The organism is Microbacterium sp. UCD-TDU (assembly GCF_000340625.1).
Lineage (GTDB): Bacteria > Actinomycetota > Actinomycetes > Actinomycetales > Microbacteriaceae > Microbacterium > Microbacterium maritypicum.
Genome location: NZ_KB454446.1, coordinates 1482949 through 1538837 on the forward strand (window position 1 = coordinate 1482949; position 55889 = coordinate 1538837).

Below are 55889 nucleotides of genomic sequence, written 5' to 3' on the forward strand. Positions count from 1 at the left end.
CCGACCTGATCCGCAGGGTTGTCGGCGTGCAGGGCGCGATGCGCTTCGAGCAGCGGCTGAGCATCCGCTTCGACTACGCCAGGGTGATGCCGTGGGTGCGTCAGGTCGGATCGCCCGGCGAGCCGTGTCTGGTCGCGATGGGCGGGCCCGATGCCGTCGCGTTGCGCGGTGCACCCCTGAAGCCGATCGACCATCAGCACCGGGGTGAGCTGACGGTGGCCGCCGGAGAGGTGCGCGACCTGCAGCTGACCTGGTTCCCCTCGCACCTCGAGGTCCCGCCGGCTCTCGAGGTGGAGAAGGAGCTCGGCGACACCAAGGCCTGGTGGCAGGACTGGGCGGATCGGATCTCGCACGACGGTCCACACCGCGACGAGGTGGTCAGGTCGCTGCTGATCCTGCGGGCGCTGACCAACCACGAGACCGGCGGTATCGCCGCCGCGGCGACGATGGCGCTGCCCGAGGAGATCGGGGGTGTGCGCAACTGGGACTACCGCTACGTCTGGCTGCGCGATGCCGCCCTCACGCTCGAGGCGCTGCTCGCCCACGGCTTCCTCGGTGTGGCCGGGCAGTGGCGGGAATGGCTGCTGCGGGCCGTCGCCGGAGACCCCGCCGATCTCCAGATCATGTACGGTCCGGCGGGTGAGCGCGACCTTCCGGAGCGGGCTCTCCCGAATCTCCCCGGATACGAGGGGTCGACGCCGGTGCGGATCGGCAACGGCGCGGCGGGCCAGTATCAGGCGGATGTCGTCGGCGAGGTCCTGGTGACGCTGTCGGCCGCGCGGGCGGCGGGGCTCAACGAGTCGGGCTTCTCCTGGCCGTTGGAGCGCGAGCTGCTGCGGTTCGCCTCCGAGCAGATCGATCGCCCCGATCAGGGACTGTGGGAGATCCGTGGTGAGCCCCGTCTCTTCACCCACTCTCGGGTGATGATGTGGGCGGCGTTCGACCGCGCGGTGCTCGCGGTCGAGGAGTACGGCCTCGAAGGCCCCGTGGAGCGCTGGCGTGGGCTGCGCGATCGGATGCGCGAGGAGATCGATCGCGACGGCGTCGTCGACGGCCACTTCGTGCAGCACTACGCGACGACCGAGGTCGACGCCTCGCTGCTGCTCCTTCCGCAGGTGGGCTACTGCCCACCGGACGACCCGCGGATGCTGGCGACGGTCGAGCGCATCGAGCAGACGCTGATGTCGGGCGGGCTGGTGCGTCGGTATCGCACCGCGACGGGAGTGGATGGACTCTCCGGAACCGAGGGTGCGTTCCTCGCCTGCTCGTTCTGGCTCGTCGAGCAGTATGCCCTGACCGGACGGCGCGGGGAGGCGGCCGCGCTCATGGAGAGGTTGTGCGAGCTGGCGAACGACGTGGGGATGCTCTCCGAGGAGTACGACCCGGTGGCGCAGCGGCAGCTCGGCAACACCCCGCAGGCGTTCTCCCATCTCGCGCTCGTGCGCGCCGCCGATGCCCTGGCCATGACGGAATCCCGGATGCGCTGAACAGCCGCGTCGAGCGGTGCGCGATCAGCGTCTTCTCACCGGTGCGGGCACTTCTTAGGATGTGGACATGGCGGAACCAGTCAAGAGGCGGGATCCTCTGGTCCAGCGTCGGCGGTTCTCCGTCAACGCGGCTCTCGACGATGCCTTCTTCGTCTTCGCCGGTGTCGCCGCGATCTGGCTCGCCTACCTTCTCATCACCGAGGCGTTCTCGTGGGGCTGGTGGGCCATCGCCTTCGCGATCGCATTCTGGCTGCTCCTCGCCTACCTCGTGCTGCCGAGACTGCACTCCATCCTCACGCGCATCTACGTGCCCAGCTACTTCATCGGGCGCGCCCGAACCAGCGACGGCCTGCTCGGTGATCCGGTGAACCTCGCTGTCCTGGGCACGCAGGAGCAGCTCACCCGATGCATGGCCGAGGCCGGATGGACGCGCGCCGACGAGATCACCGCCGCGTCGACCTGGCGCATCGTGCAGTCGACCGTGCTGCGGCGCAGCTACGACGAGGCGCCCGTCAGCCCGCTCTTCCTGTTCGGTCGTCGACAGGATCTCGCGTATCAGCAGGAGGTCGAGGGCAACCCGGCCAAGCGGCACCACGTGAGGTTCTGGCGCTGTCCCGAGGGGTGGATGCTGCCCGGTGGGCACCGCGTGGACTGGGTGGCCGCCGGAACCTTCGACCGTGCTGTCGGGTTCTCGCTGTTCACCCTGCAGGTCACGCACAAGATCGATGCGGACATCGACATCGAACGCGATCACATCGTCCGCACGCTGCGGGATGCCCACGCCGGGGTGCGCATCGTCATCATCCGCGACTTCTCCACGGGCTACCACTCCCGAAACGGCGGTGGTGACAGCATCCACACCGACGGCGATCTGCCGGTCATCGATCTCCGCCACGTCACGAAGGCGCAGCCGGCGGCCGCCGTGACGGATCCCGACGACCAGGCGCCGGTCACCGAGCTGCGGGGGCTGTCGTGAGGCGTCCGCTGGCCACCGGGCTCGGTGCCGTGCTGATGTCGCTCCGCGTGATCTGGGGGTTCATCTCGATCCTCATCTACGTGCTGAACTGGAGCGCGATCAGGGAGGATGTCTTCGCCTCCGCCGATGGTGGCCTGCTGGTGCCCGCAGACGTCGCCGATCTCCTCCTCGTCATCGGTCTGAGCGCACTCGGCGTCTGGTACGTGTTCTATGGCGTGCTCGCCGGCCTCGTCTTCGCGGGGGCCAACTGGGCCCGCATCGTGGCGATGAGCTTCGCCTCGCTCAGCATCATCGTCGTCTTCCTCGACTGGTGGAACGCCGGGATCCCCGTCACGTTCCAGACCTCGCTCGCCAGCGTCGCCCTCGATATCCTCGTCCTGCTCGCCCTGTCGGCGCAGAGCGCCCGGAGCTTCGCCAGACGGAACGATCCTCGGTTCGCCAGCACCGGCGAGCCACTCGAGTGATGCTGCCGATCGCACCCAGATCGTGAGGGGGAACGACGGTGCGCCCGCGTCGCGCCAGATCCGGCCGTGCGAGGCGAGGACCGCCGCGGTCAGCTCGGCGCGATACCGGGCCTCGTCGAACGCATCCTCGTGGGGGAGCAGATGCAGCGGCGGTGGGGTGGTGGCCAGCAGCGTGTTGACGAGCCCGAGCGGCTCGGGGTAGCTGATGCGCACGGTGCCGGCCGGGAAGCCGTTCTCGCTCTGCCAGAGAGCCAGGTCGTTGCAGAAGCGCTCGTGCTCGGGGAGCCGGATCGAGCGGGCCCGGTCTTCCGGCCAGACCTTCCACGCCAGGTTGTACAGTCCGTGGGCGAAGGGCCAGAACAGCTTCTCCAACGGCCCGACGCCCGATTCGGAGACACGCGAGACCGCGTTGACGTAGTTGTTCAGCTGGGTGGAAGCCTCCTCCGGGTCTTCGGTGCGAGGTCTTCACGCCCGTGCCAGAGCACCATGACCACGGAGGCCATGGGTGCCCATGCGCCGCGGTCCAGGAACTCCTCGGGCAGCAGAGGCGGCACGCGATCGAACATCCCCGCAGCCAAGAGGCGTTTGACCGTGGGGTAGGCGTAGTCGGGGGTGGAGCCGGTCCAGTTCCGGCAGCCTTCGGCGGCGGCGAAGTGGAACAGGGCATCGTTCAGGGCCGGCATGTCCTCAGCCAGGAGCGCGTCGTGCGCGGCCAGCTTCCACGGAACCCGCAGCAGCCCGCGCCACGTGTGGACCTGTTGATCTGCCGGCTTGCCGTCGCAGTAGTCGTCGAAGATCTTGCGGCAGGCGTCCAGATACGCGCTCACGTCCTGGTAGTGGCCCCGACCCTTCGCGCTGTCGTCGGCATAGGCCTTCATGTACTGCTGCGTGTACGTGGCGGTGATCACTGGCAACCCCTCGGAATCCCTCTGCGTGAACCCCGTCTCCATCAGGTCCGCTGCCGGAAGCAGCAGGCGGTCACCGCCGTTTCCGCGCGGCGGTGACCAACCCCACGACGGACTCCGCCCTGGCGATCAGAGCCACTTCTTGTACTTGAACACGCCGAACAGACCGACGGCGAAGGCGACCATCGCACCGATGGCCATCGGGTAGCCGAACGCCCAGTGCAGCTCGGGCATCACATCGAAGTTCATGCCGTACACCGTGCCGACCAGCGTCGGCGCGAAGATGATCGCGGCCCAGGAGGAGATCTTCTTGATCTCGTCGTTCTGCGCGAGCCCGGCCTCGGTCTGCCGACGGGCGACGAGCGCGGAGTGCACGGTCAGCGCGTTCTCGAGGATCGCGCGGAAGGAGTCGATCTTCTCGTTCACGCGGATCGTGTGGTCGAGCACGTCACGCAGGGAGCGCTGCAGCTCCTCGTCGATGCGGTACTTCTCGGAACCGCGGCGCAGCCACTCCAGCATCCCGTTCAGGGGGTGCACGGCGCGCTGGAAGTTGATGACCTCGCGGGACAGCTCGTAGATGCGGCGGGAGAGAGCGCTGTCGTCGTCGCCGTCGCCGAAGAGCTGGTCCTCGATCTCGTCGATGTCGTTGAGGAGTCCCGCCACGATCGGCTCGTACCCGTCGACGACCTCGTCGAGGATCGCGTACAGCACGGCCTCGGGGCCCATCGCGAGCAGCGCGGGGTTCGCCTCCATGCGGGCGCGCACGGCGGCGAGGTTGGGCGACTCGGCATGCCGGATCGTCACCACGAAGTCGGGGCCGACGAACAGGTGCAGCTCGCCGAACTCGATCGACTCCTGCTCATCGCGGTAGCGCGCGGGGCGCAGCACGGCGAACAGGGTGTCGCCGTAGCGCTCCACCTTCGAGCGCTGGTGCCCGGAGAGCGCATCCTCGACGGCGAGCGGATGCAGGTCGAACTCGCGAGCGACGGACGCCACTTCCTCGGGGCTGGGTCGGTACAGGCCGATCCAGGCGATGCCGCCGGCCGCATCCAGCAGCCGGTAGGTCTCGTCCAGGTTCTTGGGGGTCTCCACGCGACGTCCGTGGACGTACACGCCGTTGTCGATGAGCGCCATGATGCGGCTCCGTTCTCGCAGGGGCACGGCGGCAGAGAGCACCGTGCGCGGATTCGTCAGGGACGGATGACGCCGCCGACGGCTGCGAGGGAGGACGTGCGAAAGCGGACCGGAAGGTCAACGCGTGAACGCAGGGAGTCTCGACGCAGCGAAGGCGGCGTCGTAACTATCACCGGACATCGCCATCACCGCCTTTCGGGACTCTTCGGGGTCGGACGACCCAACGGGTCAGCATACCCCTGTCTGCTGGGAGTCCGGTGTCCGGTCCGTCGCGCCTTCCCGCGTGGAGCGAGCTCAGAGCGTGACGACCTCGCCGCCCCGGGAGGCAGAGGCCTGGGCGGCCGTGGCGATCTCGACCGTGCGGATGCCCACGCCCGCGTCGGGCTGCGGCTGCCGGCCCTCGCGCACGGCGTGCACGAACTCGTCGAGCAGCAGCGCGTCGAGGTCGGCGCCCACCGGGCTCCAGGTCTCGCCGTGCGCATCGTGCCCGGCGACGCCCTTGGCGAAGGGGCTGACGGTGACGGTGCCGCGCTCGGCGACGACCTGGAGGGTCAGCCCTCCCCAGGTGGCCGAGCTCATCGGCCAGCTCCAGGAGCAGTCGATGGTGGCGATGACGCCGCTCGGGTACCGGATCGAGACGAGTCCGCCGGTCTCGACCTCGAGCTCGCGCTCGGCGTGCAGGATGCTGTTGGACACGGCGCGCACCGACTGGGCCCGCTCGCCCAGGAGCTCGTCGAGCAGGTCGGCGCAGTGCACGACGTGGTCGACCAGTGCGCCGCCTCCGGCCAGTTCCGGATCGGTGAACCAGGCGCGGTCCTGCGGGAGCTTCCCGTTGTTGATGCCGGTGACGCCGAGGACCTTCCCGAGGCGACCGCTGCGCAGCTCGGTGATCGCGTCGCGCACGCTCGGCGCGAAGCGCACTGGGTAGGCGACCATGAGGATCACGCCGGCACGCTCGCAGGCCTCCTGCATCGCGACGGCATCCTCGACCGTGGTGGCCAGCGGCTTCTCGCACAGCACGTGCACCCCGGCAGCGGCCGCGCGCTCGACGAGGGCGCGGTGTCGGGAGTTCTCGGCGGCGATCACCACGGCGTCGGGCTTCCAGGCGAAGGCCTCGTCGTAGGTGTCGACGTAGGCGACGCCGAGCTCGGCGGCCAGGGCCGCGCCCCGGAGCGCGTCGTCGGCAGCCGCGGCGCCGTCGGGATCGGCGGCGACCAGCTCGACGCCCGGCATCGCTTTCAGGGCGTGCACGTAGCTGAGCGAGTGCGTGTGCGCGAACGAGAGCACAGCGATCCGCAGTGGGACGGGAGTGTTCATCGGGCGGCCTCCTCGGTGTCGGCGGCGGAGCGTTCGGGCAGGGTGATCGGGGCTCCGCCGGCGATCGAGGCGTACGCGGCCTCGGCCACGGCCACGGCCTCGATGCCGTCGGCGGGGCTGACCCTCGCGTCACGGCCCTCGCGCACAGCGGCGACGAAGTCGGCGATCTCGGCGTAGTACGGACTCTCCTGCGGAGACATCGGCGGCAGATAGTCGGTGTCACCCTCGGGGAGCACCGCGTCGGTGCGCAGCGCGTTGTCCTCGGCGCTGTCGTAGCGCAGGCGTCCCTCGGAGCCGGCGACCTCGACGCTCGTGCGGAAGGGCATGCCCGGCGCGACCCAACTGCCGTGGATGTGGCTGATCACGCCGTTGCGGTGTGTCAGCACCACATGCGAGGTCACGGGGGCTGGCACGCGGTCATCGACAGTCGGAGGGTTCTGCACCGCATAGACGGTCGCGACGGGACCGGCGAACCAGACCGCCTGGTCGATGTCGTGGATCATCAGGTCGCGGATCACGCCGCCACCGGCGCTCTCCGAGAAGAACCACGGGGTCTGCGGGGCGGAACCTGCGCGGCTGAACCGCTGCACGGCGAGCGTGCCGATGCGACCGGCGTCGATGCCCGCCTTGATCTGGGCGTACTCGCCCATGTACCGCACGACGTGGGCAGGGAAGAGCCGCACGCCGGCCTCTTCTGCGGCGCGGGCGATGGTCGCAGCGGCCTCGGCGGTCGCCGCGAGCGGCTTCTCGCAGATCACGTCGAGCCCGCGCGCGATGGCCCGCTGCGCGAAGTCGGCGTGGGTGCTGCTCGGGGTCACGATGTCGACGATGTCGACGAGACCGATGAGCGTGTCGACATCGGGGACCAGCTCGAATCCGTACTCCTCGGCGATCGCCTCGGCTCCCACGAGAGAGGTGACGTACCCCTGGGCGCCGAGCGCCCGCCAGGCGTCGGCGTGCACGCGGGAGATTCCCCCGGCACCGATGAGTCCGACCTTCAACGTGCTCACTGCTTCTCCTCGGTGTTCTCGACGGTGGTGTCGTCGGTGCCGGCCGCCTCGATCGGCAGCGGGGTGATCGGCGGGGCCGGCATGTCCTCGATGCCGTAGATCTCGGCGGCGTGGCGCTGGAACGCGTGCACGACCGCTCCGTGCGCGGCGGCCTCGGCGCCCAGGCGCGCTTCGGCGATCGGCACCTGGAACGGCAGGCCGAGGTGGCCGGGCAGGGCGGCCCGCAGCGGGTCGAGCAACTGCTCGTGCGCTGCGGACAGTCCGCCGCCGATCACGATCATGGCCGGGTCGACCGTCATGGTCAGGGTGGCGATCCCGTGGGCGAGTTCGTCGATGAAGCCGTCGAGCTCCTGCCGGGCTGCCTCATCGCCCCCGCGTGCCTTCGCGAACACCTCGGCTGCGGTCGGCGCCGTGCGCCACGAGATCTGACCCGTCTCGGTGTTCAGCCCCCGGAAGGCGAGCCGGCCGATGTCGCCGGCGGCGTTGTGGATGCCGCGCCGTGGGCGTCCGCCGAGGATCAGTCCCATCGCGATGCGGTTGCCGACCGAGAGGTAGATCACGTCGTCGACCAGCTGCGCGACACCGAGGTGGTGTTCCGCGACAGCGGCGAGGCGCACGCCGTTGTCGACGGCGACCGGGCAGCCGAAGGCCTGGCGCAGCTGGGAGCCGATGTCGATGCCCGACCATTCGGGGATGACGACGGAGGTGGTCACGCGCCCCGCATCATCGACGATGCCGGGGAGCGAGACGCCGACCGCGCGCACCTTCGATGCGGGGATGGAGACGGCGGAGAGGGTGCGGCGCACATCGTCGATCACGGCGGCGAGCTTGGAGGCGCCGTCGGGCTGCGCGGCCACACCGGAGTAGCTGCGCTGCGCGATCACGAGTCCGGACAGGTCGGCGAGCACCACGCGCACGCTCGCGACCCCGATGTCGACCCCCACCACGGTGCCAGCGGCGCCGTGGAAGGAGTAGCGGCGGGCGGGGCGTCCGGCACCGCCGCCGTTCAGGGCGGGAGCGTCGACGATCAGCCCGGACTCGGCCAGGACGGTCACGGCGTTCTCGACCGAGGTGCGCGAGATCTCGAGCGAACGAGACAGGTCGTTCACGGTCGCGGGCCCGACATCGCGCAGCTGCAGAGCGGATCGCGCAACGATCGAGAGCGGACTGGTCACGGCCATGTGCGGTCCTTCCTTCTTCTCCGTCGTCGGGTGCGATCAAATTAGCACACCCAATTCTCAGATCAAGCTTTGATGTTCTCGAACGGGAAACACGGCTGAAACACGGGTCTGAGAACTTGTACTTGACGAATTATCCCATTGCAGTGTCATAATGAACCGTACTCAGCACGGTATAAGCAAAGGAGCACCATGCGCGTCAGCAAGATCACCGGCGTCGTCGCGGGATTCGCGGCCGCCACCCTGTTGGCCGGATGTTCGGCCGGCGGAGGCAACACCGCAGAGGGTGAGCAGGACATCACGGTCTGGCTCTACCCGGTCATCGCCGACGAGGCGGTGCACAAGGACTTCTGGGACTCGACGATCGCCGACTTCGAGAAGCAGAACGAGAACATCAACGTGAAGTACGAGATCTTCCCGTGGGCGAACCGCGACGAAGCTCTCCAGACCGCGATCGCGGCCGGCAAGGGCCCCGACGTCGTCTACCTCATCCCCGACCAGCTCGCGGCGTATCAGAAGTCGATCGCCCCGCTCAACGATCTGCTGAGCACCGAGCGCCAGGACGACCTGCTGCCGAACGTGAAGAAGTCGGTCACGCTCGACGGCGACATCCTCGGGGCTCCGATCCTCACCAGCGCTCAGCCCCTCATCTGCAACGCCGCCGCGTTCGAGGCCGCGGGCGTCACCGAGTACCCCGAGACCTGGGACGACGTCACCGCGATGGCCCCCGCCTTCACGGAGAAGGGCATGTACGCCCTGAACTACCCGGCATCCGCGGAGAACACCCTCAACCTCACCTACTACCCGCTGCTGTGGCAGGCCGGTGGCGAGGTCTACACGAAGGACGGCGACGTCGGGTTCGACAGCAAGGAGGGCGTGCAGGCGCTCACCTTCCTCACCGACCTGGCCGAGGCGGGCGCTCTCGACCCCGAGGCGCTCACCACCAACGTCCCGCTCGAGCAGACCGCCGTCGCCCAGGGCAAGGTCGCGTGCACGTGGAACAACGCGGTCAACGAGGTCGTGCCCTTCTGGGGCGAGGAGAACGTCAAGGTGATGGCGCCGCTGACCGAGAAGGAGTCCGTGGCCTACGGCACGGTCGGATCGCTCTCGGTGCTCAAGGGCTCCAAGGCGCAGGACGCTGCGGCGAAGTTCGTCGAGTACGCCACCGGCGCCGACGTCGTCGAGCCGTACCTCAAGGCGGCCGGCTACTTCTCGGCGCTCAGCACCACCGCGCCGCTGTACGCGGACGACCCGCTGCTCGGCGAGGTGGAGAAGTACGTCCCCGACACCACGGTGGGCGAGCTCAATGCCTCGTCCCGCGCGCTCATGGGCGTGCTCGCGCCGGAGATCCAGGCGGCCCTCCTCGGGGACAAGACCCCGGAGGCTGCGCTGAAGGATGCCGCGACAGCCGCGGCACCGCTGATCAAGAAGTAACACGATCGGGGGCATGCGGAGCCCGAACTCCGCATGCCTCCGCGCCCCTTCACTCCCCCCACGTGAGGTATCACTGATGACGACGGCAACCACGGCGAAGAGGCCCGCAGGGCGGGTGACCCGGGTGCTCGCACGACGAGAGGCGCGGATCGCGTTCCTGTTCGTGCTCCCCGCCTTCCTCCTGTTCATCGCCTTCCGCTTCGGCCCGAGCATCGCCGGCGTGGCCCTGAGCTTCTTCGACTACGACATCACCGGTGAGATCTCGTGGCGTGGTATAGACCACTTCCAGCGCATGATCGCCGATCCGCTGTTCTGGCGGGCGATGGGCACCACCCTCATCTACACGGTGTGCGCCGTGCCGATCGCGCTGGTGCTGTCCACTGTGATGGCACTGGGTGTGCGCCGGGCCTTCCGGGGCGCGCGCTTCTTCCGCTCGATCTTCTTCCTCCCCGTCATCACCTCTCTCGTGCTGGCCGGGTCGATCTTCGTCTGGATCTTCTCCGCGAACGGTCCGTGGTCGGCGCTGATGGCACCGCTGGGGCTCGGCGGATCCTGGCTCGGCAGCACCGTCCTCGTGATCCCCGCGATCGTCGTCGTCGGAGTCTGGTCGCGATTCGGCTACGGGATGATGATCCTCATCGCCGCGCTGCAGGACGTTCCCCGCGAGCTCGAAGAGGCGGCGCTGATGGACGGCGCCAATGCCTGGCAGCGCTTCCGCTACGTGATCCTCCCGGTGCTGCGGCCGACCTTCTTCTTCCTCGCGGTGATCGAGACGACAGCCGCCTTCCAGGTGTTCGACGTCATCTACGTGATGACCCAGGGCGGGCCGGCGAACGCCAGCTACTCGCTCGTGTACATGCTCTACGACCAGGGCTTCCGCTACTTCGACTACGGCTACGCGGCCGCGATCGGTGTGGCCCTGTTCATCATGACCCTCGTCGTCGCGCTCATCCAGCGCCTGGTGATCGGAAAGCAGAAATGACCGCTCTGTTGCAGCCTCCGACCCAGTCACCGGTGACGCCGCCGAAGATGTCGACGAAGCAGCGTCACGCCTACCGCGCGCTCCAGCCCACCGGGTGGGGGATCGTCGGCCGGTGGATCTGGCTGAGCCTGGCCGGCATCCTCAGCTTCTTCCCGTTCTACGCGATGGTCGTGCTGAGCCTGAAGCCCGGCATGGTCGTCGAGCTCCCGGGTTCCCTCCTGCCCTTCCAGGACATCTCGTTCGACGCCTACGAGCAGGTGCTCGCGGGACAGAACATCCTCGGTTGGCTCGGCAACACCCTCATCTACTCCCTCGTCTCGGTCGTCGCCGTGCTGTTCCTCTCGGCACTTGCCGGCTACGCCTTCGCGAAGAAGCGCTTCCGCGGCAAGGAGGTGATGTTCTGGTCGTTCCTGGCGATGGTCATGGTGCCGTTCCACGTCACCCTCATCCCGACGTTCATCCTCATGGCCAACCTCGGTGGCGTCGACACGTACTGGGGTCTGATCCTGCCGTCGCTCGCGAACGCGCAGGCCGTGTTCCTGATGCGGCAGTTCATCCAGGGACTGCCGGATGAGCTGTTCGAGGCCGCCCGGATCGACGGCGCGGGAGAGTTCCGCATCTTCCTGCGGATCGTGCTCCCGCTGTGCAAGCCGATCCTGGCGACGCTGGGCATCTTCGTCTTCCTGTGGCACTGGAACGACTTCCTGTGGCCGCTCATCATCGCGAAGTCCAACGCGATGTTCACACTCACCGTCGGCATCTCGTCGCTGCAGCAGCAGAACGTCCCGCTGAGCACCATGCTCGCCGGATCCGTCGTGGCGCTGCTGCCCATCTTCCTCGCGTACCTCATCGCTCAGCGGTACGTGCAGGAGGGCGTGGCCGGTACGGGCATCAAGGGCTGAGAAGAAGGGAAAGCACCACATGACTCAGCACCAGTTCACTTCCGAGGCGGAGCTCGAGGAGGCACTCGCCACTCCGAGCGCCGGCCTGATCGACGATCTCGCGCGGGGCGAGGGCGACCTCGTGATCCTCGGCGCCGGGGGCAAGATGGGCCCGACGCTGGCCATGCTCGCGCGCCGCGGGATGGATGCCGCCGGGCGCCAGGGCGACGCGGTCTACGCCGTCTCCCGCTTCGGCGACGCGGCGATCCGCGAGCGTCTGGAGACCGCAGGGGTGAAGGTCGTCCCGTTCGACCTGATCGAGAACGACGACTTCGCATCGCTGCCGGACGCCCCCAACGTGGTGTTCATGGTCGGGGCGAAGTTCGGAGCCGCGACCAACGCCTCGTGGGCGTGGGAGGTCAACGCCGCCCTGCCCGATCGGGTGGCCCGCCGCTACCGCCACAGTGCCATCTCGGTGCTCTCGACGGGCAACGTCTACCCGTTCCTGCCCGCGTCCTCCGGCGGAGCATCCGAAGAGGTGCAGCCCGCACCGATCGGCGAGTACGCGCAGTCGTGCCTCGGGCGTGAGCGGGTCTTCGAGTTCGGCGCCCAGGAGCGCGGTACGAAGGTCGCGATCATCCGCCTGAACTACGCCGTCGACCTGCGCTACGGGGTGCTCGCCGACATCGGCAGCGCCGTGCATGCGGGCCAGCCCGTGTCGGTCGCGACGGCCAACGTCAACGTGATCTGGCAGGGGTATGCGAACGAGGTCGTGTTGCGCAGCCTCGTGCACGCCTCGACCGCCCCGTTCGCGATCAACCTCACCGGCCCCGAGCTGCTGAGCGTGGAATCGATCGCCCGTCGCTTCGGCACCCTGTTCGACCGCGAGGTCACGATCGTCGACGAGCCCCAGCCCACCGCCCTGCTCAGCGATGCCCGGCGGTGCATGGCGCTGTTCGGCTACCCGGCCGTCTCGGCCGAGACGTTGATCGGGCTGCAGGCGGACTGGATCGAGAAGGGCCTTCCGATGATCGCCAAGCCGACGAAGTGGGCCGTGCGGGACGGGAAGTTCTGATGGCGGTTCCCACCCTGCGCCCGGAGGCTGCGGCGACCCTCGCCCGCGGTGCCGTGATCCCGGCGCATCCGCTCGCGCTCACCGCCGATCGGCGCATCGACGAACGCCGCCAGCGCGCCCTCACCCGCTACTACCTCGACGCCGGTGCCGGGGGCATCGCCGTGGGAGTGCACACCACCCAGTTCGAGATCCGCGATCCGGAGCACGCGCTGTTCGAGCCCGTGCTCGCGCTCGCCGCGGAAGAGCTCGACGCGCGGGCGAACGCCGACGTCGTACGCATCGCCGGTGTCGCCGGTGGCACGGCTCAGGCGGTCGCCGAGGCCGAGCTCGCCCGTGACCTGGGCTACGACGCCGTACTGGTGAGCCCTCGCGTGGCCGGCGCCGATGAGCGTGCCCTGCTGGAGCGCGCCCGGGCGGTCGGCGACGTGCTGCCGGTGGTCGGCTTCTACCTGCAGACTGCGATCGGCGGCCCCGTGCTCGACCGCGACTTCTGGCGCGAGTTCGCCTCGATCCCGGCCGTCGTCGCGGTCAAGGCCGCCCCCTTCGACCGCTACCGCACGCTCGAGCTGGTGCGCGGCGTCGCGGCCTCGGGCCGCGCCGACGAGATCGCGCTCTACACCGGTAACGACGATGCGATCGTGGCCGACCTGCTCTCCGAGTTCCACGTGGAGTCGCCCTCGGGTGCGCGCACGCTGCGCTTCGTCGGCGGGCTGCTCGGACAGTGGGCGGTCGGCACACGCGCCGCCGTCGCTCTCCTCGAACGCGCGCAGCGGGCGATGGCCGGCGATGCGCAGGCCTACCGCGAGCTCGGTCTCGTCGCCTCCGACATGGTCGACGTCAACCAGGCCGTGTTCGATCCCGGCAACGACTTCGACGGCGTGATCGCCGGCGTGCACGAGATGCTGCGCCAGCAGGGTCTGCTCGACGGCGTCTGGTGCCTCGACCCCGCGGAGGGCCTCTCGCCGGGACAGGCCGAGGAGATCGCGCGGGTGCGTCACGCCTACCCCGAGCTGAACGACGACGCCTTCATCGCCGAGAACCTCGAGGCCTGGTTGAGATGAGCGCGCAGCGGAGTGTGCCGACCGTGGTCGCGGTCGTCTCGGAAGAGCTCTTCACGGAGTTCTTCTCCGACGAGGATGCGGAGCGCCTGCGTGCGGTCGCGGCTCGTCTCGGGGGCACCTTCCTGCGTGTCGACCGCCTGACGGACGCGGAGCTCGCCGAGGCGCGCATCGTCATCACGAGCTGGGGCATCGGCCCGTTCGACGCCGCGGTGCTGGCATCGCTGCCCGCGCTCGCACTGATCGCGCACACCGGTGCGACGATCAAGCCCTTCGCGACCGACGCGCTGTTCGACCGCGGCATCCTGGTCACCCAGGCCGGTGCGGGGATGGCGCGGCCGGTGGCGGAGGTGTCGCTCACGTTCACGCTCGCGCTGCTGCACCGGGTGCCCGAGATGCACAACGCCCTGCGCTGCGGCGACGGCTGGTACGACGCGGATGCCGTGGGCGTGCAGCGCGAGATCCTCGGCACACCCATCGCCGTGATCGGCGCCTCCCGCACCGGGCGGGCCTACCTCGAACTGATCCGCGCGCTCGGGGCCGAAGCTCTGCTGGTCGACCCGACGATCGATGCCGACGCGGCGGCGGCTCTCGGAGCCGAGCTCGTGCCGCTCGACGAGGCGCTGCGGCGCGCGCAGATCGTCGCGGTGCACGCTCCCACGCTGCCCGAGACCCACCACCTCATCGGTCGCCGCGAGCTCGCCCTGATGCGCGACGGCGCGGGGCTCGTGAACACCGCGCGCTCGTGGCTGGTCGACGAGGCCGCGCTGATCGAGGAGCTGCAGCGCGGCAGGCTCAGCGCCGCGATCGACGTGTTCGACGAGGAGCCGTTCGCGGCGGACAGTCCGTTCAGGACGCTGCCCGGCGCGCTGGTGACCCCGCATCGGGCGGCCGGCACGAGTCAGGGACGCCGGCGTCAGGGGCGGATCGTCGCCGACGAGGTCGAGGCCTTCGCCGCGGGGCGCCCGCTCGCACACACCGTCTCCCGCGACCAGCTGTCGTCGATGGCATGACCGGGACGCCGCTGCGCGTGGCCTTCGCCGGGCTCGCGCACTCTCATCCGCACACCGACGCCGCGAACGTCCGCGCGCTCGGCGCCGAGGTCGTGGGGGTGCACGACGCGGATGTGGCAGCGGCGAGCGCGTTCGCGGCACGCTTCGGCGGGGTCACGGCGGCTTCGGTCGGCGAGCTCGCGGCGCTCCGGCCCGACCTCGTCATCGCAACGCCGCGTCCGCACGAGGTCGGCCCTTTCCTACAGGCGCTCGGCGGCGGCGCCGCTCCGGTCTTCGTGAACAAGGTGATGGCGGCGACGGCTGCGCAGCTCACCGAGGTCGACCGCGCGCTCGTGGGATCCTCCGTCCCCGTCGGCACGAGCTCTGTCCTGCGCTTCGCGCCTGCGCTCAGAGCTCTCGCCGAGGAGGTCCCGGCTCACGACGTGCTCGCGCTCCGTGTGCATGCCCAGCACGACAATGCAGCCTTCCAGCTGCCGGAGCGCGCATGGCAGGACGACCCGCAGCGCGGCGGAGGCACGGCGGTGACGGTGGGGGTGCACGCCTGGGAGATGCTCGACGTGCTGCTGCCGGGTGCTGCTCTCGTCTCGGGATCGGGCTGGATGCGCTCGCGCCGCGGATCGGCCACGGCGTCCGAGGATGCCGCCGGCGTCGAGGGCATGGTGCGAACGCCTGGCACAGAGCGCGAGGTGCCGGTGCAGGTGCTGGTCACCGGTGTGCCCGGTGCGGACGCCTACGCGGTGGAAGCGGTGACGACCGCCGGCATCCGCTCGGTCGCGCTCGATGTCGGTGCGGAGGGAGGTGCCGACGCGAACGACGAGCTCGGGTTCCGCGGCCTGATCCGCGCACTGCTCGATGCGGCGCCCGCGGGGGCGACCGTGGCGCCCTGGCGCGAGGCGCGGAGCGTCGTGGCGAACAGCATCCGTGCCGCCGAGATCGCGCGGGGCGACGCATGAGCGGCCAGAGCATCCGCGCCGCGCGCGTCGAGGATGAGCCCGCGCTCACCGCACTGTGGGCGACCGCGTTCACCCCTGCGCTCGCGCCTGACCAGTGGCTCATCGACGACGAACGGTTCGCGCACACGATCGTGGCCGAAGACGATGAGGGCCTGTGCGGGTCGATCTACGGTCTGCCCAAACGACTGCGCGAATCCGACGGCGGCATCGCCGCGGTGCAGGCGATCGGCAGCGTCGCGGTCGCCGAGCGCTCCAGGGGACAGGGCCTCGCCCGCAGGCTCGTCACCGCGACGTTGCAGGCCGGGCGCGACGCCGACTGGGCGCTGCTGTTCACCGGCACCCCGGAGGTGTATCGCTCGAGCGGGTTCGAGACCTTCTCCATGCCGCGCACCCTGGTCGGACCGTGGCACCCCCTCGTGCCGGCCGAGACCGAGGGGCTGGTCGTGCGCGAGACCGTCGGGCTCGGGAGCCTCCACCCACTGCGGGAGGTCTACGAGCGTTCGCGCGCAGGTCGAGTGGTCCTGGTCCCGGTGCGCGGCGACCGGGACCGCGCGATGGCCGAGGTGCGCATGAGGGGCGTGACCCTGTACGTCCGGGTCGAGGGATCGGCGCCGGTCGGTTACGCGATCGCCGAGCGCCGCGGCGGCGTCGGCATGCTCCTGGAGAGCGCCGTGCTTCCGGAGGCCGACGCTGCGCGCGATGACCTGCTCTCCGCCATCGGTGCGGACTGGGCATCCGCCGGGGTGACGTCGTGCGATCTCGCCGTCCCCGCTCTCGACGATGAGGAACGCGCACTCCGCGCCTTCGCCCCCGCGGCTGTGCGGCGGGACGACCGCACCGGGATGATCCGTCCGCTGCGGCGTGAGGCGCGACTGCGCGGCATCCGCCACTTCACGGCGGGCGACTACTTCTGAGCGAACCGCTCGGAGAAAGCACTGGGGACTGGGGATCGATCGGATGATGCGGCCCGGCCGAACGACCGGACGCCTGACCGCGGCGATGACGCCGCAAGGAGGATGAGCATGACCCAGAAGACGAGCACGACCCCGCAGGAGAAGACCGACACCGCTGCTCTGCGCAGCAGACGCATGCTGCTCGCCGGTTTCGGAGCGGCAGCCATCGGCGGCGTGGCGGCCGTCAGCGCGCAGACCCCCGCGCAGGCCGCGGGCCCGATCGTCACGCAGGGCAACTCGGGCTCCTCGTCTGTGGCGAACGGCGGCACGGCGACCGATCTCGTCACACGCAAGGGCAAGGACGGCGACCTGGTCCGCACGACCGGATACGCCGCGGCCGGTGACGGGGGCGGCGGGCTGTACCGCTTCGTGAAGAAGAACGCTCCGGCGGCGAACGGCGGCACCGTGCTCTCGGCCCCGAAGGGCGGCGCGTGGGTGCTCGTGCATGAGGGGGTCGTGGACTTCCGGATGTTCGGGATCATGGATGCGAGCGTCAACGCCGACGACGCGCTCGACGCCATGGTGAACGATGCGAGCGTCCACCGCATCGAGGGGCACACTCCCCTCAACTTCGTGCGTCGTCACAGGTTCACGCGGTCGAACATCGCCTTCGACTTCGGCGGGCACCTCATGACGACCGTCGGCATCGAGAATGCGGGCAAGGACGACCCGTTCGCGGCGGTCATGTTCTTCCGCGGCGAGGTGACGGATGCCGTGCACGAGGCGAAGCTCGGCGAGGTCGTGCCCGATCTGGGTGACGTCTTCCCGGTCGCCGATTCGTCGTTCTTCGCGGTCGGCGACTGGTACGCGGCCGAGGTGAACGCGCTGTCGGGTCGCTGGGAGCGCGAGCTGCAGCGGCTCGTGCAGGTCACGCAGATCGTGGACGGCACGCACATCCGCATCAACTACAAGAACGGCTGGCCGCTGGGCAAGGACCGCACGATGACGTGGCGCCGCGTCGTTCCGGTGCACGACGTGACGGTGTCGAACCTGAAGTTCCTCGGCACCGGGACCGACGAGTACACCGGCTCGCACCCGCTGGCCTTCGAGTACGCGGTGCGCTGCGACGTCGACCACATCGACGGCACCGGCACCTTCTGGCCGCTGATCCAGCGCCGGTGGAACACGTATTACTCGACCGTGAGCTGCACGCTGAAGAACCCGACCTCGGTCACCTGGGGTGGGGCCGGCTACCTGACGCAGCAGATCTACTGCCTGTACGGGTACGTCGCCAACTGCCACACCGCGAACGCCCGGCATCTGAACGACTTCACCGCGAGCGCCTACTGCCTGGTGGAGAACTGCCACGGCGACGGTGACGACCAGGGGCCGTTCGTCACGCACGGGCAGTACGAGCACGACCTGACCTACACCGGCAACTCGGGGCTGATGACCTTCGCGAACTCGGGGGCGGCCTGGGGGTCGGCGGCCAAGCGCATCACGGTGCGCAAGCACGTGTGCTCGTGGTTCGTCGCGCGTGTGCGCATTACCGACCTCACCCTCGAAGATGTGCAGGTGATCGGCAAGCCGTCGCTCGCGGGATCGGGCATGCTGTGGATCAACGCCGACGGCGCGCAGCTGCGCGGCTGCACGGCATCCGACACCCTCGTGATCACGCAGGCCTCGGACAACTCCGCGCGGCCGACCGTGATCGCCGATTCGCACTTCACGTTCGTCGCACCGGGGGATCTCACCAACGCCACGGTGAAGACGCCGGTCACGTTCGTGGACACCGTGCTCGACCGGGTCGGCGGCATGAAGATCGCGGGGGCCGGCGCGGTCACGTTCCGCGGCTCGACGCTCACGGCCGCCGACGACGCGGCGCCGATCGCGTCGTCGTCGGAGCGCCTGCGGTTCGAGGGATCGACGCTTCGCAACGCCCGCATCGCCGCGGCGCGAGGCGAGCGGCAGTCGGTCGAGATCGCGGGGTCGGACGTCGCGATCAAGGGCGGCACCGGTGTCTCGCGCACCGGCGACGGCGAGCTGCATCTGACGCTGTCCGACAGCACCTTCCGCGCGGAGGGCTCGGCCACGCATATCGCGGTCACGAAGGGCGCGACCCACTACCGCGCCGTCGGCAACCGTATCGAAGGCGGCGCGATCGAGCTGGCGGATGCCGCGTTCGGCGCATCGTCCACGCTGCTGCACACCGGCAACGTCGAATCGGGTGTGACCCGCACGGCCTTCCCCGCCGCGGGCCCGCGTGTGGTGGATACGGCGAACCTCGTGGTCTGACGCTCTCGCGGGATCCTGCCTTCGGGGCGGTGCATCCTTCGGGGCGGTGGATCCATCGGGAGGGGCATCCGTCGGGAGAGTGTCCGGATGTCGGACCGGAAAGCCCGTTCCGGTCCGACATCCGTGAGATCTCCCGACAGGTGCGCACTTCGGGGAGACGAACCGGGGGACGCGAAACGGGATGCGAGCCGGGGCCGGCCGCTCGATGCGTTCGGGCTACGTGGCGGGGATGCCGACGAGCTCGGCGCTGCGCTGCCAGAGGGACTCGGCGAGGGCGGCGTCGTTCACCTGCGGATTGACCTTCGTGGTCAGCTGGCGCTCGTCGTAGTACGCACCGGAGAACCAGGTCTCACCGGGGGTTCCCTCGATGAACCAGCGCAGTGTCGCACCGCCCTTGTCTGCACCGATGAGCATGAGGTGCTTGAGCGGGGTGCGGTAGAGCAGCCGCATGATGCTCGACGAGTCGGACGCGAAGTTCGTCTGCACGGTGCCGGGGTGGAAGGCGACCGCGCTCAGCCCTTGAGCGTGGAACTTCGTGTGCAGGCTCTTGGCGAACAGCACGTTCGCGAGCTTGGCATCGCCGTAGGCCTTGTTCGGGCTGAAGCGGCGGCGGTTGTCGAGGTCGTCCACGTCGAGATGACCGAACAGGCGATGGGCGATGCTGGAGGTGTTGATGACTGAGCCTTCGGCCTTCAGCACGTGGGGGAGCAGCAGGTTCGTGAGCAGGAACGGCGCCAGGTGGTTGACCTGCATGGTCTTCTCGAAGCCGTCGATCGTCGGGGTCTGATCCCCGAAGATGCCGCCGGCGTTGTTCGCCAGCACGTGGATGCCGCTGTCGCCGACGGCGTCGGTGATCTTCGCGGCCAGTGCTCGCACGTCGTCGAGGCGCGCGAAGTCGGCGGTGAACCACGCAGCGCCGGTCTCCTCGGCGATGGCGCGGGTCTTCTCGACCGACCGGCCGACGAGGATGAGGCGATGCGGGGAGGAGGCGAGCTGGCGGGCGGCCGCTGCGCCGATCCCGTCGGAGGCTCCGGTGAGGACGATCGTCTGCGGGGTCACGGCGCGGATCACTCGGCCGTGGGGGTGATGCGCTCGACGGCCCTGGTCACATGCTCGGCGATCACGGCCTGCGCCCGCTCGGGGTCGCCGCTCGCGATGGCGTCGACGATCTGCTGATGGCTGCGCACGTGCTCCTCCTGCTCTGCGGGGTCGAGGGCGGCGTTGGCGGCATGCAGGAATCCGGTGATCCGGCCGCGCAACTGTCCGCTCAGCTCGTCGAGGAAGCGGTGCTCGGCGAGATCGGCGAGCGTCTCGTGGAAGAGGCGGTCCTGGCGCAGCACCTCGTCGATGTCGCCGGGGGCCGCATCCGCCATCGCCTGGATGATGGCTCCGAGCCGGGCGGCGGATTCCTCGCTCCACCGTTCCTGCACGCGGATCGCCATGAACTGCTCCAGCACGATCCGCAGGCTGGAGATCTCTTCCAGGTCCTGCGCGCTCAGTTGGGCGACACGAGCGCCGCGGCGGGGCTCGCGGGTGATCAGACGCTCCTCGGCGAGCCGGGTCAGGGCCTCGCGCACCGGGATGTGGCTGACACCGAGCCGGTCGGCGAGCTTGCGCTCGACCAGGCGCTCGCCGGGGGCGAGCTCTCCGGAGTGGATGGCCGCGCGCAGCTCGTCTGCGACCTGTTCGGCGATGTTCTGATCCGAGACGCTGCGCATTCGGTGCCCTTCTCGATCCGCGGTTCCGTCTCGTCGAGAGGGAGCGAATTCGTTCGCTCGATGCTATGGCATTTTCCCGATGAGTGGACACGGCCAGGGATTTGCTAGATGCTATAGCAAGCCCACTCGAACGATGACGAAGGAGTTGTCCATGTCCGGGAACGCATCCGCACCCGATACGCGAACACCGCAGGAGGTCGGAGCCTCCGCCATGAAGAAGGCGATCTGGCGTCTGGGCCCGTTCCTCGGGCTGCTGTACCTCGTCGCCTACATGGACCGCAACAACGCGGGCTTCGCCAAGCTGGAGATGACGGCGGCACTGCAGATCACCGAGGCCGCCTTCGGGTTCGCCGCCGGCATCTTCTTCATCGGGTACCTGCTGTTCGAAGTGCCCAGCAACCTCCTGCTCGAGCGCTTCGGCGCCCGTAAGTGGATCGCCCGCATCATGGTCTCCTGGGGACTCGTCGCCGCCCTCACGGCCTTCGTGCAGGATGCCACCCAGTTCGCGATCGCCCGGTTCGTGCTCGGCATCGCCGAAGCCGGCTTCTTCCCCGGCGTGCTCCTCTACCTCACGCTCTGGTTCCCGCGGCAGTACCGCACCCAGGTGCTCGCGGTGTTCGTGCTGTCGAACCCGATCGCGAACGCCGTCGCCGCGCCCCTCTCCGGCTGGATGCTCGAGCTCCACGGCATGTGGGGTCTGGACGGTTGGCAGCTGGTCTTCCTGCTGCAAGGCCTTCCCGCTGTGCTCCTCGCCTTCGTCGTCTTCTTCTGGCTGCCCGACCGTCCGCAGGATGCGCGCTGGCTCGACCCGACCGAGCAACGGTGGATCAACGACACTCTGGCGGCCGAGACCGCGGCGACCGAGCAGAAGCACGGGCGTCTGCGCCTGCGCGAGGTGTTCAGTAACGGACGCCTGTGGACCCTGATCGTGCTGTTCTTCGGTGTGGTGTTCGGCGCGTACGGACTCGGCATGTGGCTGCCGACGATCGTGAAGAGCATGGGCGACTTCTCCAACTCCACGACGGGCTGGCTCGTCGCGCTGCCGAATCTGTGCGCCGCACTCGTCATGCTCCCGTGGGAGCGTGCCGCCCGCAAACAGGGCAACATCCCGCTGCAGATCGGCATCACGCTCACCATCACCGCACTCTCGCTCATCGCGGCGGTCACGGCGCAGGGCACGCCGATCCTCGCGCTCGCGGCGCTGTGCGTCGGGATGTCGGCGCTGTTCTCGACGACGCCGCTGTTCTGGAGTCTGCCGCCCATGGTTCTCACCGGGACGGCGGCGGCTGCCGGACTCGCCTTCATCAACTCCGTCGGCAACCTCGCCGGATTCGCCGGTCCGTACGCCATCGGCTGGATCAGCGAGACCACGGGCTCGGCGATCTGGGGTCTGCTCCTGATCGCCGGACTGACCCTGCTCGGTGCGACCATCGCCTTCGGGCTCAGCCGACGGGCGGACTTCACGGTTCCGGCCGAAGCGCTGCTCGCCGCAGACGCGAAGTCCGGAGTGCGGTGATGTCCCGCAGCGATGCGGATGCGCGTGTGCGTTCGACGAGTCGACGCGCCCTCGTGGCGGGGTTCGGTGCGGTCGCGCTCGGTGCGGCCGGTTCCCTGGCCGCTGCGTCACCCGCGCAGGCGGCTCCCACCGCGGCGGGGGCGAAGGACATCACCAGGGCGGACTCCGTCTCCGAGCTGTCCCGGCGCCGTGCGCGCGACGGCGAGGTGGCGATCGTCGCCGGCTACCGGACGCCCGGCGACGCCGGACTGCTCGTTTACGTGGGGGTCGAGGCTACGGACATCGAGGCCAACGGCGGCACAGTGATCGCCGGAAAGCGCGGCAGCAGATGGCTGCTGCAGCACGACGGTACCGTCGACTTCCGGGTCTTCGGCATCACCGGGCCCGAGACGGCGGCCGATGACGCGCTCGCCGCGATGGTGAACGACGTCCGCGTCACGCGGATCGCGGCGAGCACCGACCTGCTGTTCCAGCGACGGCATCGCTTCACCCGCTCCCACATCGAGATCGACTTCGGGGGCCACGTCATCACGACGGACGGGATCGAGCCGAACACCCACGACAACCCCTTCGGCGCGGTGATGTTCTTCACCGGGGTGTCGCGGGACGTGGTGGTCGAGCACCGCCTGGCGGAGGCCTGGCCCGAGCTGACGGACGCGGTGACTGTGCCTGACGCGGCGGCGTTCCCCGTGGACTCGTGGTGGGCGCTGCAGTGCGACACCGTCGCCGGAGGCGGAGCCGATGAGCGCGAGATCCAGCGATTCGTCCGGGTGACGCAGCAGATCGACGGGACGCACATCCGGATCGACTACCTGAACGGCTGGCCGCTCGACACGGGGCGAAAGCTCATCTGGCGCCGGATGGATCCGGTGGAGGGCGTGCGCATCTCGAACATGCGGTTCCTCGGGGCCGGTCCCTTCGACGGACCGACAGACGGCTCCTTCCCGGACTCTCGCGAGCTCACCGGATCGCACCCGATCGCCTTCGAGTACGCGATCCACTGCGATGTCGCCGACGTGCACGCCAGTCGCACCTGGTGGCCGGTCATCATGCGGCGGTGGAACACCCACTTCACGACCGAACGCTGCTCGGTCGAGAACCCGCCCACGGTTTTCTACGGCGGTGCGGGCTACCTCACGCAGCAGATCTACAGCCTCTACGGGCGGGTGAGTGACTGCACATCGTCGAACGCGCGGCATCTCAACGACCTGACCGCCAGTGCGTACTGCATCGTCGAGAACTGCCACGGCGACGGTGACGACCAGGGCGGGAACCCCTTCACCACGCACGGTCAGTACGAGCACGACCTCACCTTCATCGGGTGCTCGGGGCTGATGGACATCGCCAACTCCGGCGCGCAATGGGGCACCGCCGCCAAGCGCATCACGGTGCGCGACCACGTCTGCTCGTGGTTCGTCGCGGGCACGAAGATCAGCGACCTGACGCTCGAGAACGTCCGGGTGATCGGGCGGTCGACCTTCGACCCGCAGGCGACCATGACGATCAACGCCGACGGCGCCCAGTTGCGGGGGTGCACCGCGGGGCTGCTGGCCATCGGGCAGCGCTCGGCCAGGTCGTCGCGGCCGACGGTCATCGAGGACTGCACCTTCGCGCTCCCCAAGGACCAGGTGCTCATCCAGACCCCCGTCACGGTCCCCGTGAGTTTCGCACGCTGCACGATCACCGGAATCGACGGGATGAAGGTGCGGGGATCCGGAGCGGTCGAGTTCGTCGACTGCCGCCTGAGCGGTCCGGCGACCGGCGCCCCCGCAGAACTCGGTGCGTCGAGGGTGATGATCCGGGGCGGCACGGTCCGTGACGTCGTGCTCACGGCGACCGCGGTGCGCGACCAGGCCATCGTGCTCGAGGGTGTCGAGCTGAGCACGGAGCGCGGCGAGGGCGCCATGCTGTCGCGGGCCGGCGGCGCGGGCGTGATCACCTGGCGGCTGAGCGGTGTGACCTCCACGGTGCCGAAGGGCGCGGCGCACGTCGACATCGGCGCGGGCATCAACCACGCGCGCGTCACCGGCGCACAATTCGTCGGAGGGCGGCTGCGGTTGGCCGCGGGCTTCTCCGAGCCGTCGACGCTGCTCTACAGCGACACGGTCGAGCGCGGCGTCGAGACCGATCTCCCCGCAGACGGTGAGCGTGTCCTGATCGCCGACGTGCTGAAAACCGCCTGAGCGGCGGCATCATGGAGAACAGGGAGGACCACGCGTGAACGACACCGCATCTGCCACGAAACTCGGCGATCGCATCCGCATCCCCCGCACCCGGGCGCGCATCGGCGTCGCCCGGCGCGACATCACCCCGCCCACCGGCATCCGGGCGAAGAACTGGGGCCCCGCCGACTGGGAGCGCTCCGAGGGGGCGCACCGCTCGTTCGAGCTCACCGCGCTCGCCGTGGTCTCCGCCGACGAGCGCCCGCGCGTGCTGCTCGCGGTGGATGGCACGTGGTGGCGTCGCGTCGCCGATGAGCAGGGCGTGCGCGGGGCGATCCTCGACGGGCTGGGGCTCGACCCCGACCAGCTGATGCTCTCGCTCTCGCACACCCACGCCGGTGCGGTGCTGTGCGCCGCCGATGCGCATCTTCCGGGCGGCGAGCTGATCCCGGGATACCTCGAGGCGCTCGCCGCTGCGGGGATCGCGGCCGGGCGCGAGGCGCTGGAGAGCGCGGTTCCCGGACTCATCGAGTGGACCACCGGGCGCTGCACCCTGGCGGCCGACCGTGAGCTCGACGTCGACGGTCGACCCCTCGTGGGCTACAACCCCGGAGCGGCGGCCGACGACACCGTGACGATCGGGCGCCTCAGCGTCGACGGTGCGGTGCGCGGCACGCTCGTGAACTACGCGTGCCACCCGACCACGCTCGCCTGGCAGAGCCGAGAGGTGTCGCCGGACTACGTCGGGGCGATGCGCGAGATCGTGGAGTCCGCCACGGGCGCCCCGTGCCTGTTCGTGCAGGGCGCATCGGGCGAGCTGGCTCCGCGTGAGCAGTACACGGGCGACGTCGCGGTCGCCGACCGGCACGGACGCTCGCTCGGACACGCGGTGCTCGCGGCTCTCGATGCGCTGCCCGCCCCGGGGGAGGAGCTGACGCTCGACGGCGTCGTGGAGTCGGGTGCTCCGCTCGCGATCTGGACCGGGCGGGCAGCCGCGGGAGGGGAGGAGGCCGGCTCTTCGCTGACGAGTGTGGAACTGCCGCTGCGTGACCTCCCGACTCTCGACGAGCTCGCCGAGGAGTGGAAGGACATCGATCCGCGCTCGCGCGAGGAACGTCTGGGACGTGCCCGCAACCTGCGCGACGGCTATATCGACGGTCCCACCGTGCAGCATCCGATCTGGGCCTGGCGGCTCGGGGACGCGGTGATCGTGGGGCATCCGGGCGAGGCCTACTCGCGGCTGCAGACCACGTTGCGGGTGCGCTTCCCGGAGACGCCGATCGTGGTGATGAACCTCACGAACGGCCCAGGCTTCGTGTATCTGCCGACGCGCGACGCCTATGACCGCGGGGCGTATCAGGCCTGGCAGACGCCTCTCGCGCCCGGGGCGCTCGACCTGCTCGAGGAGCATGGGGTGGCCGTCGTGGCCGATCTGCTCGACCGCTGACGGCACTCCCGATACACTTGCTATAGCAAATCTCGATCACTCTGAGGAGAGCAATGACCGCCCAGCGCCCTGTCGCCATCGTCACCGGAGGATCCGCCGGGATCGGCTGGGAGATCGGTCAGCGCCTCGCCACCGACGGCTACCTCGTGGTCGCCGCCGACCGTGTTCCCGGGCTCACCGCCGCCGACAACTCGGCCGGCATCCTGTGGCGCGAGCTCGATGTGACCGACCATGCCGGTGTCGACCGTGCGTTCGGCGAGATTGAGACGGAGCTTGGACCGATCGAGGTGCTCGTCAACAATGCCGGCATCCAGCGCCATCGTGGCATCGAAGACCTCACCTGGGACGAATGGTCGGCCGTGGTCGACGTCAACCTGCACGGGGTGTTCTCGGCGCTGCAGGCCGCGGGAAAGCGGATGCTGGAGCGTGGCGAGGGTCGCATCGTGAACATCTCCTCCATCTCGTCGCGCGGCTCTGCGGGACGCGCCCCCTACGCCACGACGAAGGCCGCGGTGATCGGTCTGACCTCGACCGCGGGTGCCGAGTGGGCCTCGCGCGGGGTGCGGGTCAACGCGGTCGCACCCGGCTACGTCGACACGGGCGTCTTCCGCCAGGGTGTCGAGGCGGGCACGCTCAGCCTCGACACCATCCTGTCGCGCATCCCCGCGAAGCGTCTGGCCGAAGCGAGCGAGATCGCCGCCGCGGTCAGCTTCCTCGTCTCCGACCAGTCGCGGTACATGAACGGCCAGACGCTCTACGTCGACGGCGGGTTCATGGTCGACTACGGCGTGCCGCTGGCGAAGAAGCCCGAATGACGACGATCGCTCGCATCGACACGGCCACGGCCGCGCTGCCGCTCCCCGCACCCCTGCACCTGGGGGCGATGACCGTGACCCGCCGCGAGTACAGCGCGGTGCAGGCGACGGCTGACGACGGCACGAACGGGGTGGCCTACTGCCTCTCGCGGGAAGCGCCGATGGCCGAGATCGTCGACCGTCTCGTCGCGGTGCACGCGGTGGGTGCGGACGCCGACGACCCCGCCGCGACCTGGGAACGGATGCTGCGCGGCAGCGCCATCGTCGGACGGGTGGGCCTGGTGCGGCGTGCGATCGGCCTGGTCGACATCGCGCTGTGGGACATCGCCGCGCGGCGTGCGGGCCTGCCGCTGTGGACGCTCCTCGGCACGGGCGACGGTCCTCGCGAATCGATGCTGGTCGCCGCGTATCCCTCTGCGGACCGGACTCCCCGCGAGGTGGCCGACGAGGTCCTTGCGCAGGCGGACGGCTGGACGAACGTGAAGATCTCCCGCATGCCTGATCCGGCATATATGCGAGATCTGCTCGCGATGCTGAACGCCGAGCTGCCCGCTACGACCGGCCTGGTCGTCGACGTGGGCTTCGGCTGGCCCGATGCCGACACGGCGCTGACCGAGATCGCGCAGTGGGGCGACCCTCGGCTCGCGTGGCTGGAAGACCCGCTGCTCCCCGAAGACGCCGAGGGGGTCGCGCGCATCCGCCGGGAGTCAGGGCTCCCGGTCTCGGTCGGCGATGAGGTCACCGATCCTGCGGTGCTGAAGGCGCTGGTCGAGGTGGGCGGTGTCGACGTGCTGCGGCTCGATGTGGTCGCGATCGGCGGCGTGACACCGGCCCGCGAGATGATCGCGTGGGCGGCCGAGCGCGGTGTGCCGGTGTCGGGGCACGTCTATCCTGAGGTCACCGCGCACCTGGGCATCGGCGTCGAGACCTTCGCTCGCGGCGTCAATCCGTACGATCCTGCGCCGTCGTTCATCCTCGGCGGTCCGTCGTTCGAGGGCCGGGTGCGGCCGACGGATGCCGCGGGCCTCGGCTTCGCGCTCGATCCCACCGTCTTCCGATTCGAGAGGGACTGAGATGCCAGACTCCCCGCGCAGCATCGTGAACCGCAGCGTCGTCGTGACCGGCAGCGGCAAGGGCATCGGCCGTGCCATCGCCGAACGTCTCACCGCCGACGGCTGGATCGTGGTCGGGCTCGAGCGTTCCCCGGGCTCCGGCACGCTCGAAGACGGCATCGTGGCCGAGGTCGTGCTCGGAGACGCGGCCGATCGCGCGACGCACGAGCGCGCCGCCGCTGCCGCCCGTGCCAGGGCGCCCCTCGCCGGCTGGGTCAACAACGCCGGCATCACCAAGCGCACCCCGCTGCACGAGCTCGACGAACACACCGTGCGCGAGGTGCTCGACATCAACGGCTTCGGCTACATCTGGGGCTGCTCGACCGCCGTCTCCGCCTTCGTCGATCAGGGCGTGCCGGGCGCGATCGTGAACATCGGCTCGATCCACGGACGCTCCAGCTTCACCGACCACGCCGCCTACGAGTTCACCAAGGGCGGCATCGACGCCCTCACCCGCAGCGTGGCCGTGTCGTACGGCGCCCTCGGCATCCGCGCCAACACCGTCGCTCCCGGCGGGGTGCGCACCCCGCATCTGGAGGCGCAGATCGCCCGCGCGGCCGACCCCGCCGCCGAAGAGCGGGCGCTCGCGGAGGGGCCGCCCATGGGTCGCATCGCCCGCGCCGACGAGGTGGCGTCCGTCACGGCGTTCCTGCTGTCGGATGAGGCTCCGTACCTGTCGGGTCAGTCCATCGCGGTCGACGGCGCGTGGACGGCGTCGTTCGGCGACATCGCCATCGACCCGGGGTTGCGGGAGCGCTTCGAGCGCTGATCGGGCTCTGCGTCACCGCAGATAGGCATCCACGAGCAGTGCGCCACGAATGACCCGCAGCTCGTCGACGATGCGGGCGATGCTCTTCCCACTTACCGAAGACAGCGTGAGATCGTGCGGACCGAGGGGCTCGAGCTTCCCGGTGCGGATGCGGATGACCTCCCAGCCCGCGGCACGGAGCGCGCGGTCTTTGCGCAGGTCCGCGTCTTGGCGTTTGCCCACGTGCTCCAGACCGTGACGGCCGACGGTGTCGTATTCGAGCGCGATCCGCAGCTCCGGGAACACGATGTCGGGCCAGACCTCGGTGTGGCGGAAGAACGGGCGCGAGACCTTCACCGCGTTCATGGTCGGGTCGAAGTCGATCACTGCGCCGAGTGCGGTTCGCAGGCGGCCCTCGGCCGCGGATGCGGGCTTAGGGGCGCACTCGCTCACGAACGCGGTGCCCGCGGGAAGGCCGGGCGTCTTCGTGCAGAGCGCGGGCGCGGGGCGACGGGGTGCGCGGGGGCGGGCGCGTGCTTCGCCGAGCACGACCGGCTGCGGACGGGCGAGGGCAGAGCACTCGGGGCACCACGCGGAGCGGCGCCGCACCTGTCCAGGACGCTCGCGCTGCTCGGTCGGCGTCGCGGCGAACCGGTGGCCGACCGCGCACTCCCAGCACAGGAGCACGTCGGCCGCCAGCGGGATCTGCGACAGGGCGATGCCGTGGTTCAGCTCGGGGTGGTACTGCCGCACCAGTTCCGGATACGCCGCCCATCCGGCGCGATAGGTGCCCACGTCATACGGAACGGCGCGACCGCGGGAGAACTGCCGTCGCGCCCACCACTGCTTCACCGGTTCCGGCACGCGCCGACCATACCGGCCGCCACAGACACCCCGTCCCGCCTCTCGACATCGATGCCGGTGTCCCCGGTTCGTGCGACGATCCGCACGTCGACAGGAGAACGGATGCGTGGGGAAGCGACGGTGCTGCACGCCGACCTCGATGCGTTCTACGCGTCGGTCGAGCAGCGTGATGCACCGGAACTGCGCGGTCGACCCGTCATCGTGGGCGGCGGGGTCGTGTTGGCGGCGAGCTACGAGGCGAAGGCGCGCGGGGTGCGCACCGCCATGGGCGGCCGGCAGGCGCGAGAGCTCTGCCCTGATGCCGTCGTCGTCCCGCCGCGCATGGAGGCGTACTCCGCCGCCAGCAAGAACGTGTTCGCGATCTTCCGCGACACCACCCCGCTCGTGGAGGGGCTGTCGATCGACGAGGCGTTCCTCGAGGTCGGGGGTCTCAGACGCATCGCCGGCAGCCCCGAGCAGATCGCGGCACGGTTGCGCGAACGGGTGCGGGCGGAGGCGGGACTCGCCATCTCGGTCGGGGTTGCGCGCACCAAGTTCCTGGCCAAGGTCGCCAGCGCCGTGAGCAAACCCGATGGGCTGCTGGTCGTGGAACCCGATCGGGAGGAGGAGTTCCTTCTCCCTCTTCCCGTGGAACGCCTGTGGGGTGTGGGCGCCGTGACGGCCGAGAAGCTCCACCGCTACGGCATCCGCACGGTCGGAGAGCTCGCCGAGCTCGAGGCGGCGACCGCCGAGCGGATGCTGGGCAAGGCGACGGGCGCGCACGTGCACGCGCTCGCTCGTCTGCGGGATCCGCGGCCGGTCGACACCACTCGGCGACGCGGGTCGATCGGCTCGCAGCGTGCGCTCGGCAGCCGCCCCCGCTCGGCAGAGGAACTCGACCTCATCCTCACGCAGATCGTCGACCGGCTGGGGCGGCGCCTCCGCGACGGCGATCGTGTGTGTCGCACCGTCGTGCTGCGCCTGCGCTTCGGCGACTTCTCGAAGGCGACTCGCTCCCGATCGCTCCGTGCACCGACCGATCGCACCGCCGTGCTGCTCACCCTCGCGCGCACGTTGCTCGCCGCCGCGCACGCCGAGATCACCGACCGCGGCATCACTCTGATCGGCATCTCGCTGTCGCAGCTCGACCACACCGACCGCGTGCAGCCCGAACTGCCGATCGACTGGGGCGATGAGGCCCGCCTCGACACCGTGCTCGACACTCTGCGGGGTCGCTACGGCGCGGCCTCGGTCTCGCGGGCGGCGCAGCTCGGGCGCGACCCTGGATGGTCGTCCCCGATCCTCCCGGAGCACGAGTGAGCGGGGAGTCACGGATCAGTCCGATACTTTGGGCTCGACGGCGCCGAGCCGAAGAGGGGCACAACCGCAGATGAACGTACTCAGCCAGAAGGGATGGTTCCTGGTGTTGCTGGTGCGCGGGCTCCTGCTCTGGGTCCTGATCCCCTTCGCCTTCGTCGCCTGGCTTCTCCTCCACTGGTGGGCGCAGAAGGCCTCGCGTCGACAGGCGCTGTGCTGGTACGACGCGCATCTGACCGTCGCACTCGCGCGAGGTCCGTTCCGCCTGATGATTGCTCCCGACCATCGGCGCTTCGACCGGATTCCGAGGATGGCGACGGTGGAGCCCCGAAAGACCAGCTTCTTCGGCATGGACACCATCGAGGTCTTCGATCTGGTGTGAAGACGGTGCGCTGGGCGAGATGCCCTCGCGCTCAGGCCTTGAGCATCGAGGCCCGCGCGATCAGCCCGTCCACCACGTCGAAGGTCGCGATGGTCTCGGTGGCGACCCCCGCGTTGATGACCTGCTCCTGCGCGACGACCCACCGGGTGCCGAACAGCACGCTGGTCTCGATGACGCACGACAGCTCGGGGTTCTGCAGTCGAGGCTCGTAGAACGCGCGGATCGCGGCGGAGCCGACCACGGGCTCGGGCGCGACACCGGTGATCACGGCGTCCTCGGCGTAGGTCGCTACGAACGCATCGAGGTCGTGCGCGTTGAAGGCGTCGAGCTGTGCCTGCACGGTATCGAGGGCAGAACGGGCGGTGCGGTCAGTCAATGCGAACTCCTCCGTTGACGTCGTAGGTGGCGCCGGTGATGAACCGGGCGCGCTCCGACGCGAGCGATGCGATGACCCAGGCGACGTCTTCCGGCTGTCCGAACGCGCCGAGCGGGATGTCGGCTTCGAGCTTCTCGCGCCCCGCCCCTTGCAGCTGGTCGGTGATCGCGCTCGCGACGGGACCAGGAGTGACGGCGTTGACGCGGATGCCCTCGGAAGCGAGGTGCCGGGCGAAGCTGCGGGTGATCGCGAGGATCGCTCCCTTGCTCGCGGCGTAGTGGATGCCGGTCTGCAGTGCGCCGACCTGGCCGGCGATCGAGGCGATGTTGATCACCGAGCGGTCTCCCTCGGCGGCCCGGAGCAGCGGGAGAGCGCCACGGGTCAGGAAGAAGGTGCCGCGCGCGTTGGTCTCGAGGACCATGTCCCACTCGTCGAACTCGATGTCGTCGTAGGGGGTGTACGGGCAGACGCCGCCGTTGTTGACGAGCACATGCAGCGAGCCCCATGCGGCGGCGACTTCGGCGATCAGGGCGTCGATCGACGCCCGCTCACGCAGGTCGAGGCGCGAGACCTGCACTTCGGGCGCCCCCGCGGAGCGGCACTCCTCGGCGACGCGGAGGGCTTCGGCTTCCCGCCCCGTGTAGGTGATCCAGAGGGCGGCACCCTCGCGGGCCAGTTCGAGGGCGGCGGCGGTTCCGATACCGGAACTGGCCCCCGTGATCAATGCGCGGCGAGCAGTCATGAGATCGATGCTATAGCAAATTCCGGTGAGGGCGAGCGATCGGCCTGACGTCGTGCATCCATCTGCTAGATGCTATAGCATCGCATCCATGACCGAGCCATTCATCCTCGTCAGCGACTGCGACCTGCCGGGAACCGTCATCGAAGACACCCTCCGACAGGCCGGGCTGCGTGCCGAACGCGCGGCCTCCGGCAGCATCGACGACCTCGCCACCATCGGCTCCGACGCCGAGGGTCTGGTCGTGCAGTGGGCGCAGATCACCGGCGAGGTGATGGACCGGATGCCGAACCTGCGCATCATCAGCCGGGTCGGCATCGGCTACGACATGGTCGACGTCGAGGCGGCGACCGCCCGCGGCATCGCGGTCGCGAACACCCCGAGCTACTGCATCGAAGAGGTCGCCGCGCACACGATCGCGATGATCATGACGCAGGCCCGCGGCCTCCCCGCCTACGACCGTGCCGTGCGCGCCGGCACCTGGAAGGCCGTCGATGCCCGCCCGCTCGCCGTGCGCCCCTCGGCCACCACGGTCTCGGTGCTGGGCTTCGGCCGTATCGGCTCGATGGTCGCCCGCTGCTGCCGCGCGCTCGGGTTCCGCGTGCTCGTCGCCGACCCGTATGCCTCCGCCGACACGGTGCGCGACGCCGGATGCGAGCTGGTCGAGTTCCCGGATGCCGTGGCCCGGGCCGACATCCTCACCCTGCATGTGCCGCTGACCGCGGAGACCCGCCATCTGATCGATGCCGCGGCCCTCGCGACCATGAAGAGGGGTGCTGTCGTGGTGAACACCTGCCGCGGTCCGCTCATCGACGAGGAGGCGCTCGCCGCCTCGCTGCGTGCCGGGCACCTGGGCGCCGCGGCGCTCGACGTGTTCGCGGGGGAGCCCCTCGCTGCCGACTCCCCGCTGCGCGACCTCGACGACGTGCTGCTCACCCCGCACGCCGCCTGGTACTCACCCGAGGCGCTGGCGGACCTGCCGGTGCACGCGGCCGAGAACATCATCCGCTATCTGGCCGGCGAATCCGTGCCGATCGTCAACCCGACTTTCGCCGTCGCGCGCTGACGGAAGGAACACCATGCAACTCTTGCGACTCGGCCCCGTCGGCCACGAGCGTCCCTACGTGCGGGAGGCAGGTGTCACCTACGACTTGGCGCCCCTCACCGCCGAGATCGACGGTGCCTTCCTCGCCGCCGACGGCATCGCCCGCGTGCGCGAGGCCCTCGGCCGCGGCGAGCTTCCCGCGGCCACTGTCGACGGGCTGCGCATCGGCGCTCCGGTCGCCCGCCCGACCGCGGTGATCTGCATCGGCCAGAACTACGCCGCCCACGCGGCCGAGTCCGGATCCGTGCCGCCCGAGCATCCGGTGATCTTCTTCAAGCACCCCAACACGGTGGTCGGCCCGGACGATGTCGTGCTGCTGCCGCCCGGTGCGGAGAAGGTCGACTGGGAGGTCGAGCTGGCGGTCGTGATCGGCAAGACCGCGCGCTACCTGTCGTCGCCGGATGCCGCTCGTGAGGTCATCGCCGGCTACACGATCTCGAACGATGTGTCCGAGCGCGCCTATCAGCTCGACGTGTCGGGCGGGCAGTGGTCGAAGGGCAAGTGCTCCGAGACGTTCAACCCGCTCGGGCCGGCACTCGTCCCCGCCGACGAGGTCGATCCGCAGGCGCTGCGGCTGCGGTCTTTCGTGAACGGCGAGCCGAGGCAGGACTCCTCGACCGCCGACATGATCTTCCCGGTGCTGCAGATCGTGCACGAGCTGAGCCACTACCTGGTGCTCGAGCCCGGCGACGTGATCAACACCGGCACCCCGCAGGGCGTCGCGCTCTCCGGCCGGTTCCCGTATCTCCAGGACGGCGATGAGATGGCGATCGAGATCGAGGGACTCGGTCGCCAGCACCAGCGCACCGAGCGGGTGCACCTGCGCTGACCTGCGTCATCCTCCTCTACCCGGCGGCCTGTGTCCGGGGCACGGTTCCTTTCGCTGAGTGCACCGTGCCTCGGGCAGAGGCCGTCGGCGCTGCGGCGAGGTCTCAGCCGGCGAAGGGGATGACGGGGAGGCCGCGCACGCCCGGTCGCACGGCGAAGAGCGAACCCGCCTCGGTGCCGTGGTCGGGGCCGAGGCCCTGCGCCGAGGTGGTGATGTAGAGCGTGCCGAGGTCGTCGTCGCCGAACGTGCACGCGCTGACCTGGGGTACCGGGAGATCGATCGTCGCGATGCGCTGTCCGGCGGCGTCGTAGCCGTGCACGGCGCTGCCGCCCCAAAGGGCGACCCACACGCTGCCGTCGGCGGCGACCGTGAGGCCGTCGGGTGACCCCTGTTCCTCGGGGATCACGACGAAGGCGCGTCGCCCGCGCAGCTCCCCCTCGGCCACGTCGAACACGTCGATGCGGTGCGTCGCGGTGTCGACGTAGTACGCGCGCCGTCCGTCGGGCGAGAAGCCGACGCCGTTCGAGATCGTCGTCCGCGCCAGCACTGTCGCGATGTTCAGGTCGGCGTCGAGGCGCAGCAGGCTTCCGGCGTCGGCCGCGGCGTCGTAGGCCATCGAACCGGCCAGCAGCCGGCCGCGAGGATCGCAGCAGCCGTCGTTCATGCGCACAAGAGGGTCATCGCCCAGCGGGGCCACGGCCCAGGTGTCGCCGTCGACGTCGTCCGCGAGGTAGAGCGTGCGGGCGCCGACCGCCACCAGGCCGCCACCGGATCGGGGGCGAGCGAAGGCCAGGTACTCGTCGTCGATGTGCTGACGGGTCACGCCCTCGGGTCGCAGCGTGAGCAGGTCGCCCGCGCTTCCGTCGACCCAGCGCAAGCCGCCCCAGCCCGCCCACCAGACGGGTGCTTCGGCGTGGTGGGCGATCGGACCGGTGACGTTCTCCGGGGTCATGCGTCCCCGCCGGTGTGCGCAGCGGAGGCATCGAGCGCCCCGGTAGCCGTTCTGCGACTGCGCGCCACGTACACGGTGTTCGACGACGTGCCGCCCGTGACGGCATTCTCGAAGTCGACGACATGAGCGACGGCGTCATCGAACACGGCCTTCAACTCGACCATGAACTCCTCGTCGGGCGGGTCATCCGACCACAGGGCGAAGACGCCCTCGGGGGCGAGATGACGGTCGAGCGCGCGCAGACCGGCGGCGTCGTACAGGTCGGCGTGCGTCGCATCCAGCTGGTGCCGCGGAGAGTGGTCGACGTCCAAGAGGATCGCCGAGTACCCGGTGCGACCCTCGACGGGCGCGGAGCGCATCACCGCGAAGAAGTCGTCTTCGCGCAGGGTCGTGCGCGGATCGTCGACGAGTTCCGCCGACACCGGGAGGAGCTTGCGCTCATGCCACCCGATCACGGCGCCCAGTCGGTCGATCACCGTGAGGGCGCTTACTCGCGCATCCCGCAGGGCCGCGACGGCGGTGTAGCCGAGTCCGAGCCCGCCGACCAGCACCGAGAGGTCGTCGCCGTCGACAGCCGCCAACCCCAGGTCGGCGAGCTCTTCCTCCGCCACGGTGAACAGGCTCGACATCAGGTACTCGTCGCCGAGCTTGACCTCGTAGATCTCCTGTCCCACCGCGGGCTCCGTGCGCCGGCGCAGAGTGAGGTCGCCGATCGGGGTGGACTGCCAGTCGAGCTCTTCGAACCGAGTGATCACTGCGGCATGCCTCCGTCGTCGTCCGCCCGGGTGGGGCGGGGGTGCGGGCAGAACCCGCGGATGTGCCTGTGCTTCAGGACTGTTCGTCGCGGCGGGGGAGCCGGATCCGCTCGGGCTCAGGCGCGGCGGGCTCCGCGGCGGCGGACTCTGCCGCGGTCGGCTCAGATACTGATGGTGCTGCCGGCGCGGAGATCTCTCTGGCCACCTGCTTCTCGAGCACGGTGACCGCGTCGTCGGAGAGCAGGATGAGCCCGTCGAGCTCTTCACGCACGCGCTTGTAGGCGACGTTGCGTTCGGCCTGTGTGGCCGATTCGTCGACCGCGACCTTCAGTAGCTGCTGCGCGCGGTCGAGGCGCTTGCGCTCCGGTTCGGTGAAGGTCGAATCGCGCAGGCGTCTGGCGTCCTTCTCGGCGATCTCGAACGCGACCGCGTAGTCGCCGACGGCTTGCAGATACTCGGTGACCTGCTGCTCCGACACCTTGGCGTCTGCCGAGGCCGGGCGCAGGGCATCCGCCGTCTTCTTGGCGCGCAGGAACGCGGCGGTCAGGGGCTGGCGACCATCGCTCATGGCGGGGAAGGCGATGAGCTTCGCCACGTCGAGTTCGTAGTCGAGCCAGCGTGCGGTGATCTCGTCGTGCTCGCTGAACAGGCGCGCGACCAGGTCGTTCGGGGCGACGGATGCCGTCGTGTCGACGACGGAGGGCCCGCGGCGCCGGGCCTGCTGGGTCAGCGCACGCGCCTCGATCTCGGCGGTCTTCAGCTGCGCCTTCATGCGGAGAGTCTCCAGACGGCGCTCGTGTCGGCGCTTGGAGCTGCGTTCCCAGCCCTTCGCGATACCACCGGCCATTCCCATGATGGGGAAGATGAGCCACCAGTAGTGCTGCGCGAAGTTCCAGAAGCCCTGGATGAACTCGTCCATGATGAGTTCAGCCTACTTCTCGGCGGGCTCCGCTCTTCGTCAGGTCTTGCGCGAACATCACGAGGATGCCGCTCGGGCCGCGCAGATAGGTGAGCTTGTAGACGTCCTGGTAGTTGGCGACGCCGCGGAGCGGGTGATAGCCGTGACGGGCGGCGATCGCCAGCGACTCGTCGATGTCGTCGACCGAGAAGGCGATGCGGTGCATGCCGATCTCGTTCGGCAGGGTCGGCTCGGTCTCGATCGCGGCGGGGTGGATGTACTCGAACAGCTCGATCCGGCCGCGCCCGTCGGGGGTCTGCAGCACGGCGATCCTGGCGTGGTTGCCGTCGAGCCCGACCGCGGTCGACGCCCACTCCCCGCTGACTTCGTCGCGGCCCAGCACGGTCAGACCGAGGTCGGTGAAGAAGGAGATGGTGGCTTCCAGATCGCGGACGGCGATACCGACGTTCTCGAGGGCGATGGGCATGGGTGGGATGCTACTCGCGATCATCGCCCACGTCAGGGCTATCGTCCGAGCTTCTCGGCGCAGGAGACGCAGTACTCCGCGAACGGTCGCGCCTCCAGGCGGCCGGCGGGGATGGGTCTTCCGCAGTTCGCGCAGACCCCGTAGGTGCCGGCCTCCACTCGGGTCAGCGCATCGTCGACCTGGTGCAGTTCGGATGCTGCGGCCTCTGCGAGCCCCGTCAACCGCGACCATTCCGACGACAGCGTGACGCCCTCGGGGTCGTGCTCGTCGTCGTCGTTCGAGCTCTCCCGGTCGTGCGTGAGCTCGTCGAGGGTCGCTGCCGTGGCCTGCACGCGCGCCTCGGCCTGGGCGCGCAGCGCGAGCAGGCGTTCCCGGGCGTCTGCGGTCATGCGCCCACTCTAGGCACCGCCGCCGACATCCCGGGCCGGTGAGCCGTGTTCCGGGTCGGCGACCCGTTTCCGGGGCCGGTGACCCGTGTTCAGCCGAGGAGCAGCGTGAGCACGGTCGCGCCGCCGCCGCCGAGGATGAGCGCGATGATGACGGTCCACGCCACGATGCGCATGCGTCGGTTGCGCTTCTCGCCGAGGTCGCCGTAGTCCTCGTCGTTCGAGTCCTGACGGCTCACGTCGCTCATGCGCTGACCTCGGTGACGGTCGGGCCGAAGTACGACGGGAGGGTGGCCTGCGAGCGCTCGCGCAGTTCGGCGGCCGTCACGGTGAAGACGCCCTGAACCTCGAGCTTCGCGCATTCGCTGTCGGTCACGCCGATGCGCATCACCGGGTAGTCGCGTCCTTCGCAGAGGCCGCGGAACTTCACGTCGTCTTCGCGGGGCACGGTCACGATCACGCGGCCGGTCGACTCAGAGAACAGGGCGGATGCGGCATCCACACCGTCGCGCTCGATGATCTCGTTCAGCCAGACGCGGGCGCCGACACCGAAGCGCATGACGCCCTCGGCCAGAGCCTGCGCGAGGCCGCCTTCGGAGAGGTCGTGGGCCGAGGAGATCAGCCACTCGTCGCGAGCCGCAGACAGCAGACCGGCGAGGCGCTTCTCGCCCGCGAGGTCGACCTTAGGGGGCAGGCCGCCGAGGTGCTGGTGCACCACATCGGCCCAGGCCGAGCCCGAGAGCTCGGTCGAGGTGGTGCCGAGCAGGTAGATGTTCTGACCCTCGTCCTGCCATCCGGAGGGGATGCGGCGGGAGACGTCGTCGATGATGCCGAGCACGCCCACGAGCGGGGTCGGGTGGATCGGCACGTCGCCCGTCTGGTTGTAAAACGAGACGTTGCCGCCGGTGACCGGGGTGCCCAGCTCGTAGCATCCGTCGGCCAGGCCGTCGACCGTCTGACCGAACTGCCACATGACCTCGGGGTTCTCGGGAGAGCCGAAGTTCAGGCAGTCGGTGATCGCGGTGGGAACGGCGCCGGTGACGGCGACGTTGCGGTACGCCTCGGCGAGGGCCAGCTGCGCACCCGCGTAGGGGTCGAGCTGGCAGTAGCGGCCGTTGGCGTCGGTCGAGACGGCGAAGCCGAGACCCGACTCCTCGTCGACGCGGATCATGCCGGCGTCATCGGGGAAGCTCAGGGCGGTGTTGCCGAGCACGTAGTAGTCGTACTGGTTGGTGATCCAGCTCGTGTCGGCCAGGTTCGGCGAGGCGACGAGGTTCAGGAACTGCTCGCGCAGCGTCTCCGGGTCGTTCGAGCGGGGAAGGTTCTCCGCGGCATCCGCCTGCAATGCGTCGATCCACGTCGGGTAGGCGACCGGACGGTCGTAGACGGGGCCGTCGACCGCGACGGTCGAGGGGTCGACGTCGACGATGCGCTCGCCCTGCCAGTCGATGATGAGGCGTCCGTCGCCGGTGACCTCGCCGAGCACGGAGGTCTCGACCTCCCACTTGTTCACGACCTCGAGGAACGCGTCGAGCTTCTCGGGGGCGACGATCGCCATCATGCGCTCCTGCGACTCCGACATGAGGATCTCCTCGGCCGTGAGCGTGGGGTCGCGCAGCAGCACGTTGTCGAGCGAGACCTTCATGCCGCTGTTGCCGTTGGCCGCGAGCTCGCTGGTCGCGCAGGAGATGCCGGCCGCGCCCAGGTCTTGGATCGCCTCGACGAGCTCGCCGCGGTACAGCTCCAGGCAGCACTCGATGAGCACCTTCTCGGCGAACGGGTCGCCCACCTGCACGGCGGGGCGCTTGGTCGGACCGGTGGAGTCGAAGGAGTCGGAGGCCAGGATGCTCGCGCCGCCGATGCCGTCGCCACCCGTGCGAGCGCCGAAGAGCACGACCTTGTTGCCGACGCCGGTCGCGTTGGCGAGCTTGAGGTCTTCGTGACGCAGCACGCCCACGGCGAGCGCGTTCACGAGGGGGTTGGCCTGGTAGACGGAATCGAACACCGTCTCGCCGCCGATGTTCGGAAGGCCCAGGCAGTTGCCGTAGAAGCTGATGCCGCTGGTCACGCCGTGCACGACGCGGGCGGTGTCGGGGTGGTCGATCGCACCGAAGCGCAGGGCGTCCATGACCGCGACCGGGCGTGCGCCCATCGAGATGATGTCGCGGACGATGCCGCCGACGCCGGTCGCCGCGCCCTGGAAGGGCTCGATGAACGACGGGTGGTTGTGCGACTCGGCCTTGAAGGTGACGGCCCAGCCCTCGCCGACGTCGACGACGCCCGCGTTCTGGCCCATGCCCACCATGAGGCGTTCCTTCATCTCGTCGGAGACCTTCTGGCCGAAACGACGCAGGTAGTTCTTGGACGACTTGTAGGAGCAGTGCTCCGACCACATGACGGAGTACATCGCCAGCTCGCCCGAAGTGGGGCGGCGTCCGAGGATCTCCTTGATGCGCGCGTACTCGTCGGGCTTGAGTCCGAGAGCCGCGTACGGCTGCTCCTTCTCGGGCGTCGCGATCGCGTTCTCGACAGAGTCGGGGACGTGCTGGTGGGAAGGTGCAGGGGCGGTGGTCACGCGCACTCCAAAGGAAGGGGCCGGCGGGGCAGGTTCAGTCTACCGGCGTGGCGTCCGACAGGATTTCGGCTGGGGGAGCATGCGAACCGTCCGCCTTCATCGAATCGTTGTGCGAAACACCGAGGCCTTCCGCCCTGGTGATCCTAGGGTGGCGATTATGCGCCTGCGTCTCCTTGCCCCTCTCGGCCTCGCGACCGTCTTGGTCATGGCCGGATGCGCTCCCGCCCCCGAAGTATCGCCGAGTCCCTCCGCCTCGGCGCCGGATCCGACGCCGACACCCACAGAGGAACCCATCGTGGCTCCCGAGGCGGCGTTCGATGTGACGTGCTCCGACGTGAACAGCGCCGTCGCGGGCATTCTGGGGGCGTCTGTCGGCGGGGAGAAAGACGTCCTGGGCCTGACATCCACACCGATCTGGTATCCGGGGCCGGCGCAGTACATGATGCAGCAGGCCGGAGGGATAGCGTGCTCGGCGGGCGACCCCGTGCAGTTGGACCCCGACGCGACCTCCCCCGCGGACTGGAGCATCGCGGTCGTGCCTGGTGCGCAGGCGATCATCGACGGTGCGGCGGAGCGTGGCGCCAGCGACATCCCCGGAGACGGCATCCGCTGCTTTACCGGCTCGTGCACGATCGAACTTCGCGACGGCGACGTGCTCATGACCGGTTCGTTGCGGTCCTCCGCATTGGTCGAGAGCGATGCCGACCGTGTTCGCGAGGCGATGGCGGGAGTTCTGGCATCGGCTGTCGCAACCCTTCGCGACTTCGAGCCCGGCCAGAGCAAGATCGCGGGGGCACGATGCGAGACGCTGCTCACCGCGCAGGAGGCATCCGAGATCCTGGGCAGGGAAGTCGTGATCATGGACTACACCGAGCTCGGGGGGTGGGGAACGGCCGCGGAGATCTACTTCGCGAGTGAAGGAGCGCAGTACTGCATGTACGCGACGGGGCCGGACCCGTACGGCGATCCCACGATGGTCGCACTCACCACCCTTCCCTCTGGTGCGTGGGCGTTCGAGAAGCTCGACGCCGGGAGCCCGGTCTCCCTCACCGGCGCGGACGCCGCCCTCACGGGAGTCGACTTCTACGGCCGGACGGTGCTCGACGCTCGTGTCGGTGCCGACTGGCTGCGGTTCACCGTTCCCGTCGGGGAAGACGCATCCTCCGTCACGTCCGTCGCGGAGGCGACCATCGAGCATCTGACCCGGGGGCGTCCTGCCCCGCAGTGATTCCTTGCGAGGGCCGCGCCGCGGATGCGCCGGATGTAGGGAGCAGGGACGGATGCAGGAAGACTCGCCGTCTTCTGCTCCTGCATCCGTCCGATCTCCCGACGGATGCCCCGCCGGGAATCGCCGTCACGGACGGAAACGTGAAATGCGACGGCGTGGGGCCGTCCGTAGATTGGTCGGATCCCGCTGTGAATGGAGTTTCCCGTGTCCGAGATCCGCGCCCTGCGCCCCTCCTGTACCGACGCCGTCGGCTGAGCCGGCGGGAACCCAGATCATGACCGCGGACCGTCCTTCGCACGCGTCGCATGCTTTCGATGCCCGTACCCGTCTCTTCCTCGATCGGCCGCAGAGCCGCAAGTGGAGTCTGCATCCCGGCCACATCGGGGCGTGGGTGGCGGAGATGGACTTCGGGGTCGCTCCCGAGATCGCGGAGGCGCTGCACCGGGCGATCGACGGCGAGAACCTCGGCTACCTCTCGCCCCCGCAGGCGACGGAGCTGGGAGAGGCGACAGCCGAGTGGATGCGCGACGAGTACGGCTGGGCGGTCGACCCGGAGCGGGTGCATCCGGTTTCGGATGTGATGGCGGCTCTCGGGGTCGCGGTGCAGGAGTACGCGCCGGCGGGTTCGCCCGTGATCGTGCCGACTCCCGCGTACATGCCGTTCCTGACATACCTGCCGGCGATCGGGCATCCGGTGATCGAGGTGCCGGGTGTCGAGGTCGACGGGCGCTGGCAGCACGACCTGCAGCGCATTGACGAGGCCTTCGCCGCCGGGGCGCGGACACTCGTGCTCTGCAACCCGCACAACCCCACTGGCACGATCGTCGGTCGGGAGGAGCTCGAGGCGATCGCTCAGATCGTGGAGCGGCACGGCGGGCGGGTGTTCGCGGATGAGATCCACGCCCCGCTGCGCTACGAGGGTGCGCCGTTCGTGCCGTACGCGTCGGTGTCGGAGGTGACGGCCGCGCATACGGTGACGGGCACGAGTGCCTCGAAGGCCTGGAACATCCCGGGGTTGAAGACCGCGCAGCTGATCACCTCGAACGATGCGGATCAGCAGCTCTACACGCGGTTCGGGTTCGCGGTGCAGCACGGCGCGGCCACCCTCGGCGTCGTCGCCTCGACGGCGGCGTATCGGTCGGGCAAGCCCTGGCTGACGGACGTGATCGAGTACCTCGACGGGTCGCGGCGGCAGCTCGCGTCGCTGGTGGACGAGCATCTTCCCGGCGCCGTGTATCGCGTGCCCGAGGCGACATACATCGGGTGGATCGACACGTCCGCGCTGGGGATCCCGGACCCTCCGGCAGCGTTCTTCCGTGAGCAGGCCGGGGTCGTGCTGACAGAGGGACGCCTGCTCGGGCGCGGTGCGGAGGGCCATGCGCGGGTCGTGTTCGCGACTCCTCGTCCGGTGCTCGACGAGGCGTTCGCGGCGATGGGCGCTGCCGTGCGTCGGGCCGGTCTCGCGGCCTGACAGCCTGCGCTCTCGAACCCTGGCGTCGAGGCTGTCAAGGGTCTCCTCGATGTCGGTGGTCTGACGTAGAAAGGGAGACGAGAGAAGGGATCCCCATGGCTGCAGGCGACATCGAGACGTTCCACCGCAACGGCATCTGGTTCAACCGCATCGAGGGTGAATCGCAGACGTTGGGCAGCAGCTTCCTGAGCGAGGCCGAGGCGGTGAAGGTGGGTCGCAGTGCCGCGGTCGCGCGTCAGGTCGAGCACACGGTGCGCGCCGAAGAGGGCCCTTCGATCGACTCCTTCTCCTACGATCTGCACCCGCGTGAGCTGATCGGCCGATGACCGCGACTTCCGGTGCCGATCAGGTTCCCGTGCCCGAGCGACGCATGCTGTTGCAGGCATGCGTCAACGGCGCCCGTGATGCGGTCGGGCATCCGTGGCTGAGCGCGGATGCCTCGGTCGTGGCCGACGACGCCGCCAGGGCTTTGGCGGCGGGCGCGCACGAGGTGCACGTGCACCCGAAAGATGCCACGGGGCGCGACAGTCTCGCCGCCGACGATGTCGCACGGTGGGTGCGGGCGGTGCGCTCCGCGAGCCCTGGCGTGCCGGTCGGTGTGACCACGGGAGCGTGGGCCGAGCCCGATGTCGAGCGTCGTCTCGCGGCCATCGAGACGTGGACGGAGCTGCCTGATCACGCGTCGGTCAACTGGCACGAGGCAGGCGCCGACGAGGTGGCCGCGCTGCTGCTGAAGCGAGGTGTCGCGGTCGAGGCGGGGCTGTGGGATGCGGCAGGTTTCGAGGTGTGGAAGCGATCGCCGGTGAGGGGAGAGTGCCTGCGAGTGCTCATCGAGCTTCCCGATGAGCCGACCGACACGCTGCGCGGCCACGCCGAGGGAATGATCGCCCACGTCGAGCTCGAGGAGCCCGACCTGCCGATCCTGCTCCACGGGGAGGAAGGGTCGACGTGGCCGGTGTTCGACCTCGCGGTCGAGCTCGGCGTGGCGTCGCGCATCGGGTTGGAAGACACCCTGCTGCTTCCCGACGGTGCGACGGCAACGGGTAACGCCGCGCTCGTGCGGGCGGCTGTGGCGAGGGTACGGGGCGTCTGATCGCCCTGCGACCTGCGCTGCGGCATCCTGGGGCGATGTTCGCTGACTCACTTCTCGTCTTCCTTCTCGCGAATCTCGTATACGTCTTCATCGGGATCGCCATCGCGTGGCTGGTGATCTACTCGGCCGTGCGGGCGGCGCTGACCTCGCACCGACAGGCGATGGCGCGGGAGGCGCGTCCCGGCCAGGAGTGACCGGCGGGTGCCGGTGGATGCTGGCCGACGCGCGGTGAGAACCACGACGCCCCGCCGACATCGCCGGCGGGGCGTCATGGTGAGTGCGACAGACACTCGGCGGATGCCGCGAACGGGCCGCGGCATCCACCGTTGTCTCAGGCGGCGTCGATGCGGTGGCGACGACGTCGAGCGACGAATGCCGCGCCCAGCAGGAGCAGCACCAGGCCGAGGGCTGCGCCGCCGATGGGGAGCTCCGCACCCGTCTGGCCCAGCTGGCCGGCGCCGGGAGTGGTGGTGCCGCCGGGGGTCGTGGCTCCGCCGCCCTGGCTGAGGGCGGGACCGACGGCTGCGGTGGCCGCACTCGTGACGGAACCGGCACGGAATCCGTCGAGCGTCCCGGTCACCGTCACGGTGATCCGCTTGCCGAGGGCGTCTGCCGGAACGACGAACTGTGCGCCCGGCGCGGCCGCGCGGGCCATTCGCAGGACGGGTGCATCGCTCACGACGGGCTCGCCGTCGATCGCCCAGGAGTAGCTGAGCGCGGTTCCGGCGGGCCAGCCGTCCGAGATCGCGGTCAGGGTCTGTCCGACCGCCGCGGTGCCCGTGATGGTCGGAACGCTGGTCGGCGCGAGCACCTCCATGATCGAGAGCTCCGCGACGCAGGTGGCGCAGGTGCCGCCGAGAGTAGCGACGCGCGCGGTCGACGAGAAGGCACCGCTCGGTGCATCCTCAGCCACTTCGACCGTGAACTGCACCTCGGTGGAGGCCCCCGCTGCGACCCCCGCGGGGACGCTCCAGGTGAGGGTGGTGCCGTCGAGGACAGTGCCCGCTGGCACAGCCACCAGCGTCGCGCGCGAGAGCACGTCGCTGAGGTCGACCGTCACCACGGAGGAGGCGAGGGCCACCCGACCCGTGTTGGTGGCGCTGAGGGTGTAAGTGGCGGTGTCGCCGATGTCGAGCGGTTCCGTGGCGGCCGGAGTCGCCGTCAGCGAGACGGACAGCTTGTCGGGCCAGGCGGGCTTGCCGGGCTCGAGGATCCAGTCGTTCCAGAGCGCGGTGATGTCGCGGCCGGAGAGCTCCTCGGCGAGAGCCTTGAGATCGGCGCTCGTGCGGCTCTGGCCGGCGAAGCGCGTCTGCCATTCCTTGATCAGGGCGAAGAAGGCGTCGTCGCCGATCGAGATCTTCAAGGCCTCCCAGAACTGGGCGCTGCGGGTGTAGGTCTGGTAGCCGTAGAGCTCGTCCGAGGCGGTCTGGGCTCCCGGGGGGATGTTCCAGTCCGCGCTCGACGAGGCCTTGTTGTTCCACGAGTTGAAGTAGCTCTGCTCGGTGCTCGTGCCCCCACCGAAGGCTGCGGCGCTGTTGTAGTAGGTCGGGCCCCAGGTGGCCATCCCCTCGCCGATCCAGATGTCGGTCCAGGTCGTCGGCGCGACGTTGTTGCCGTACCACTGGTGCACGAGTTCGTGGATGAGGGTGTTGCCGTTCACGGAGTTCGTGCTCGGGAAGAACGATCGGTCCTGCGTCTCGAGGGCGTAGTTGACCCCGCTGGGCACGGTGTCGACGATCACGCCGGTGCTGTTGCCGGGGTAGGGGCCGTAGATGCTCTCGAGGTTGCGGGTGATGGTCTCCAGCTGTGCGACCCGGTTGCGGATGGTGGTCTTGTTCGTGTCGCTGAGCCCCGCGTCCATGAAGGACCAGGAGGGAATGGTGCGATTGTCGCTCAGGGTGACCGAGCCTTCGATCACCTCGAAGCGCCCGATCGCGATGACCACGAGTTCAGAGGCCATCTGCTTGTCCTGTCGCCACACCCAGGTGGTGCGCTCGCCCGAGACGGTCTTCGACTGCAGTTCACCGTTGCTGGCGACGGCCGCGTCGCCCTGCACGCCGGAGACGTTGGCGAGCACCGAAGGGGCGTCCACCGAGATCGTGTACGTGGCCTTGTCGCTCGGGGTGTTGTTGTGGGGGAAGCCGGCCATCGTGCCGATCGGCTGTCCGAGGAGGATCGCGCCATCGTTCGTGCCGTTCCAGCCCTCGAAAGCGCCGTCGCTGTCGACGTGCACCACCGGGGTGCCGCTATAGGTGACAGCGACGGTGAACTCCCCTTCCACCGGGGTGACGGGGGTGACGATGAGCTTGAACTTCTCGGCAGCGGCGTCGATGTCGCGCGACCAGGCTGCGGGGACACCGTTGACGGTCACTGCGTCGACGTTCATGCCCTCGAAGTCGAGCGAGAAGCTGCGCAGAAGCGAGAGGGCCCTGGCGGTCATGGTGGTGGTGGCGGTGGTGATGTCGCCGGTGACGAGCCCGGAGGCGACGCCGGTCGGGCTCCAGCTGAGGGAGACGTCGTAGTCGAGGGCGTCGTAGCCGCCGTTGCCGATGTTCGGGAACATCGGGTCACCGGAGGTGCGGGCCCCGTCGATCGGGTCGTCGGCTGCGGCCGCGGGGAGAGAGGTGGCGAGAAGGGAACCGGCGAGGAGAGCGGTGATCGGAAGAGTCGCGATCAATCGTCGACGGGCGGGGGAGGTCAGTCGAGGCATGGGGGCTTTCAGGTAGGCAGAACGCGGGCGACCGGTCACGTCGTCGTGGTGCGGGGGGAGGCTTGTGGCCCTGGGGACGCGTATGAAACGTATGGAACGTATGTTTCTGCAATATATCGTGCCGTTCACGGTTCGGTTGCGGCGAGTTTTTCTGTTCGCTGACCGGGGGAATTGTTCGACTCTGTCCAGGATGCCGGCCGCCGTGCGTCATCCGCCCGGAGATGCGAAACGCCCCCGCCGTTCGGGTCGGCGGGGGCGTCGGCTTCGCGGGTGCGGCTTACTGCACCGACCATCCGCCGTCGGAGGCGAGGATGGCGCCGTTGATGTTCACGGCGTCGTCCGACAGCAGGAACGTGATGGATGCGGCCAGGTGCTCGGCTGTTGCCACGGTCGGGATGGCCTGCTGGAACGGGGCCAGGCGGCCTGAGCCGTACTCGGACATGTGCGGGGGCATCGGGATGCCGGTGGCGACGCCGCCCGGGGCGACGGAGTTCACGCGGATGCCCTTCGGCCCGTACATGAAGGCCGCCGACTTGGTCACGCCGATGATGCCGTGCTTGCTGGCCGTGTAGGCATTGCCCGAGGCGTTGCCGCGCAGGCCGGCCTCGCTCGAGACGTTGAGGATCGAGCCCTGGCCCGCGGCTTCCATCACCGGGATGACCGCGCGCATGAGCTTGAACGGAGCGGTCAGGTTGATCGCGATCACGCGGTCCCAGACGGCGTCGGGGGTCTCGCCGGCGGGAGAGAAGTCGTCGTTGATGCCGGCGACGTTCGCCAAGCCGTCGATGCGATCGCCTGCGGCAGCGAGCACCGCATCGATCGCCTCCTGCTTCGTGAGGTCGCCCGCGACCGTGACGATGTCGGCATCCGGGAGCTCCGCCTTGAGGGCGTCGAGCTTCTCGGCGGCGATGTCGCTCGCGATCACACGTCCGCCTTCGCGGGCGACACGGGAGGCCGTGGCCTTGCCGATGCCGGAGGCGGCACCGGTGACGATCACGGTCTTACCGGCGAAACGGCCGGAGGTGGTCTTCTCGGTCCAGCCCTCCGAGGCGTCGTCTTCGGGGATCTCGCCGCCGTTGGCCGCGCGCACCAGGTCGTCGACGACCGACTGGGGAAGCTGGCCCTGGCTCATCGCGACCAGCTGCTGCAGGGGAAGGCCCAGCACGGGGGTGAGCAGCTCGGGGTCGGCGCCCGTCTTCTCGAAGAGTCCGCGGATGAGAGGCCCGCCGGTCGGGTCGTTCATCCAGTCGCCGATGGTGGAGTGTGCGGTGAGGGCCATGCTCGTTCTCCTTGTTCGGGTGTCGCTGTAGTTTCGCAACGGTGCGTCTACTTATCTTGGAGTCTACGCCTGAGTACGCTCGAATGGTGCCCCGTCCTCGCAGTGAGAAAGCCCGCCGATCCGTGCTGGAGGCGATGCGGCGCGTGCTCGCCGCGGACGGGTATGAAGCCGTGACGATCGAGGGTCTCGCCGAGTCTGCGGAGGTGTCGAAGCAGACGATCTACCGGTGGTGGCCGTCGAAGGCCGCGATCCTCGGCGAGGCGTTGCTCGAAGGATCGCTACCGGGTGCCGAGGTGTCGGTGCCGATGACGGCAGACCTCGGAGCGGATCTGCGGGCGTGGTTCTCGGCGATGTCGGCCGGGTTGGCTCGGCCCGAGGGTGTGGCGCTCGCGCGGGCGCTGATCGAGGTGACGGCTGCGGACCCCGAGTTGGGGCTCGTCTTGAACGAGCGGCTGGCGGCGCCGATTCGCGAGTGGGTCGCCGAGCGGGTGTCGCGCGGACGTGCTGCGGGCGATGTGCGGGCGGATGTGGATGCGGCCGCGATCGCGGACCAGTTCATCGCGATGGCGTCGTACTCTGCGTTGATCGGGCAGCCGTTGAGTGCGGAGCGGGTGGAGGAGACCGTGGTGCGGTTGCTGCGGGGGATTGCGGCGTAGGGGGCACTGAGCTGTTGAACTAGCGTTCTTGCCGGTGGAGGAGGCGGAGGGCGGCGAGTGCGATGCGGATCGACTCGTCGTCGACGTATCTTCCGCCGATGAGCGCGAGCAGCATCGATTCGATGGATCGCAGGATCGTGTCGACCTGCTCACGGTGGAAGCGGTCTTGCCTGGCTCGCTCCCATCGCTCGCGGAATGTGCGGAACAGCTCCAGGATGAGCCCGGTGTAGGCGGCGTTCCGGCTGTCGACTCCCTCCACCCCTTCAGCGGGCCACCACATGTCGCCGAGCACGTTGTCCAGGCTGCCGACGGTGTACTCGAGGTTGTCGGAGCCGAAGAGTTCTTCGCAGACGCGGACGAGAGCATCGCGGTCGAGGCTGTCCCATCGTGGCGAGGGGCTCAGGGGTGCAGGCTCCGAGGGGACCCGGACGGCCTCCGAATAGGGCGGTGCGGCGATTCGTTCCGCCTCGCGCTCGGTGAGTGACGTCAGGTCGGACTGGATGAGCGACAGGCGGTGGCTGATGTCTCCGCCTTGCGTGGCGACGGTGGACTGCAGATCCTCCACTCGAGAGCGGGTCGTGGTGGTGGTGTTGTCGATGTGGGCGGCCTTGTCGCGGGTCTCGGTGACCTTCTCCTCGACTTTCTGCACGAGCTTCTTGAGCGTGACACCGAACGCGCTGACCTCCGACAGGTCGGGCCAGAGGAGCAGCAAGACGAATATCACCGCTGCGAGCACGCCGGCACTCGTGAGATTCGGGCCGGAGCAGGTTCGGGTGAGGCCGTCTTTCTCGGAGTCCACCGTCTCGCAGACCTGGAACCACCCCGTGAGCGAGAGATAGACGGCCAGCCCGACGATGATCAGGACGAGCAGGTAGCGGATGAGCCGGCCGCCCGGGCTTGTCAGCCAGTCGTGGAGCTTCTCCAACCGGCCGGGGTCGGGCTTGGTGGCGGGAGGGGTGTCCGGCATCATGGCCCTCATGGTGGCAGAACTCGGGGTGTGCCGGAAGGGTGTGTGCGCGGGGTGAGCCGGCGCGTCGGGGTTTAGAAGTCCCCCTCGGCCACCTGGAAGCAGACCAGTCCACGAGACCGCCACATCTCGACCACACTGCGGCGATCGTCGACGACGCCGATGACGGAGAAGTGCGGTTCGATGTGGGCGTCGTAGATCTCGGCCTTGACGATGTTGTCGGCGCGCTGGTCGCCCGTGCGGCGGAGCAGCAGGCGATCGAACGGGATCTCGTTGAACGTCAGCCAGGCTTCGGTGGCGCGGCGGGCGGTCTCGTCGCGGCCCGAGATGACGATGAGCGCGTCGACGTCGGGGTGCGCGGCGAAGGCTTGCGCGGCGATGACGACCGGGTGGTTCGGGGTGTCGATCGACACGTTGCGCATGTCGTACGGCGAGCGGTCGCCGATGAGGGCGAGGGTGCCGTCGACGTCGAAGATCCAGGCGCGAGGGCGATCGGTGGGCATGGTGTGAGGGTAGTGGGTTCCTCGGAGGGAGCGGTCGCTGGGCGAGGGTTACTGCGCAGGCTCGGACTTCGGAGCTTCCGTCCGCCCATCAGCGAACCGCGCCTGCGCCCGGTCGTGACGCTTGCCGACGGGGACGAGCTCCGTGGCCTTCGGCAACCCCATCGGCTTCGTCGAGACGTATACGCTCTCAGCGGTGTCGACGCGGAAGGTCTCGTGCCACACGCCCACCGCTCCCGGAGCCTTGCGGGCTGCGCGGTTGAACGCGGTCCAGGCGGGGCGGTGCTGCTGGTCCGGGCTGGACGCGTAGGCGTAGAGCTTGTCGACGGAGGACCAGTACTGCACGACGTAGGGTCCGCCCGATCCGAAGAGCAGGTGGTAGCCGAGCATGCCCGAGTCGGGGTCGGTGCTGAGTTCGCGCAGCATCCCCGGCATGGCGAAGAAGGCCGGCATCCACAGGTCGGGGCGCCACCAGCGGTTGATCTGCATCCCGATGTGGAACAAGACGAGCTCGCCCTCGTGGCGGTGGGTCATGCGGCCCGCGATGACTTTCGACATGACGTCTCCTTGATTGGATAGTTTCACTATCCATAATGGATAGCGCTACTATCGAAGTCAAGAGGTGGCCATGAGAATTTCCGAACTGTCCGCGCAGACCGGCGTGACGGTGCCGACGATCAAGTACTACCTGCGCGAGGGGCTGCTGCCCGAGGGTGAGCGGTCATCTGCGACTCAGGCCGCGTACGGCGAGAAGCACGTGGAGCGGCTGCGGGTGATCCGCGCGCTGCTCGATGCGGGGGTGAGCATCGCCGAGACGCGGCGGGTACTGGCGACGCTGGATGATCCGCCGGCGAGTGCGCACGACCTGCTCGGGACGGCACATGCGGCGATCACTCCGCCGGTGGATGAGTCTTTGGACCTGACGGATGCTGAGGCTCTTGTCGCAGGGCTCGGGTGGAAGCCAGGGATGTGCGACGAGGCCGTGCTGCATGCGGTGGCGCGAGCGCTGCAGGGGTTGGAGCGCGTCGGGTTCAGCGTGCAGGATGCGGTGATGGCGGAGTACCTCGCGAGCATGCGACGGATTGCGGATGCGGAGATCGCCGGGGTGCCGGGGGAGTCTGCAGAGGCTGCCGTGCGGTACGTGGTGCTGGGGTCGGTGCTGGTGGAGCCGTTGCTGTTGGCGCTGCGGCGGGTGGCGCAGCAGGTGAGCTCGGGGGAGCGGTTCGGCGGGGGCGGAACTAGCGCTTGAGCGCCGCGGCCAGACGCTCTCTCAGCGCTGGGTCGCACACGTAGACGAATGTTCCACGCATCCCACGTGTCAAAAGGACCCCGTAGATGTTCCGGATGAACGTCAGTAGGTCATCGTCCCCGAACGCATCCTTGAGGTGCCCGGTGTTCTCCTTGCCTTTCTTGTCCCGATAGCTCTCGCGATCAGCGACGATCCGACCGGTTGCCGAGTCGAGGCGGAGGTCCGGCCCGATGATGACCCCGGCGTAGTTCAGGTCGTAGCCCTGAACGGTGTGGATCGAGCCGACCTCTTCGAGCGACCCGTTCGAGTTGATCCAGTCCTTGTCCGTGCCATTCCACCGCAGACGCTCACCGTCCAGCTCGATGTCGAATGCGTCCGAGTTCTTCCTCGAAACCCAGTCCCACGCGTAGCCTGCGACGAGGCGGGAAAGACCGACCTCAGCATCCTTCCGTCGGATGGCATCGCGCATGTCTCCGAGATCGTCAAAGAGGCGGAGTTCATACTCGCCGAGGTCGGGGAGTGAAGGTGCTTCATCCCGCAGTAGCGCGCGTACGAACTCGACATAGTCTGCGCCAGCCTGCACGCGCATCTGGGTCGTGAGGCGGAAAAAGCGATGTGCATCCTTGGCCCCACTGATTTCGGCGTTGAGCGCCGCCGGAGAGAGATCATGAGGCCGCACGCTCTGCTCACCATCGACAAGCACGAGCTGATGCTTGCTCCGAGCCTTGATCCAATCGAGCTGGGTGTAGTGAGGGTCATCGCTTCCGAAAAGAGCCTCGTTGATCTCGCGGAACTTCTTGTTCTGCACGCCCGACGCCTGATTGGCTCGCTGCCCAAGACGGTGAGTCTCGTCGACGAGCACGAGGTCGTAAGTCTCGTTCGACTCTCCGAGCTGGAACGGCGACATCACCATTGCAGCATCAAGCTTGGGCGTCTTCTTAAAGACCTTCTTCACCGACATCCGCAGAGACTGCTGCGGGATCACGAGCGCCATGCGAAGCGTCTTGAGCAGCTCGCGATTCTCGGGAACGAAGAACTCCGAGAACATAGAGTCTGGCTCGACCCCGTCGCGGTCGTCGTAGTCGCGGATGTCGGCGAGCAATTTCATCAGGAAGATCGCGATGATCGTCTTCCCCGTTCCCGGGTTGCCCTGTACAACGAGCGTTGACCGGGCGCTTGGGTTGTCGAGATCTTCGAGCAGACCCTCCAGGATGTCCATGATCGCGATTCCCTGGTCGTCAGTCAGCGCCTTGAACGGCGACAGTTTGAAAAGGTCCGAGTTCTCGATCTGAGGGATGCTGCGAGAGAAGAGTCCCTCTGCTCGCAGCGCCTCGAACACATCGCGGAAAGACTCGCGATAGACGTCGCGGTCGTAGTACTGGGCGTCAGTGAGACCATCGTTGCCGTTGAGAATGCGATATCGGCCATCGCCTGAGAACCAACGGATGAGATGCGATTCAAGGTCGAGACAGACGGACTTGTTGAACGTGTGATCCACGACGACGCGGATCGATTCGAGTGACTCGTTCTTCTTCGATCCGGCGAGGTGCTGACGCATCCGGGTAGCGGCGCTCACGGTCTCACCGACGTAGAGTCCCGGCGAACCAAGCTGCGCGTCACCTTCGATCACGTAGACGACCGGCCAGTTGGTGTGGCGGGTGTCGTCATGCGCCCAGGTGTCAACAGCGTCGCGGCGGAACGGAAGGCGCTGGATACTGAACTCTGTCACTCCGGCGCCTCGGAGAGCTTGGTGTACTTCGTCATGCGGCCCTTGGCCAACTCAACGGGGTACTTCGCCTTCGTCGACTCCAACTTCTTCATGACGATCTCGTCGAGGTCGACGCCGATCTTGTTCGCGAGGTGGATGCAGTACGTAACCACATCCGCGAGCTCCGCCTCTACCTGTTCCTGGTCGAAATCCGGGGACCACTGGAAGCATTCGAGGAGCTCTCCTGATTCAATCGAGATGCTCTTGGCGAGGTTCTCCGGGGAATGGAACTGGTCCCAGTCGCGCTCAGCGACGAAGGCGCGTAGGGCGGCGAGAGTCTGCGGAGACGACATGGAAGCGACGCTAGCAGGCGAAGACGACCACATCCGAGCGGCGATCCGGACGTATTGAGCGCCCCAGCCCTTGAGCTCCGAGCTGGGCGTGCAGACTGGGATCAAAGCATTCCGTAGCTAAGGTAGCGAGCCCCGGAGGGATAAGTGAGCGTGAGTCGCATCATCGAGGTGGTTGCTGCTGTCATTGAGCATGAAGGCTTGATTCTTGCCTGCCGTAGACGCCCGGAAAAGACCGCTGGTGGAAAGTGGGAATTTCCTGGTGGCAAGCTCGAGAGGGGCGAGTCACACAACGAAGCCCTGGTGCGAGAGATCCAGGAGGAGCTCAACACCCTCATCGAAGTCACGGCCCCGCTCCGCACGGATGACACGGTGGTCGGCGACAGCATCATTCGCCTCACGTGCCTTCGCGCTCGATTGCTCGGGGATCGTCCAACGGAGAGCCTCGACCACGACGACCTTCTCTGGAGTCGTCCACGCGATCTGTGGGATCTCGATTGGGCGACTCCAGATCTGCCCGCGGTACAGCAACTGGCGGCTGTCGAATCTACTTGATGATCGAAAAGCCCTCACTCTCGCGGACGGCCAACAGAATCCCCAACTCAGACAGCAACGCCTCGAGATGTGTGACCGGGCGACTGGGCAGCAAGATGACCGGAACTGCAGGTCGGCCGGACTCCCGAGCAAGTCGCGCGTAGTCGAGGACCTGCCCAATGGCAGTTCGCACGTACTCACGGGCGGGCGACTTCTTGGCCTCGACGACCCACCCAGATTCTTGGACGTAAAGATCAGGCTCGATCACAGCTCCTGCGGAGTTCAGGCGAAGGCGCTGAGGCGTCTCGCCGCGGTCTTTGATCCACCGCCCGAAGTCCTTTTGCAATTCGAACTCGATTCGAGAGACATCACGGTCGCCGGGAATCAACGGTGCTCTGACTATGTAGGACGAAGACTCAGGAGGCGTCCACGACGTAGTTTGCGCACTTGCCGCCGGGATCTCGATTGACAGCTCCAGCGCCTCGATGTCGGCCTGAACCGGGACGAGCTTGAAGATGATCCCGTCACGAGGGTTCCCGTCTGAGTCCGGGATTGTCTCAATGCTGAACGCTGGCTCTCCCGTTGTGAACTCGCCGACGTAGGTGACGTAGGTGCCCTGCTTGGTGAATAGGCGGATAGGGCGATCGTTTCGCGCCGCGTCTCGAAGTGCGGCGTTCCCCCGAGCGAACACCTGCGGACCGCGCTGACCTTCTCCGGTGTAGAGGAACGAACCGTCCGCCTGCAGCCCTTCGTGCGTGTCGTATCCGTGCCGTGCCCCGCTCTCGGGACTTGTGACGACGAGGACGTCGGGGATTGACTTCGGGGTGATGATCCCCCCTTGCTCCTGGCCTCCGTAGGCGGAGTGGATCTCTCGCCGCCGCACGGTGTCTCCGATCTCCAGCGTCCAGCGCTTTGGATCAATAGATTGCGCAGTGTGTGCGAACCTGGCTCGCACTGCGTCGGCCTGGCGGTCGTCAAGTTCCCACCGCGTGACGCCCTCGGGAAGAGTGCCGTAGCGCTCGCGGAGAAACTCACGGATGCGCCGCTGATCCGTGTTTAGTTCGAGAGACAGCTGGGCAGGAGTCGACATGGTGCTCACGCGACGCAGCATACCGATATGCCGCAGTGCCGACGTTTCTAGCAGGTTCCGCTATCGTCTGGATCAAAGCGTGTTCAACGAAGAATGGAGTGACGGTGGAGTTTTCAGAGCGTCTCGATTCCCTCGCAACGAAGGTGAAGAACCAGGCGACGGCGATTGGAACTGAGGAGGCGACGAAGAACGCATTTGTCATGCCGTTCATCTCGACGATTCTTGGCTACGACGTCTTCGACCCTCTGGAGGTCGTTCCGGAGTTCACCGCAGATGTGGGCACCAAGAAGGGCGAGAAGGTCGACTACGCGATCATGCGCGACGGGGAGGTTCAGATCCTCATCGAGTGCAAGCCGTCGATGGGTTCGCTAAAGATCGAGCATGCCTCTCAGCTTTTCCGATACTTCTCCGTCACGAACGCGCGCATCGCTGTCCTGACCAACGGCGTTCTCTGGCACTTCTACACAGACCTCGACGCTCCGAACCGTATGGATGGCAAGCCGTTCCTCGTTCTTGACCTGCTCGACATCGATGAGACCCTCATCCCTGAGATCCAGAAGCTCAGCAAGGAGAGCTTTGATCTCGAATCGATTATCAGCGCGGCAGAAGAGCTGAAGTACATTGGCGCGCTCAAGAGAGAGATCGCGAGTCAGTTCCGCGAGCCGACCGACGAATGGATCAAGTTTTTTGCAACGCGCGTCTACGAGGGCTCCTACACACAGAAAGTGCGACAGCAGTTCACTGGTCTGGTTGGCAAGGCAGCACATCAGTTCCTGAACGAGCGGGTGAATGACCGCTTGAAGGCCGCGCTCGGGGTGAGCGGCATCGCGCACACTG

56 protein-coding genes (2 of these 56 only partly in view) are annotated in these 55889 nt (G+C 68.6%); 31 read left to right on the plus strand and 25 right to left on the minus strand.

The genetic code is table 11. The features are described from left to right. The 3 genes from D514_RS30040 to D514_RS30050 form a co-directional block, all read left to right on the plus strand. A protein-coding gene (locus tag D514_RS30040; RefSeq protein ID WP_017830066.1) for a glycoside hydrolase family 15 protein crosses the window boundary here: on the plus strand, window positions 1-1487 show its 3' portion. The gene continues 340 nt to the left of window position 1, outside the view; only the last 1487 of its 1827 coding nucleotides appear in the window; the start codon falls outside the window, past its left edge; its stop codon occupies window positions 1485-1487. 67 nt (window positions 1488-1554) lie between these two features. Then, window positions 1555-2463 (plus strand): LssY C-terminal domain-containing protein, encoded by a 909-nt coding sequence (locus D514_RS30045; RefSeq protein ID WP_017830067.1) that lies wholly within the window; start codon window positions 1555-1557, stop codon window positions 2461-2463. Next, window positions 2460-2927, plus strand: a complete 468-nt coding sequence (locus tag D514_RS30050; protein WP_017830068.1) for a hypothetical protein — start codon at window positions 2460-2462, stop codon at window positions 2925-2927. The genes D514_RS30045 and D514_RS30050 overlap by 4 nt, the downstream gene beginning before the upstream one ends. A gap of 422 nt (window positions 2928-3349) precedes the next feature. Here the strand turns inward: D514_RS30050 and D514_RS30060 are convergent, their stop codons facing one another. The 5 genes from D514_RS30060 to D514_RS30080 form a co-directional block, all read right to left on the minus strand. After that, entirely contained in the window at window positions 3350-3835 is a 486-nt protein-coding gene (locus D514_RS30060; protein ID WP_144052994.1) for a hypothetical protein, read from the minus strand. Window positions 3836-3961: 126 nt separating this feature from the next. Next, complete coding sequence (locus D514_RS30065) at window positions 3962-4966, minus strand: magnesium and cobalt transport protein CorA (protein ID WP_031205899.1); 1005 nt, start codon at window positions 4964-4966, stop codon at window positions 3962-3964. Window positions 4967-5260: 294 nt separating this feature from the next. Continuing rightward, a complete protein-coding gene (locus D514_RS30070; RefSeq protein WP_017830072.1) occupies window positions 5261-6283 on the minus strand; it encodes a Gfo/Idh/MocA family protein in 1023 nt (340 codons plus the stop codon). Beyond that, on the minus strand, window positions 6280-7293 hold the full coding sequence (locus D514_RS30075; protein WP_017830073.1) for a Gfo/Idh/MocA family protein: 1014 nt from the start codon (window positions 7291-7293) through the stop codon (window positions 6280-6282). Before D514_RS30075 ends, D514_RS30070 begins: the two co-directional genes overlap by 4 nt. Continuing rightward, window positions 7290-8474 carry an ROK family transcriptional regulator gene (locus D514_RS30080; protein ID WP_017830074.1) on the minus strand — a complete coding sequence of 395 codons (1185 nt, stop codon included), beginning with the start codon at window positions 8472-8474 and terminating at the stop codon, window positions 7290-7292. The genes D514_RS30075 and D514_RS30080 overlap by 4 nt, the downstream gene beginning before the upstream one ends. Before the next feature lie 189 nt (window positions 8475-8663). Here D514_RS30080 and D514_RS30085 point away from each other — a divergent pair, with 189 nt between their 5' ends. The 9 genes from D514_RS30085 to D514_RS30125 all read left to right on the plus strand — a co-directional run bounded on the left by D514_RS30085 (window position 8664) and on the right by D514_RS30125 (window position 19055). Then, window positions 8664-9905, plus strand: a complete 1242-nt coding sequence (locus tag D514_RS30085) for an ABC transporter substrate-binding protein (RefSeq protein ID WP_017830075.1) — start codon at window positions 8664-8666, stop codon at window positions 9903-9905. Window positions 9906-9981: 76 nt separating this feature from the next. Further along, the gene (locus D514_RS30090) at window positions 9982-10887 is read left to right on the plus strand and encodes a carbohydrate ABC transporter permease (RefSeq protein ID WP_031205901.1); all 906 of its coding nucleotides are present in this window, start codon (window positions 9982-9984) and stop codon (window positions 10885-10887) included. Next, window positions 10884-11789 carry a carbohydrate ABC transporter permease gene (locus D514_RS30095; protein ID WP_017830077.1) on the plus strand — a complete coding sequence of 302 codons (906 nt, stop codon included), beginning with the start codon at window positions 10884-10886 and terminating at the stop codon, window positions 11787-11789. The genes D514_RS30090 and D514_RS30095 overlap by 4 nt, the downstream gene beginning before the upstream one ends. 19 nt (window positions 11790-11808) lie before the next feature. Then, the gene (locus D514_RS30100) at window positions 11809-12843 is read left to right on the plus strand and encodes an NAD(P)-dependent oxidoreductase (protein WP_017830078.1); all 1035 of its coding nucleotides are present in this window, start codon (window positions 11809-11811) and stop codon (window positions 12841-12843) included. After that, complete coding sequence (locus tag D514_RS30105) at window positions 12843-13904, plus strand: dihydrodipicolinate synthase family protein (RefSeq protein WP_017830079.1); 1062 nt, start codon at window positions 12843-12845, stop codon at window positions 13902-13904. Before D514_RS30100 ends, D514_RS30105 begins: the two co-directional genes overlap by 1 nt. Next, entirely contained in the window at window positions 13901-14914 is a 1014-nt protein-coding gene (locus D514_RS30110; RefSeq protein WP_017830080.1) for a hydroxyacid dehydrogenase, read from the plus strand. Before D514_RS30105 ends, D514_RS30110 begins: the two co-directional genes overlap by 4 nt. Further along, complete coding sequence (locus D514_RS30115; protein ID WP_017830081.1) at window positions 14911-15867, plus strand: hypothetical protein; 957 nt, start codon at window positions 14911-14913, stop codon at window positions 15865-15867. Before D514_RS30110 ends, D514_RS30115 begins: the two co-directional genes overlap by 4 nt. Then, on the plus strand, window positions 15864-16781 hold the full coding sequence (locus D514_RS30120; protein ID WP_017830082.1) for a GNAT family N-acetyltransferase: 918 nt from the start codon (window positions 15864-15866) through the stop codon (window positions 16779-16781). Before D514_RS30115 ends, D514_RS30120 begins: the two co-directional genes overlap by 4 nt. 108 nt (window positions 16782-16889) lie before the next feature. Beyond that, the gene (locus tag D514_RS30125) at window positions 16890-19055 is read left to right on the plus strand and encodes a hypothetical protein (protein ID WP_017830083.1); all 2166 of its coding nucleotides are present in this window, start codon (window positions 16890-16892) and stop codon (window positions 19053-19055) included. 216 nt (window positions 19056-19271) lie between these two features. Here the strand turns inward: D514_RS30125 and D514_RS30130 are convergent, their stop codons facing one another. Continuing rightward, a complete protein-coding gene (locus D514_RS30130; RefSeq protein ID WP_036323341.1) occupies window positions 19272-20114 on the minus strand; it encodes an SDR family NAD(P)-dependent oxidoreductase in 843 nt (280 codons plus the stop codon). An 8-nt stretch (window positions 20115-20122) separates the two neighbouring features. After that, entirely contained in the window at window positions 20123-20773 is a 651-nt protein-coding gene (locus D514_RS30135; protein WP_017830085.1) for a GntR family transcriptional regulator, read from the minus strand. A gap of 151 nt (window positions 20774-20924) precedes the next feature. Between D514_RS30135 and D514_RS30140 the strand changes: the two genes are divergently transcribed. Genes D514_RS30140 through D514_RS30165 form a run of 6 tightly spaced genes read left to right on the plus strand, consistent with a single transcriptional unit; the run spans window position 20925 to window position 28594 of the window. Next, window positions 20925-22289 carry an MFS transporter gene (locus D514_RS30140; RefSeq protein ID WP_017830086.1) on the plus strand — a complete coding sequence of 455 codons (1365 nt, stop codon included), beginning with the start codon at window positions 20925-20927 and terminating at the stop codon, window positions 22287-22289. Next, window positions 22289-24472: a hypothetical protein gene (locus D514_RS30145; RefSeq protein ID WP_017830087.1), complete on the plus strand. Its 2184-nt coding sequence runs from the start codon at window positions 22289-22291 to the stop codon at window positions 24470-24472. Before D514_RS30140 ends, D514_RS30145 begins: the two co-directional genes overlap by 1 nt. A gap of 34 nt (window positions 24473-24506) precedes the next feature. Continuing rightward, window positions 24507-25898: a hypothetical protein gene (locus D514_RS30150; protein ID WP_017830088.1), complete on the plus strand. Its 1392-nt coding sequence runs from the start codon at window positions 24507-24509 to the stop codon at window positions 25896-25898. Window positions 25899-25951: 53 nt separating this feature from the next. After that, window positions 25952-26713 (plus strand): SDR family NAD(P)-dependent oxidoreductase, encoded by a 762-nt coding sequence (locus tag D514_RS30155; protein ID WP_017830089.1) that lies wholly within the window; start codon window positions 25952-25954, stop codon window positions 26711-26713. Beyond that, window positions 26710-27786, plus strand: a complete 1077-nt coding sequence (locus D514_RS30160) for an enolase C-terminal domain-like protein (RefSeq protein WP_017830090.1) — start codon at window positions 26710-26712, stop codon at window positions 27784-27786. Before D514_RS30155 ends, D514_RS30160 begins: the two co-directional genes overlap by 4 nt. A gap of 1 nt (window position 27787) precedes the next feature. Then, window positions 27788-28594 (plus strand): SDR family NAD(P)-dependent oxidoreductase, encoded by an 807-nt coding sequence (locus D514_RS30165; RefSeq protein WP_017830091.1) that lies wholly within the window; start codon window positions 27788-27790, stop codon window positions 28592-28594. Window positions 28595-28606: 12 nt separating this feature from the next. Here D514_RS30165 and D514_RS30170 read toward each other — a convergent pair whose 3' ends face one another. Next, window positions 28607-29437, minus strand: a complete 831-nt coding sequence (locus D514_RS30170) for a zinc-ribbon domain-containing protein (RefSeq protein ID WP_031205902.1) — start codon at window positions 29435-29437, stop codon at window positions 28607-28609. A 102-nt stretch (window positions 29438-29539) separates the two neighbouring features. On the opposite strand from D514_RS30170, the gene dinB reads away from it, so the two are divergent. Together dinB and D514_RS30180 are read left to right on the plus strand one after the other, a co-directional pair. Then, entirely contained in the window at window positions 29540-30736 is a 1197-nt protein-coding gene (gene dinB, locus D514_RS30175; protein ID WP_017830093.1) for a DNA polymerase IV, read from the plus strand. A 70-nt stretch (window positions 30737-30806) separates the two neighbouring features. Further along, window positions 30807-31115: a hypothetical protein gene (locus tag D514_RS30180; protein ID WP_017830094.1), complete on the plus strand. Its 309-nt coding sequence runs from the start codon at window positions 30807-30809 to the stop codon at window positions 31113-31115. Window positions 31116-31146: 31 nt separating this feature from the next. Here D514_RS30180 and D514_RS30185 read toward each other — a convergent pair whose 3' ends face one another. Together D514_RS30185 and D514_RS30190 are read right to left on the minus strand one after the other, a co-directional pair. Beyond that, window positions 31147-31491 (minus strand): nuclear transport factor 2 family protein, encoded by a 345-nt coding sequence (locus tag D514_RS30185; protein ID WP_017830095.1) that lies wholly within the window; start codon window positions 31489-31491, stop codon window positions 31147-31149. After that, complete coding sequence (locus D514_RS30190; RefSeq protein WP_017830096.1) at window positions 31484-32233, minus strand: SDR family NAD(P)-dependent oxidoreductase; 750 nt, start codon at window positions 32231-32233, stop codon at window positions 31484-31486. Before D514_RS30190 ends, D514_RS30185 begins: the two co-directional genes overlap by 8 nt. Before the next feature lie 88 nt (window positions 32234-32321). On the opposite strand from D514_RS30190, the gene D514_RS30195 reads away from it, so the two are divergent. Next, window positions 32322-33296: a C-terminal binding protein gene (locus D514_RS30195; RefSeq protein ID WP_017830097.1), complete on the plus strand. Its 975-nt coding sequence runs from the start codon at window positions 32322-32324 to the stop codon at window positions 33294-33296. Between the two features lie 13 nt (window positions 33297-33309). Continuing rightward, window positions 33310-34164, plus strand: a complete 855-nt coding sequence (locus D514_RS30200; protein WP_017830098.1) for a fumarylacetoacetate hydrolase family protein — start codon at window positions 33310-33312, stop codon at window positions 34162-34164. 103 nt (window positions 34165-34267) lie between these two features. Here D514_RS30200 and D514_RS30205 read toward each other — a convergent pair whose 3' ends face one another. The 7 genes from D514_RS30205 to purL all read right to left on the minus strand — a co-directional run bounded on the left by D514_RS30205 (window position 34268) and on the right by purL (window position 40217). Beyond that, complete coding sequence (locus D514_RS30205) at window positions 34268-35116, minus strand: SMP-30/gluconolactonase/LRE family protein (protein ID WP_017830099.1); 849 nt, start codon at window positions 35114-35116, stop codon at window positions 34268-34270. Next, on the minus strand, window positions 35113-35871 hold the full coding sequence (locus D514_RS30210; RefSeq protein WP_017830100.1) for a hypothetical protein: 759 nt from the start codon (window positions 35869-35871) through the stop codon (window positions 35113-35115). Before D514_RS30210 ends, D514_RS30205 begins: the two co-directional genes overlap by 4 nt. A gap of 73 nt (window positions 35872-35944) precedes the next feature. Then, entirely contained in the window at window positions 35945-36790 is an 846-nt protein-coding gene (locus D514_RS30215) for a hypothetical protein (RefSeq protein ID WP_017830101.1), read from the minus strand. Between the two features lie 7 nt (window positions 36791-36797). Next, the gene (locus tag D514_RS30220) at window positions 36798-37256 is read right to left on the minus strand and encodes a VOC family protein (RefSeq protein WP_017830102.1); all 459 of its coding nucleotides are present in this window, start codon (window positions 37254-37256) and stop codon (window positions 36798-36800) included. Between the two features lie 38 nt (window positions 37257-37294). Continuing rightward, window positions 37295-37645 (minus strand): TraR/DksA C4-type zinc finger protein, encoded by a 351-nt coding sequence (locus D514_RS30225; RefSeq protein WP_017830103.1) that lies wholly within the window; start codon window positions 37643-37645, stop codon window positions 37295-37297. An 89-nt stretch (window positions 37646-37734) separates the two neighbouring features. After that, complete coding sequence (locus D514_RS38975) at window positions 37735-37890, minus strand: hypothetical protein (protein ID WP_017830104.1); 156 nt, start codon at window positions 37888-37890, stop codon at window positions 37735-37737. Continuing rightward, window positions 37887-40217, minus strand: a complete 2331-nt coding sequence (purL, locus tag D514_RS30230; RefSeq protein WP_017830105.1) for a phosphoribosylformylglycinamidine synthase subunit PurL — start codon at window positions 40215-40217, stop codon at window positions 37887-37889. Before purL ends, D514_RS38975 begins: the two co-directional genes overlap by 4 nt. 295 nt (window positions 40218-40512) lie before the next feature. Here purL and D514_RS30235 point away from each other — a divergent pair, with 295 nt between their 5' ends. From D514_RS30235 to D514_RS38980, 5 genes are all read left to right on the plus strand, one after another. Continuing rightward, window positions 40513-41445, plus strand: coding sequence for a hypothetical protein (locus tag D514_RS30235; protein ID WP_017830106.1), 933 nt, complete (start codon window positions 40513-40515; stop codon window positions 41443-41445). A 274-nt stretch (window positions 41446-41719) separates the two neighbouring features. After that, window positions 41720-42916 (plus strand): MalY/PatB family protein, encoded by a 1197-nt coding sequence (locus D514_RS30240; protein ID WP_017830107.1) that lies wholly within the window; start codon window positions 41720-41722, stop codon window positions 42914-42916. Window positions 42917-43011: 95 nt separating this feature from the next. Then, the gene (locus D514_RS30245) at window positions 43012-43242 is read left to right on the plus strand and encodes a hypothetical protein (RefSeq protein WP_017830108.1); all 231 of its coding nucleotides are present in this window, start codon (window positions 43012-43014) and stop codon (window positions 43240-43242) included. After that, the gene (locus tag D514_RS30250; protein ID WP_017830109.1) at window positions 43239-44009 is read left to right on the plus strand and encodes a 3-keto-5-aminohexanoate cleavage protein; all 771 of its coding nucleotides are present in this window, start codon (window positions 43239-43241) and stop codon (window positions 44007-44009) included. The genes D514_RS30245 and D514_RS30250 overlap by 4 nt, the downstream gene beginning before the upstream one ends. 35 nt (window positions 44010-44044) lie before the next feature. Beyond that, window positions 44045-44203 carry a hypothetical protein gene (locus D514_RS38980; protein ID WP_017830110.1) on the plus strand — a complete coding sequence of 53 codons (159 nt, stop codon included), beginning with the start codon at window positions 44045-44047 and terminating at the stop codon, window positions 44201-44203. A gap of 137 nt (window positions 44204-44340) precedes the next feature. Here the strand turns inward: D514_RS38980 and D514_RS30255 are convergent, their stop codons facing one another. Then, window positions 44341-46719, minus strand: a complete 2379-nt coding sequence (locus D514_RS30255) for a M1 family aminopeptidase (RefSeq protein WP_031205904.1) — start codon at window positions 46717-46719, stop codon at window positions 44341-44343. Between the two features lie 277 nt (window positions 46720-46996). After that, window positions 46997-47998 (minus strand): SDR family NAD(P)-dependent oxidoreductase, encoded by a 1002-nt coding sequence (locus D514_RS30260; protein ID WP_017830112.1) that lies wholly within the window; start codon window positions 47996-47998, stop codon window positions 46997-46999. Between the two features lie 86 nt (window positions 47999-48084). Here D514_RS30260 and D514_RS30265 point away from each other — a divergent pair, with 86 nt between their 5' ends. Further along, complete coding sequence (locus D514_RS30265; protein ID WP_236610941.1) at window positions 48085-48654, plus strand: TetR/AcrR family transcriptional regulator; 570 nt, start codon at window positions 48085-48087, stop codon at window positions 48652-48654. 19 nt (window positions 48655-48673) lie between these two features. Here the strand turns inward: D514_RS30265 and D514_RS30270 are convergent, their stop codons facing one another. The 3 genes from D514_RS30270 to D514_RS30280 form a co-directional block, all read right to left on the minus strand. After that, window positions 48674-49624 (minus strand): hypothetical protein, encoded by a 951-nt coding sequence (locus D514_RS30270; protein ID WP_017830114.1) that lies wholly within the window; start codon window positions 49622-49624, stop codon window positions 48674-48676. Window positions 49625-49695: 71 nt separating this feature from the next. Beyond that, on the minus strand, window positions 49696-50124 hold the full coding sequence (locus D514_RS30275) for a polynucleotide kinase (protein ID WP_017830115.1): 429 nt from the start codon (window positions 50122-50124) through the stop codon (window positions 49696-49698). A gap of 48 nt (window positions 50125-50172) precedes the next feature. Next, window positions 50173-50679, minus strand: a complete 507-nt coding sequence (locus tag D514_RS30280; RefSeq protein WP_017830116.1) for a DUF4188 domain-containing protein — start codon at window positions 50677-50679, stop codon at window positions 50173-50175. Between the two features lie 70 nt (window positions 50680-50749). Here D514_RS30280 and D514_RS30285 point away from each other — a divergent pair, with 70 nt between their 5' ends. Next, window positions 50750-51370: a MerR family transcriptional regulator gene (locus D514_RS30285; protein WP_017830117.1), complete on the plus strand. Its 621-nt coding sequence runs from the start codon at window positions 50750-50752 to the stop codon at window positions 51368-51370. On the opposite strand, the gene D514_RS30290 is transcribed toward D514_RS30285, so the two are convergent. Both D514_RS30290 and D514_RS30295 read right to left on the minus strand, forming a co-directional pair. After that, the gene (locus D514_RS30290) at window positions 51360-53099 is read right to left on the minus strand and encodes a DUF2075 domain-containing protein (protein ID WP_017830118.1); all 1740 of its coding nucleotides are present in this window, start codon (window positions 53097-53099) and stop codon (window positions 51360-51362) included. The two genes, D514_RS30285 and D514_RS30290, sit on opposite strands and share 11 nt — an antisense overlap. Beyond that, window positions 53096-53431, minus strand: coding sequence for a nucleotide pyrophosphohydrolase (locus D514_RS30295; RefSeq protein WP_017830119.1), 336 nt, complete (start codon window positions 53429-53431; stop codon window positions 53096-53098). Before D514_RS30295 ends, D514_RS30290 begins: the two co-directional genes overlap by 4 nt. 150 nt (window positions 53432-53581) lie before the next feature. On the opposite strand from D514_RS30295, the gene D514_RS38495 reads away from it, so the two are divergent. Then, window positions 53582-53983: a (deoxy)nucleoside triphosphate pyrophosphohydrolase gene (locus D514_RS38495; protein ID WP_081603904.1), complete on the plus strand. Its 402-nt coding sequence runs from the start codon at window positions 53582-53584 to the stop codon at window positions 53981-53983. Here D514_RS38495 and D514_RS30305 read toward each other — a convergent pair. Beyond that, a complete protein-coding gene (locus D514_RS30305; protein WP_236610957.1) occupies window positions 53976-55052 on the minus strand; it encodes a YDG/SRA domain-containing protein in 1077 nt (358 codons plus the stop codon). The two genes, D514_RS38495 and D514_RS30305, sit on opposite strands and share 8 nt — an antisense overlap. A 104-nt stretch (window positions 55053-55156) precedes the next feature. Here D514_RS30305 and D514_RS30310 point away from each other — a divergent pair, with 104 nt between their 5' ends. Then, window positions 55157-55889: the 5' portion of a type I restriction endonuclease gene (locus D514_RS30310; protein WP_031205907.1), read on the plus strand. 353 nt of this gene lie beyond the right edge of the window; the window shows 733 of its 1086 coding nt (coding positions 1-733); its start codon is at window positions 55157-55159; its stop codon lies off the right edge, out of view.

What these genes read in the sequence shown, in the direction of transcription:
- D514_RS30295 (WP_017830119.1), bottom strand. Translation starts at nt 53,431, where the DNA reads ATGTCGTCTCCGCAGACTCTCGCCGCCCTACGCGCCTTCGTCGCTGAG.
- D514_RS30135 (WP_017830085.1), bottom strand. Translation starts at nt 20,773, where the DNA reads ATGCGCAGCGTCTCGGATCAGAACATCGCCGAACAGGTCGCAGACGAG.
- D514_RS38975 (WP_017830104.1), bottom strand. Translation starts at nt 37,890, where the DNA reads ATGAGCGACGTGAGCCGTCAGGACTCGAACGACGAGGACTACGGCGAC.
- D514_RS30260 (WP_017830112.1), bottom strand. Translation starts at nt 47,998, where the DNA reads ATGGCCCTCACCGCACACTCCACCATCGGCGACTGGATGAACGACCCG.
- D514_RS30115 (WP_017830081.1), top strand. Translation starts at nt 14,911, where the DNA reads ATGACCGGGACGCCGCTGCGCGTGGCCTTCGCCGGGCTCGCGCACTCT.
- D514_RS30120 (WP_017830082.1), top strand. Translation starts at nt 15,864, where the DNA reads ATGAGCGGCCAGAGCATCCGCGCCGCGCGCGTCGAGGATGAGCCCGCG.
- D514_RS30105 (WP_017830079.1), top strand. Translation starts at nt 12,843, where the DNA reads ATGGCGGTTCCCACCCTGCGCCCGGAGGCTGCGGCGACCCTCGCCCGC.
- D514_RS30125 (WP_017830083.1), top strand. Translation starts at nt 16,890, where the DNA reads ATGACCCAGAAGACGAGCACGACCCCGCAGGAGAAGACCGACACCGCT.
- D514_RS30215 (WP_017830101.1), bottom strand. Translation starts at nt 36,790, where the DNA reads ATGGACGAGTTCATCCAGGGCTTCTGGAACTTCGCGCAGCACTACTGG.
- D514_RS38980 (WP_017830110.1), top strand. Translation starts at nt 44,045, where the DNA reads ATGTTCGCTGACTCACTTCTCGTCTTCCTTCTCGCGAATCTCGTATAC.
- D514_RS30200 (WP_017830098.1), top strand. Translation starts at nt 33,310, where the DNA reads ATGCAACTCTTGCGACTCGGCCCCGTCGGCCACGAGCGTCCCTACGTG.
- D514_RS30085 (WP_017830075.1), top strand. Translation starts at nt 8,664, where the DNA reads ATGCGCGTCAGCAAGATCACCGGCGTCGTCGCGGGATTCGCGGCCGCC.
- D514_RS30205 (WP_017830099.1), bottom strand. Translation starts at nt 35,116, where the DNA reads ATGACCCCGGAGAACGTCACCGGTCCGATCGCCCACCACGCCGAAGCA.
- dinB (WP_017830093.1), top strand. Translation starts at nt 29,540, where the DNA reads ATGCGTGGGGAAGCGACGGTGCTGCACGCCGACCTCGATGCGTTCTAC.
- D514_RS30240 (WP_017830107.1), top strand. Translation starts at nt 41,720, where the DNA reads ATGACCGCGGACCGTCCTTCGCACGCGTCGCATGCTTTCGATGCCCGT.
- D514_RS30250 (WP_017830109.1), top strand. Translation starts at nt 43,239, where the DNA reads ATGACCGCGACTTCCGGTGCCGATCAGGTTCCCGTGCCCGAGCGACGC.
- D514_RS30220 (WP_017830102.1), bottom strand. Translation starts at nt 37,256, where the DNA reads ATGCCCATCGCCCTCGAGAACGTCGGTATCGCCGTCCGCGATCTGGAA.
- D514_RS30225 (WP_017830103.1), bottom strand. Translation starts at nt 37,645, where the DNA reads ATGACCGCAGACGCCCGGGAACGCCTGCTCGCGCTGCGCGCCCAGGCC.
- D514_RS30145 (WP_017830087.1), top strand. Translation starts at nt 22,289, where the DNA reads ATGTCCCGCAGCGATGCGGATGCGCGTGTGCGTTCGACGAGTCGACGC.
- D514_RS30160 (WP_017830090.1), top strand. Translation starts at nt 26,710, where the DNA reads ATGACGACGATCGCTCGCATCGACACGGCCACGGCCGCGCTGCCGCTC.
- D514_RS30090 (WP_031205901.1), top strand. Translation starts at nt 9,982, where the DNA reads ATGACGACGGCAACCACGGCGAAGAGGCCCGCAGGGCGGGTGACCCGG.
- D514_RS30140 (WP_017830086.1), top strand. Translation starts at nt 20,925, where the DNA reads ATGTCCGGGAACGCATCCGCACCCGATACGCGAACACCGCAGGAGGTC.
- D514_RS30275 (WP_017830115.1), bottom strand. Translation starts at nt 50,124, where the DNA reads ATGCCCACCGATCGCCCTCGCGCCTGGATCTTCGACGTCGACGGCACC.
- D514_RS30285 (WP_017830117.1), top strand. Translation starts at nt 50,750, where the DNA reads ATGAGAATTTCCGAACTGTCCGCGCAGACCGGCGTGACGGTGCCGACG.
- D514_RS30270 (WP_017830114.1), bottom strand. Translation starts at nt 49,624, where the DNA reads ATGATGCCGGACACCCCTCCCGCCACCAAGCCCGACCCCGGCCGGTTG.
- D514_RS30095 (WP_017830077.1), top strand. Translation starts at nt 10,884, where the DNA reads ATGACCGCTCTGTTGCAGCCTCCGACCCAGTCACCGGTGACGCCGCCG.
- D514_RS30045 (WP_017830067.1), top strand. Translation starts at nt 1,555, where the DNA reads ATGGCGGAACCAGTCAAGAGGCGGGATCCTCTGGTCCAGCGTCGGCGG.
- D514_RS30245 (WP_017830108.1), top strand. Translation starts at nt 43,012, where the DNA reads ATGGCTGCAGGCGACATCGAGACGTTCCACCGCAACGGCATCTGGTTC.
- D514_RS30100 (WP_017830078.1), top strand. Translation starts at nt 11,809, where the DNA reads ATGACTCAGCACCAGTTCACTTCCGAGGCGGAGCTCGAGGAGGCACTC.
- D514_RS30155 (WP_017830089.1), top strand. Translation starts at nt 25,952, where the DNA reads ATGACCGCCCAGCGCCCTGTCGCCATCGTCACCGGAGGATCCGCCGGG.
- D514_RS30180 (WP_017830094.1), top strand. Translation starts at nt 30,807, where the DNA reads ATGAACGTACTCAGCCAGAAGGGATGGTTCCTGGTGTTGCTGGTGCGC.
- D514_RS30065 (WP_031205899.1), bottom strand. Translation starts at nt 4,966, where the DNA reads ATGGCGCTCATCGACAACGGCGTGTACGTCCACGGACGTCGCGTGGAG.
- D514_RS30165 (WP_017830091.1), top strand. Translation starts at nt 27,788, where the DNA reads ATGCCAGACTCCCCGCGCAGCATCGTGAACCGCAGCGTCGTCGTGACC.
- D514_RS30195 (WP_017830097.1), top strand. Translation starts at nt 32,322, where the DNA reads ATGACCGAGCCATTCATCCTCGTCAGCGACTGCGACCTGCCGGGAACC.
- D514_RS30080 (WP_017830074.1), bottom strand. Translation starts at nt 8,474, where the DNA reads ATGGCCGTGACCAGTCCGCTCTCGATCGTTGCGCGATCCGCTCTGCAG.
- D514_RS30305 (WP_236610957.1), bottom strand. Translation starts at nt 55,052, where the DNA reads ATGTCGACTCCTGCCCAGCTGTCTCTCGAACTAAACACGGATCAGCGG.
- D514_RS30280 (WP_017830116.1), bottom strand. Translation starts at nt 50,679, where the DNA reads ATGTCGAAAGTCATCGCGGGCCGCATGACCCACCGCCACGAGGGCGAG.
- D514_RS30255 (WP_031205904.1), bottom strand. Translation starts at nt 46,719, where the DNA reads ATGCCTCGACTGACCTCCCCCGCCCGTCGACGATTGATCGCGACTCTT.
- D514_RS30110 (WP_017830080.1), top strand. Translation starts at nt 13,901, where the DNA reads ATGAGCGCGCAGCGGAGTGTGCCGACCGTGGTCGCGGTCGTCTCGGAA.
- D514_RS30070 (WP_017830072.1), bottom strand. Translation starts at nt 6,283, where the DNA reads ATGAACACTCCCGTCCCACTGCGGATCGCTGTGCTCTCGTTCGCGCAC.
- D514_RS30190 (WP_017830096.1), bottom strand. Translation starts at nt 32,233, where the DNA reads ATGACTGCTCGCCGCGCATTGATCACGGGGGCCAGTTCCGGTATCGGA.